Annotated in this window: 58 protein-coding genes (1 of these 58 running past the window's edge); 35 read left to right on the top strand and 23 right to left on the bottom strand. The window is 71.3% G+C overall.

What is annotated here, in order from left to right; translation table 11 throughout:
- Positions 1-24: 24 nt before the first annotated feature.
- The 4 genes from ITJ56_RS05105 to ITJ56_RS05120 form a co-directional block, all read right to left on the bottom strand.
- Positions 25-1,218, bottom strand: coding sequence for an NAD(P)/FAD-dependent oxidoreductase (locus ITJ56_RS05105; RefSeq protein WP_194628325.1), 1,194 nt, complete (start codon positions 1,216-1,218; stop codon positions 25-27).
- A gap of 31 nt (positions 1,219-1,249) precedes the next feature.
- Complete coding sequence (locus ITJ56_RS05110; protein WP_194628327.1) at positions 1,250-2,050, bottom strand: SDR family NAD(P)-dependent oxidoreductase; 801 nt, start codon at positions 2,048-2,050, stop codon at positions 1,250-1,252.
- An 8-nt stretch (positions 2,051-2,058) separates the two neighbouring features.
- On the bottom strand, positions 2,059-2,565 hold the full coding sequence (locus ITJ56_RS05115; protein ID WP_017886495.1) for a Dps family protein: 507 nt from the start codon (positions 2,563-2,565) through the stop codon (positions 2,059-2,061).
- A gap of 109 nt (positions 2,566-2,674) precedes the next feature.
- Positions 2,675-3,187, bottom strand: coding sequence for a MarR family winged helix-turn-helix transcriptional regulator (locus tag ITJ56_RS05120; protein ID WP_194628329.1), 513 nt, complete (start codon positions 3,185-3,187; stop codon positions 2,675-2,677).
- Between the two features lie 166 nt (positions 3,188-3,353).
- Here ITJ56_RS05120 and ITJ56_RS05125 point away from each other — a divergent pair, with 166 nt between their 5' ends.
- The 5 genes from ITJ56_RS05125 to ITJ56_RS05145 all read left to right on the top strand — a co-directional run bounded on the left by ITJ56_RS05125 (position 3,354) and on the right by ITJ56_RS05145 (position 8,459).
- Entirely contained in the window at positions 3,354-5,024 is a 1,671-nt protein-coding gene (locus ITJ56_RS05125; RefSeq protein ID WP_228517219.1) for a glycoside hydrolase family 13 protein, read from the top strand.
- Positions 5,025-5,151: 127 nt separating this feature from the next.
- Positions 5,152-7,125, top strand: coding sequence for a lectin-like domain-containing protein (locus tag ITJ56_RS05130; RefSeq protein ID WP_194628333.1), 1,974 nt, complete (start codon positions 5,152-5,154; stop codon positions 7,123-7,125).
- A 143-nt stretch (positions 7,126-7,268) separates the two neighbouring features.
- Complete coding sequence (locus ITJ56_RS05135; RefSeq protein WP_194628335.1) at positions 7,269-7,928, top strand: DUF308 domain-containing protein; 660 nt, start codon at positions 7,269-7,271, stop codon at positions 7,926-7,928.
- Positions 7,925-8,188 carry a hypothetical protein gene (locus tag ITJ56_RS05140; protein ID WP_194628337.1) on the top strand — a complete coding sequence of 88 codons (264 nt, stop codon included), beginning with the start codon at positions 7,925-7,927 and terminating at the stop codon, positions 8,186-8,188. The genes ITJ56_RS05135 and ITJ56_RS05140 overlap by 4 nt, the downstream gene beginning before the upstream one ends.
- 124 nt (positions 8,189-8,312) lie before the next feature.
- Entirely contained in the window at positions 8,313-8,459 is a 147-nt protein-coding gene (locus ITJ56_RS05145; protein WP_194628339.1) for a hypothetical protein, read from the top strand.
- A gap of 186 nt (positions 8,460-8,645) precedes the next feature.
- Here ITJ56_RS05145 and ITJ56_RS05150 read toward each other — a convergent pair whose 3' ends face one another.
- On the bottom strand, positions 8,646-9,557 hold the full coding sequence (locus tag ITJ56_RS05150; RefSeq protein WP_194628341.1) for a LysR family transcriptional regulator: 912 nt from the start codon (positions 9,555-9,557) through the stop codon (positions 8,646-8,648).
- A gap of 48 nt (positions 9,558-9,605) precedes the next feature.
- On the opposite strand from ITJ56_RS05150, the gene ITJ56_RS05155 reads away from it, so the two are divergent.
- Both ITJ56_RS05155 and ITJ56_RS05160 read left to right on the top strand, forming a co-directional pair.
- On the top strand, positions 9,606-10,895 hold the full coding sequence (locus ITJ56_RS05155; protein WP_194628343.1) for an MFS transporter: 1,290 nt from the start codon (positions 9,606-9,608) through the stop codon (positions 10,893-10,895).
- A 149-nt stretch (positions 10,896-11,044) separates the two neighbouring features.
- Positions 11,045-11,632, top strand: coding sequence for a hypothetical protein (locus tag ITJ56_RS05160; protein WP_194628344.1), 588 nt, complete (start codon positions 11,045-11,047; stop codon positions 11,630-11,632).
- Between the two features lie 117 nt (positions 11,633-11,749).
- Here ITJ56_RS05160 and ITJ56_RS05165 read toward each other — a convergent pair whose 3' ends face one another.
- On the bottom strand, positions 11,750-12,664 hold the full coding sequence (locus tag ITJ56_RS05165; RefSeq protein ID WP_194628347.1) for a cation diffusion facilitator family transporter: 915 nt from the start codon (positions 12,662-12,664) through the stop codon (positions 11,750-11,752).
- A 48-nt stretch (positions 12,665-12,712) separates the two neighbouring features.
- On the opposite strand from ITJ56_RS05165, the gene ITJ56_RS05170 reads away from it, so the two are divergent.
- Positions 12,713-13,390, top strand: a complete 678-nt coding sequence (locus ITJ56_RS05170) for a DUF4166 domain-containing protein (RefSeq protein ID WP_194628348.1) — start codon at positions 12,713-12,715, stop codon at positions 13,388-13,390.
- Positions 13,390-14,364 carry an epimerase gene (locus ITJ56_RS05175; protein ID WP_194628350.1) on the top strand — a complete coding sequence of 325 codons (975 nt, stop codon included), beginning with the start codon at positions 13,390-13,392 and terminating at the stop codon, positions 14,362-14,364. The genes ITJ56_RS05170 and ITJ56_RS05175 overlap by 1 nt, the downstream gene beginning before the upstream one ends.
- Here the strand turns inward: ITJ56_RS05175 and ITJ56_RS05180 are convergent.
- Positions 14,333-15,301, bottom strand: coding sequence for an EamA family transporter (locus ITJ56_RS05180; RefSeq protein ID WP_194628352.1), 969 nt, complete (start codon positions 15,299-15,301; stop codon positions 14,333-14,335). The genes ITJ56_RS05175 and ITJ56_RS05180 overlap by 32 nt on opposite strands.
- A 72-nt stretch (positions 15,302-15,373) precedes the next feature.
- On the opposite strand from ITJ56_RS05180, the gene ITJ56_RS05185 reads away from it, so the two are divergent.
- The gene (locus ITJ56_RS05185) at positions 15,374-16,288 is read left to right on the top strand and encodes a LysR family transcriptional regulator (protein WP_194628354.1); all 915 of its coding nucleotides are present in this window, start codon (positions 15,374-15,376) and stop codon (positions 16,286-16,288) included.
- A gap of 141 nt (positions 16,289-16,429) precedes the next feature.
- On the opposite strand, the gene ITJ56_RS05190 is transcribed toward ITJ56_RS05185, so the two are convergent.
- From ITJ56_RS05190 to ITJ56_RS05210, 5 genes are all read right to left on the bottom strand, one after another.
- A complete protein-coding gene (locus ITJ56_RS05190; protein WP_228517220.1) occupies positions 16,430-17,239 on the bottom strand; it encodes a L,D-transpeptidase in 810 nt (269 codons plus the stop codon).
- Positions 17,240-17,241: 2 nt separating this feature from the next.
- Entirely contained in the window at positions 17,242-18,489 is a 1,248-nt protein-coding gene (locus tag ITJ56_RS05195; protein ID WP_194628356.1) for a hypothetical protein, read from the bottom strand.
- 120 nt (positions 18,490-18,609) lie between these two features.
- Positions 18,610-19,995 carry an adenylosuccinate lyase gene (gene purB, locus ITJ56_RS05200; RefSeq protein WP_194628358.1) on the bottom strand — a complete coding sequence of 462 codons (1,386 nt, stop codon included), beginning with the start codon at positions 19,993-19,995 and terminating at the stop codon, positions 18,610-18,612.
- A complete protein-coding gene (locus tag ITJ56_RS05205; protein ID WP_194628360.1) occupies positions 19,992-20,504 on the bottom strand; it encodes a low molecular weight protein-tyrosine-phosphatase in 513 nt (170 codons plus the stop codon). Before ITJ56_RS05205 ends, purB begins: the two co-directional genes overlap by 4 nt.
- A 47-nt stretch (positions 20,505-20,551) precedes the next feature.
- Complete coding sequence (locus ITJ56_RS05210) at positions 20,552-20,950, bottom strand: phage holin family protein (protein ID WP_194628362.1); 399 nt, start codon at positions 20,948-20,950, stop codon at positions 20,552-20,554.
- 61 nt (positions 20,951-21,011) lie between these two features.
- Between ITJ56_RS05210 and ITJ56_RS05215 the strand changes: the two genes are divergently transcribed.
- The 5 genes from ITJ56_RS05215 to ITJ56_RS05235 all read left to right on the top strand — a co-directional run bounded on the left by ITJ56_RS05215 (position 21,012) and on the right by ITJ56_RS05235 (position 26,651).
- On the top strand, positions 21,012-22,091 hold the full coding sequence (locus ITJ56_RS05215) for a histidinol-phosphate transaminase (protein ID WP_194628364.1): 1,080 nt from the start codon (positions 21,012-21,014) through the stop codon (positions 22,089-22,091).
- 23 nt (positions 22,092-22,114) lie between these two features.
- On the top strand, positions 22,115-23,251 hold the full coding sequence (locus ITJ56_RS05220) for a thiamine pyrophosphate-dependent dehydrogenase E1 component subunit alpha (protein WP_194628366.1): 1,137 nt from the start codon (positions 22,115-22,117) through the stop codon (positions 23,249-23,251).
- Positions 23,252-23,337: 86 nt separating this feature from the next.
- Positions 23,338-24,297, top strand: coding sequence for an alpha-ketoacid dehydrogenase subunit beta (locus ITJ56_RS05225; protein WP_194628913.1), 960 nt, complete (start codon positions 23,338-23,340; stop codon positions 24,295-24,297).
- Between the two features lie 57 nt (positions 24,298-24,354).
- Positions 24,355-25,959, top strand: coding sequence for a dihydrolipoamide acetyltransferase family protein (locus ITJ56_RS05230; protein WP_194628387.1), 1,605 nt, complete (start codon positions 24,355-24,357; stop codon positions 25,957-25,959).
- A gap of 110 nt (positions 25,960-26,069) precedes the next feature.
- The gene (locus ITJ56_RS05235; protein ID WP_194628389.1) at positions 26,070-26,651 is read left to right on the top strand and encodes a GNAT family N-acetyltransferase; all 582 of its coding nucleotides are present in this window, start codon (positions 26,070-26,072) and stop codon (positions 26,649-26,651) included.
- Positions 26,652-26,655: 4 nt separating this feature from the next.
- Here the strand turns inward: ITJ56_RS05235 and ITJ56_RS05240 are convergent, their stop codons facing one another.
- From ITJ56_RS05240 to ITJ56_RS05250, 3 genes are all read right to left on the bottom strand, one after another.
- Positions 26,656-27,294 carry an ABC transporter ATP-binding protein gene (locus tag ITJ56_RS05240; RefSeq protein ID WP_194628391.1) on the bottom strand — a complete coding sequence of 213 codons (639 nt, stop codon included), beginning with the start codon at positions 27,292-27,294 and terminating at the stop codon, positions 26,656-26,658.
- Positions 27,291-29,318 carry a hypothetical protein gene (locus tag ITJ56_RS05245; RefSeq protein ID WP_194628393.1) on the bottom strand — a complete coding sequence of 676 codons (2,028 nt, stop codon included), beginning with the start codon at positions 29,316-29,318 and terminating at the stop codon, positions 27,291-27,293. Before ITJ56_RS05245 ends, ITJ56_RS05240 begins: the two co-directional genes overlap by 4 nt.
- A 69-nt stretch (positions 29,319-29,387) precedes the next feature.
- Positions 29,388-29,780, bottom strand: coding sequence for a lactococcin 972 family bacteriocin (locus ITJ56_RS05250; protein WP_194628395.1), 393 nt, complete (start codon positions 29,778-29,780; stop codon positions 29,388-29,390).
- A gap of 165 nt (positions 29,781-29,945) precedes the next feature.
- On the opposite strand from ITJ56_RS05250, the gene ITJ56_RS05255 reads away from it, so the two are divergent.
- Positions 29,946-30,722 carry a GntR family transcriptional regulator gene (locus ITJ56_RS05255; protein ID WP_228517221.1) on the top strand — a complete coding sequence of 259 codons (777 nt, stop codon included), beginning with the start codon at positions 29,946-29,948 and terminating at the stop codon, positions 30,720-30,722.
- Between the two features lie 76 nt (positions 30,723-30,798).
- Here the strand turns inward: ITJ56_RS05255 and ITJ56_RS05260 are convergent, their stop codons facing one another.
- Positions 30,799-31,251: a PTS sugar transporter subunit IIA gene (locus tag ITJ56_RS05260; protein ID WP_194628397.1), complete on the bottom strand. Its 453-nt coding sequence runs from the start codon at positions 31,249-31,251 to the stop codon at positions 30,799-30,801.
- On the bottom strand, positions 31,248-31,484 hold the full coding sequence (locus ITJ56_RS05265; protein WP_071293232.1) for a PTS transporter subunit EIIB: 237 nt from the start codon (positions 31,482-31,484) through the stop codon (positions 31,248-31,250). The genes ITJ56_RS05260 and ITJ56_RS05265 overlap by 4 nt, the downstream gene beginning before the upstream one ends.
- Before the next feature lie 178 nt (positions 31,485-31,662).
- On the opposite strand from ITJ56_RS05265, the gene ITJ56_RS05270 reads away from it, so the two are divergent.
- From ITJ56_RS05270 to ITJ56_RS05330, 13 genes are all read left to right on the top strand, one after another.
- Entirely contained in the window at positions 31,663-32,931 is a 1,269-nt protein-coding gene (locus ITJ56_RS05270) for a PTS transporter subunit EIIC (protein ID WP_194628399.1), read from the top strand.
- A gap of 127 nt (positions 32,932-33,058) precedes the next feature.
- Positions 33,059-33,970 carry a metal ABC transporter solute-binding protein, Zn/Mn family gene (locus ITJ56_RS05275; RefSeq protein ID WP_194628406.1) on the top strand — a complete coding sequence of 304 codons (912 nt, stop codon included), beginning with the start codon at positions 33,059-33,061 and terminating at the stop codon, positions 33,968-33,970.
- 47 nt (positions 33,971-34,017) lie between these two features.
- A complete protein-coding gene (locus tag ITJ56_RS05280; RefSeq protein ID WP_194628918.1) occupies positions 34,018-34,878 on the top strand; it encodes a metal ABC transporter ATP-binding protein in 861 nt (286 codons plus the stop codon).
- Positions 34,878-35,816: a metal ABC transporter permease gene (locus ITJ56_RS05285; protein WP_194628407.1), complete on the top strand. Its 939-nt coding sequence runs from the start codon at positions 34,878-34,880 to the stop codon at positions 35,814-35,816. The genes ITJ56_RS05280 and ITJ56_RS05285 overlap by 1 nt, the downstream gene beginning before the upstream one ends.
- The gene (locus tag ITJ56_RS05290) at positions 35,813-36,238 is read left to right on the top strand and encodes a Fur family transcriptional regulator (RefSeq protein WP_194628408.1); all 426 of its coding nucleotides are present in this window, start codon (positions 35,813-35,815) and stop codon (positions 36,236-36,238) included. Before ITJ56_RS05285 ends, ITJ56_RS05290 begins: the two co-directional genes overlap by 4 nt.
- A 10-nt stretch (positions 36,239-36,248) precedes the next feature.
- Positions 36,249-36,944: an alpha/beta fold hydrolase gene (locus tag ITJ56_RS05295; RefSeq protein WP_194628409.1), complete on the top strand. Its 696-nt coding sequence runs from the start codon at positions 36,249-36,251 to the stop codon at positions 36,942-36,944.
- A gap of 64 nt (positions 36,945-37,008) precedes the next feature.
- Positions 37,009-38,463, top strand: a complete 1,455-nt coding sequence (locus ITJ56_RS05300; protein WP_194628410.1) for a lipase maturation factor family protein — start codon at positions 37,009-37,011, stop codon at positions 38,461-38,463.
- Positions 38,464-38,785: 322 nt separating this feature from the next.
- Complete coding sequence (rpmB, locus tag ITJ56_RS05305) at positions 38,786-39,022, top strand: 50S ribosomal protein L28 (protein WP_194628411.1); 237 nt, start codon at positions 38,786-38,788, stop codon at positions 39,020-39,022.
- Entirely contained in the window at positions 39,022-39,192 is a 171-nt protein-coding gene (gene rpmG / locus ITJ56_RS05310) for a 50S ribosomal protein L33 (protein WP_022903746.1), read from the top strand. The genes rpmB and rpmG overlap by 1 nt, the downstream gene beginning before the upstream one ends.
- 2 nt (positions 39,193-39,194) lie before the next feature.
- On the top strand, positions 39,195-39,500 hold the full coding sequence (gene rpsN, locus ITJ56_RS05315) for a 30S ribosomal protein S14 (protein ID WP_017886455.1): 306 nt from the start codon (positions 39,195-39,197) through the stop codon (positions 39,498-39,500).
- Positions 39,501-39,800: 300 nt separating this feature from the next.
- Positions 39,801-40,088, top strand: coding sequence for an HU family DNA-binding protein (locus ITJ56_RS05320; protein WP_017886454.1), 288 nt, complete (start codon positions 39,801-39,803; stop codon positions 40,086-40,088).
- 127 nt (positions 40,089-40,215) lie between these two features.
- Positions 40,216-42,267, top strand: coding sequence for a cytochrome c oxidase assembly protein (locus tag ITJ56_RS05325; RefSeq protein WP_194628412.1), 2,052 nt, complete (start codon positions 40,216-40,218; stop codon positions 42,265-42,267).
- The gene (locus tag ITJ56_RS05330; protein ID WP_194628413.1) at positions 42,264-43,592 is read left to right on the top strand and encodes an ATP-dependent DNA helicase; all 1,329 of its coding nucleotides are present in this window, start codon (positions 42,264-42,266) and stop codon (positions 43,590-43,592) included. The genes ITJ56_RS05325 and ITJ56_RS05330 overlap by 4 nt, the downstream gene beginning before the upstream one ends.
- A gap of 252 nt (positions 43,593-43,844) precedes the next feature.
- Here the strand turns inward: ITJ56_RS05330 and ITJ56_RS05335 are convergent, their stop codons facing one another.
- Positions 43,845-44,291, bottom strand: coding sequence for a DUF4383 domain-containing protein (locus ITJ56_RS05335; RefSeq protein WP_194628414.1), 447 nt, complete (start codon positions 44,289-44,291; stop codon positions 43,845-43,847).
- Between the two features lie 340 nt (positions 44,292-44,631).
- On the opposite strand from ITJ56_RS05335, the gene ITJ56_RS05340 reads away from it, so the two are divergent.
- Entirely contained in the window at positions 44,632-45,432 is an 801-nt protein-coding gene (locus ITJ56_RS05340) for a phosphatase PAP2 family protein (RefSeq protein WP_194628416.1), read from the top strand.
- 112 nt (positions 45,433-45,544) lie between these two features.
- A complete protein-coding gene (locus ITJ56_RS05345) occupies positions 45,545-46,684 on the top strand; it encodes a CE1758 family FMN-dependent luciferase-like monooxygenase (RefSeq protein ID WP_194628418.1) in 1,140 nt (379 codons plus the stop codon).
- Positions 46,685-46,922: 238 nt separating this feature from the next.
- Here ITJ56_RS05345 and ITJ56_RS05350 read toward each other — a convergent pair whose 3' ends face one another.
- Together ITJ56_RS05350 and ITJ56_RS05355 are read right to left on the bottom strand one after the other, a co-directional pair.
- Positions 46,923-47,297: a DMT family transporter gene (locus tag ITJ56_RS05350; RefSeq protein WP_194628420.1), complete on the bottom strand. Its 375-nt coding sequence runs from the start codon at positions 47,295-47,297 to the stop codon at positions 46,923-46,925.
- Position 47,298: 1 nt separating this feature from the next.
- Positions 47,299-47,613, bottom strand: coding sequence for a DMT family transporter (locus ITJ56_RS05355; RefSeq protein ID WP_194628428.1), 315 nt, complete (start codon positions 47,611-47,613; stop codon positions 47,299-47,301).
- 98 nt (positions 47,614-47,711) lie between these two features.
- Here ITJ56_RS05355 and ITJ56_RS05360 point away from each other — a divergent pair, with 98 nt between their 5' ends.
- The 4 genes from ITJ56_RS05360 to ITJ56_RS05375 all read left to right on the top strand — a co-directional run bounded on the left by ITJ56_RS05360 (position 47,712) and on the right by ITJ56_RS05375 (position 51,691).
- Positions 47,712-48,290 (top strand): TetR/AcrR family transcriptional regulator, encoded by a 579-nt coding sequence (locus ITJ56_RS05360; protein WP_228517224.1) that lies wholly within the window; start codon positions 47,712-47,714, stop codon positions 48,288-48,290.
- Positions 48,291-48,473: 183 nt separating this feature from the next.
- Positions 48,474-49,487: a permease gene (locus ITJ56_RS05365; RefSeq protein WP_194628430.1), complete on the top strand. Its 1,014-nt coding sequence runs from the start codon at positions 48,474-48,476 to the stop codon at positions 49,485-49,487.
- Entirely contained in the window at positions 49,474-50,298 is an 825-nt protein-coding gene (locus tag ITJ56_RS05370; RefSeq protein ID WP_194628432.1) for a TIGR03943 family putative permease subunit, read from the top strand. Before ITJ56_RS05365 ends, ITJ56_RS05370 begins: the two co-directional genes overlap by 14 nt.
- The gene (locus tag ITJ56_RS05375) at positions 50,288-51,691 is read left to right on the top strand and encodes a hypothetical protein (RefSeq protein ID WP_194628434.1); all 1,404 of its coding nucleotides are present in this window, start codon (positions 50,288-50,290) and stop codon (positions 51,689-51,691) included. The genes ITJ56_RS05370 and ITJ56_RS05375 overlap by 11 nt, the downstream gene beginning before the upstream one ends.
- Before the next feature lie 82 nt (positions 51,692-51,773).
- On the opposite strand, the gene ITJ56_RS05380 is transcribed toward ITJ56_RS05375, so the two are convergent.
- From ITJ56_RS05380 to ITJ56_RS05390, 3 genes are all read right to left on the bottom strand, one after another.
- Positions 51,774-52,820 (bottom strand): NAD(P)-dependent alcohol dehydrogenase, encoded by a 1,047-nt coding sequence (locus tag ITJ56_RS05380; RefSeq protein ID WP_194628441.1) that lies wholly within the window; start codon positions 52,818-52,820, stop codon positions 51,774-51,776.
- Between the two features lie 246 nt (positions 52,821-53,066).
- Entirely contained in the window at positions 53,067-54,110 is a 1,044-nt protein-coding gene (locus tag ITJ56_RS05385) for a glycerate kinase (RefSeq protein ID WP_194628443.1), read from the bottom strand.
- A 161-nt stretch (positions 54,111-54,271) separates the two neighbouring features.
- Positions 54,272-55,046: the 3' portion of an FAD-dependent oxidoreductase gene (locus tag ITJ56_RS05390; RefSeq protein WP_194628445.1), read on the bottom strand. It continues 365 nt past the right edge of the window; only the last 775 of its 1,140 coding nucleotides appear in the window; its start codon lies off the right edge, out of view; its stop codon occupies positions 54,272-54,274.

Here is a 55,046-nt window from a genome sequence, read left to right on the forward strand (position 1 = left end):
GCGACCACCGCGACGGGCGGGTGATCAGGGCGTGATGCGCCCCGGCAGCATGTCGGGCGTCAGTGCGTTCGCCTCGGCGATCACCTTGCGGGCATCGTCGGTCTTGTCCCAGACGTTCCAGAGCAGCACGCCGCGCACGGTGTCGTCGTCATCCAGGTAGTAGACGACGCCGGTGACCGTCGGGTCCTGCCAGTCCTCGACGGTGCGGAGCTCCGAGGACACCCGGCCGACCGCCTCGTACCCCATGTCGAAGACGTCGGAGTAGAACATCGGCGTGTGGTCGTAGGTCTCGTCAGCGTCCGCCAGGTTCCGGCCGGCTTGCCGCCCCTGCTGCTGGGCGTTGTCGACGTGCTCGACCCGGCGGGTACCGAGGATGCGGTCCGGGTACTCGGCGACGTCCCCGGCGGCGAACACCGAGTCGTCGTCGGTGAGCAGCGTCGACGACACCACGATGCCGTCGTGCACGGTGAGTCCGGCGTCCGCGGCGAGCTGCGTCGCGGGTTCGATGCCGAGTCCGGCGACGACCGCGTCGGCCTCGAGCACGGAGCCGTCGTCCAGCGTCAGGCGCACACCGTCGGCGGTCTCGGTGCCCTCGGACACCCGGCGGCCGGTGCGGAGCTCGACGCCGTGGTCGACGAAGCGCTGCTGGAACGCCTGCGCCAGGTCGGCCGGGAACATGCGTCCGCCGACGACATCGTCCGGGTCGACCAGGGTGACTCGGGCGCCGTTCTGCACGATGCCCGCCGTGATCTCCTGGCCGATGTAGCCGCCCCCGACGACGGCGACGTGCGCTCCGGCGTCCGCGAGCTCGCGCAGGCGGCGGTAGTCCGACGCGCTCCGGTAGTCGAGCACGCGGGCCGACGGCGGGAGCCCCGGCAGACCGCGGGGCTTCCCACCGGTGGCGAGGAGCAGCCGCTCGTATCCGTGCACGGTCCCGTCGGCCGTGGAGACGGTCTTCGCGGCGCGGTCGATCGCGGTGACCGACGTGCCGAGGACGAACTGCGCCCCGGTCTCCTCGGTGTGCAGGTCGACCTTGTCGTGCCAGCTGAAGTCGGGGTCGGTCCAGAGCTTCTTCGACAGGGCCGGGCGGGCGTAGGGGCGGTCGACGTCCTCGCTGATGATCCCGATCGAGCCGTCGGCGTCGAGTTCGCGGACGCCGCGTGCTGCGGCGTCCGCGACCATCCCGCCGCCGACGATGAGGTAGCGGAAGTCGGTCATGACGCCTCCTGGCGGTGCTGTGGCACCACGATCAGATCGTGGCGACCGAGCCGGAGTCGACCCGGTAGTTGGCGCCGTTCACGAAGCTGGCCAGGTCGGAGCACAGGAAGGCCACGACGTTCGCGACCTCTTCCGGCTCGCCGCGGCGCTTGAGCTCCATGTACGGCCGCTCTTCTTCGAGGAAGCTGCCGATGGCCTCGTCGAACGAGGTCCCGCGCTGCTTCGCCCGCTTGTCCATCATCGCGTCGGTCATCGGCGTGTGGATGAACGCGGGGGAGACCGCGTTCACCAGGAGCCCCTCCGACGCGTAGGAGCGCGACAGGCCCTTCGCGAACGAGAGCACCCCGGCCTTGGCGGCGCAGTAGGGCAGTTCGTCGTCGTACGGCTGCGAGGCGTCCTCGGACACCAGGTAGACGATGCGTCCCCAGCCGCCCTGGCGCAGGTCACCGATGAACTCGCGGGTGATCCGCACCGGCCCCATCAGGTCGACGTCGATCGTCTCCGCCCATCCGGCCTCGTCGATCTCGTGGAACATGCCCTGGGCGCCGGTGACGCCCGAGGACTGCACCAGGATGTCGATCTCGCCGACGGCCTCGCGCACCTTGTCGTGCAGGGCGGCGAGGCTCTCGGCGCTCCGCACGTCGGCGGCGAAGGCGTGCAGCCTGCCGATCGGGGCCTCGAGCTGGTCCGCACTGGTGTCCAGACGGCTCTGCTCGATGTCGGTGACGACCACGGTGGCACCCTCTGCCAAGAGGATGCGCGCCGTGTTCCAGCCGATGCCGGAGTCGCCGCCGAAGACGAGTGCGGTCTTGCCCTGGATACCGAGGTCCACCCGGGCCCCTACGCGTGCGCCGACGCGTCGGCGACGGCGGGCGTGGTGGCGGAGGCCAGCGGGGTGCTAGGCGCGCGGTTCTCGGCGGAGACCATCCACGCGAGCTGCTCGAGGCGCTCGATGAAGCCGTGGAGCAGGTCCGCGGTCGTCGGGTCTTCCTCGTCGACCTCGTCGTGCACGTCGCGCATGGTGCCGGTCGCCTGGTACAGCCGGAGCGTGACCTGGTCGATGGCGTCGTGCGTGGTGATCTCACCCGAGGGGAACGCGTCGAGGTGGCTGCCCGCGGAGACGGTCGCCGAGCGGCCGTCCGGCACGAGGTACAGCGCGCGCATGCGCTCGGCGGTGTCGTCGGCGAACTCGCGGGCCGCGTCGACGATCTCGTCGAGCTGCAGGTGGAGGTCGCGGAAGTTGGTGCCGAGGATGTTCCAGTGGGCCTGCTTGCCCTGGAGGTGCAGGTCGATGAGGTCCACGAGGACCGCCTGGAGGTTCTTGGCCATCTTGTCCGAAGCGTGCATGGTTGTGGCTCCTTTCGCGTCGGTGACCGTTCCGGTCTACGCGGTGCCGCAGTGCACGCTCTCAGTGCGCTCGGAGGCAGCGTCCCCGAGGTCGCTCAGTGCGAGGCGCTCAGTGGGACGGCGCGGCGTCGACCTTGTCGACGGCCTGGCGCATCTGGTCGAGGAAACCGGCGACGACGCGGGCCTCGGACGCGGGCAGTCCCTCGGCGATCGACATCATCCGGCGGTGCATGGTGCCGAGGGTCGCGCGGACCTCGTCGTCGGTCTCGGTCGTCGGGGTGATCACGAGTGCACGGCGGTCGGTGGGGTGCGGGTCGCGGCGCACGTGGTCGGACTTCACCAGGCGGTCGATGAGGATCGTCGTCGAGGCCGAGGAGATCTTGAGGTAGGCGGCCAGGTCCTTCGGGCTCACGGCCTTGCCGGCGCGCTGCGACTGCAGCAGGTAGCGCACGGCGAGCAAGTCGGTCTCACCCATGCCCATGGAGTCGCGGGTGCGTCGGCGCATCGCGGTCTCGGCGGAGCGGTACCGACGCAGGGCGTTGAGGACGGCGACCCCGCGCTGGGTCGCGTCGTCGTCGGGGAACCAGTACCCGGACGCCTCGGTGATCTCCTGCGTGGACATGGCGTTCAGGGTAGCCCGCCTGGTTACCAGACGGTCTAGCGATACCCCTGATTCACGGCGAAGGATGCGTACGCATCATGCGGACGGGAGGCCCGTGGCGGTGTCGCCAGGGGCCTCCCGTCCGTTTGCTGGTCGCGTCACGCCGTACTGGCCGAAGGCTGACCCGATGACGGCTGGGTACGGTGGCGACGTGACCACGCTTCGGACCCCGGCCAGCACGCCACGAACCACCGACCCGACCTGGTGGCGCGATGCCGTCGTCTACCAGGTCTACCCGCGCAGCTTCGCCGACACGGACGGCGACGGTCTCGGTGACGTCGCGGGCATCACGAGCCGGGTGCCGTACCTGGCGTCGCTCGGCGTCGACGCCCTGTGGCTCTCCCCGTTCTTCCCGTCGCCCCTCGCCGACGGTGGCTACGACGTCGCCGACTACCGCGCCGTCGACCCGAAGCTCGGGTCCCTCGACGACCTGGACGCCCTGGTCCGGGCCGCCCACGAGCACGACCTCAAGGTCATCGTCGACATCGTGCCGAACCACACCTCGGACCAGCACGAGTGGTTCCGGGCCGCGCTGGCATCTGCGCCGGGGTCGGCCGAGCGTGCGCGCTACGTGTTCCGTGAGGGCTCCGGCGCCTCCGGGGAACTGCCGCCGAGCGACTGGGTGTCGAACTTCGGTGGCAGCGCGTGGACCCGAGTGCCCGACGGGCAGTGGTACCTGCACTTGTTCGCCCCCGAGCAGCCCGACCTGGACTGGTCGAACCCCGAGGTCCGCGCCGACTTCGAGGACACCCTGCGCTTCTGGTCGGACCGCGGTGTCGACGGGTTCCGCGTGGACGTCGCGCACGGGCTGGCGAAGGACCTGTCGACCCCGTACCGGCCGTCGAACGAGCAGGACCTGCCGCTCGACGGCTCCGACCCGCTGTACGACCGCGACGAGGTGCACGAGATCTTCGCCACCTGGCGCCGGGTGCTCGACGAGTACGACCCGCCCCGTGCCGCGGTCGCCGAGGCCTGGGCCCCGGCACCCCGCCGTGTCCTGTACGCCCGGCCGACGGAGCTCGGGCAGGCCTTCAACTTCGACCTGCTCGAGGCCCCGTTCGAGCCCGATGCGTTCCGTCGGATCATCGAGCGGAACCTGGCGGCCTCGGAGCAGTCGGGCGCCTCGAGCACCTGGGTGCTGTCGAACCACGACGTCGTGCGGCACCCCACCCGCTACGGCCTGCCGGACGGCACCGACACCGACGCCTGGCTCATGACCGACGGCACCTCGCCGGCGCTCGACCGCGCACGGGGGCTCCGTCGGGCCCGAGCGGCGACGATGCTGATGCTGGCGCTGCCCGGGTCGTCGTACGTCTACCAGGGCGAGGAGCTCGGGCTGCACGAGGCCGCCGCGATCCCGCGCGACCTGCTACAGGACCCGAAGTGGCTCCGCACCGGGTACACCGTGAAGGGCCGGGACGGCTGTCGGGTGCCGATCCCGTGGACGCGCTCCGGACCGTCGTTCGGCTTCGGGGACGTCGCACCGCACCTGCCGCAGCCGCGGGACTTCGGGGAGTCGTCGGTCGAGGCCGAGGACGGCGACCCATCGTCGACGCTCTCGCTGTACCGGCAGGCGCTCGCCGCCCGTCGTCGGCTGCAGCAGGGGGAGGAGCTGACCTGGCTGGAGACCGCCCCCGAGGTCGTGGCCTTCGCCCGGCACGACCGGTGGCGGTCGGTCACGAACTTCGGCACGGAGCCGGTGCCGATGCCCGCGGGGTCGGTCATCGTCGCGTCGGGGCCGATCGGCGGGGTCGCGCCGGGGACGCTGCCCGGCGAGACGACGGTGTGGTTGGCCTGAGCGGCCGGGTTCGGGGGTTCTTCCTCCACGAGCGGTCCTTCCTCAACAGCCGGGAGGCCCGTGGCGCCGATCCACAGATCGGCTCACCGCCGCCCGGGGGTGACGCCCCGATCGCGAGCATCGGGGCATGACAGATCCCACTGCTCCAGCATCAGTCCCACGGTCGCTCCGATCACGGGTCGTCCGCCGCCTCGCCGCGGCGTGCACCGCGCTGACTGCGCTCACCGTGCTCGCGGCACCCGCCGTCCTGCCGTCCGGGTCGAGCGCCGCGGCGCTCGACTTCCCCTACGTCAACCAGTTCTCCAGCGCGTCCGGCGGTGCCCTGCACGGTGACGCGGCGGTCTCCGGCGGCCGGCTCCGACTCACCGACGACGTCAAGAACCAGGCCGGGGCGTGGTCGACGAACGACACGTTCCCGTCCGACACCGGGCTCGAGATCGAGTTCACGTACGCGATGTACACCGCCAAGGTCGACCCCGGGGCCGATGGGCTGTTGCTCTACCTGGCCGACGGAGCGGCGCCGCAGGGCGTCGGGTCCTTCGGCGCCGGGCTCGGGTACGCCTGCCGGAAGGAAGCGACCGAGGGCGGCGGCCGGGAGTGCGATCTGCCCGGCGTGCCCGGTGGCTTCGCGGCCGTCGCGATCGACCACTACGGTAACTTCTCGTCACGCATCAACGGGTCCGGCCCGGGGGCCCAACCGGACCAGGTCGTGGTCCGCGGCTCGGGCAACGGGACCGAGGGGTACCGCTACGTCGCCGGTGCCGCTGCCCCCGGCGGCACGGTCACCGCCGGCTCCACGCCCCGCAAGGTCCGCGTCACCCTGCTGCCGGACGACGCCGGTGGACTCGCCGTCACGGTGCGGCTGCAGGACGGTTCGTCGATGCGCACCGTGCTCGACGGGGTCCCGTTGCACGGCGACGGACAGGCCCCGCTGCCGGGCACGCTCCGGCTCGGGTTCGCGGGGGCCACCGGCAGCCACGTGGACAAGCACGAGGTGGATGCGCTGCGGGTCTGGAAGCCGGCGGACCTGTCCGTCGAGCACGACCTGGCCGCGACCGCCACGGCCGGGGAACCGCTCCGCTACACGGTGACGGCGCGGAACCCCGGGCCGAACGCCGCCGACCCGAGCCCGCTGCAGGTCGACGTGCCGGACGGCATCGAGGACGTCACCTGGACCTGCACGGCAGCAGCGGGCTCCGGCTGCGCCACGGCCTCGGGGACCGGTGACGTGGCGACCGACCTGTCCCTGCCCCGCGGGGGTTCGGCCGTCGTCACGATCGAGGGGCGAGTGGCCGAGGACACGTCAGGACCGCTGGAGAGCCTGGCGACCATCGCCCCGCCGACGTCGCTCTCCGACACGAACGAGGCCGACAACGCGTCGCGGGCGAGCACGACCGTCGCCGCGCCGGTGATCGCCGCGCACCTCGAGACGGACAAGTCGGTGTCGCCGTCGACCGTCGAACCCGGTGACGAGGTCGAGTACCTGGTGACCGCGCGGAACCGGGGGCCCGCGGTGGCGCAGCAGGTCGGCGCGGTCGACGACTTGCCCGACGCGATGCGGTTCGTCGGCTCCGAGGACGGGTGCGCAGCCGAGGGGCAGCGCGTGACCTGTCGGTCCGAGGTGTCGCTCGACGTGGGCGAGACCCTGGACTTCCGGATCCGTGCCGTGCTCGACCCCGCGTACCGGGGGGACGGTTCGGACGTGGTGAACGTGGCGACGGCGACGTCCCCGACCGATCCCGACGGCGGCGATCCGTCGACCGGGGTGGCGATCGTGGTCGACCCGGCTGACGAGGGTCCGGGCGACGAGGCACCGGGACCGAGTCCCGCTCCGACCGCCGTTCCCGTGCCGGACGACGGCGCAGGTGACGGTGGAGCCGGCGCCGGCGCCGGCGACGGCGACGCGGGCGGTGCGGGTGACCCGGCAGCCGACCGCGGACGGACTGCCCCAGTGGGGTCCCTCGCCTACACCGGCGCCGAGGGCTTGGGACTGGTCGCCGCACTCGCAGCCGTGGCCGCAGCGGCGGGGTCGGCGTGCTGGTGGCTCGCTCGGCGACGCGCCCGCCGAGCAGCGCCTGCGAAGGACCAGCAGCAGCCCTGAGACCGCCGGGGCGGCACCGATCGCGGTGTCGCCCCGGGGCTGTGGGTGCGAACGCTCGCAGGTCCCCGGGCGCACGCCGGTCGGGCGCCCACCGCTCCGGCGGTAGGATCGACATCACGATCCGCATGCCCGAAAGAGGTCCCGTGTCCGACACCGTGGACGACGCCACCACCGTGAACGAAGCGACCCAGCGCGCGCGGTACTGGCCGATCCCGATCCTCCGGGCCGTCCCCGCCGCGGTCGTCGCGCTCGTGATCACCTTCTCGACCAACCACGCAGCCGGCTACGGCCTGCTGCTGTTCGGTGGCTTCGCCCTGGTCGAGGGCCTCGTGCTCCTGTTCGCCGGGGTGTCCCGGCTGCCCCTCGACGGCCGTTCGCGCCGCACGACCCTGCTGCAGGCCGTCATCACGCTGCTGGCCGCGGGCGCTGCATTCGCGTGCAACGGCTTCGGGCTGCCGGCGTTCATCACGGTCATCGTGGCGTTCGCGGTGCTGACCGGAGCCCTCGAGCTGTCGCAGGGCCTCCGCGTCCGCCGCCGCTCGCCCTTCGCTCGTGACTGGACCACGATCGGTGGGCTCACCCTGCTGCTCGCGATCGCCTTCCTCATCACCCCGCCGGACTACTCCCAGCAGCTCGGCGGCGTGGAGCAGGTCACCGGCACCCTCGACGCCTCGATCGTGCTCGTCGGCCTGCTCGGCGCGTACCTCGCCATCACGGCGGTCTTCCACGTGATCGCCGGCCTCTCGCACAAGTGGGGCACGGCCACACCGGCCGTCGCCCCGGACGGAGCACCACACGCATGACCACCCCCAGCCGTCGTGACCGCCTGCGCCCGGTCGAACTCCTCGGGATCTCCGCGATCATCGCGGTGTTCACCGGGCTCGTCGTGCTGTTCTCGACGCGGGAGCTGCAGCTGGCCGTGATCTTCCTCGGCGTCGCGTTCATCGTGGTCGTCGTGGTGCTCGCGATGCTGCAGCTGGCGTCGTCGAGCGAGCAGGACGACAACGACATGCTCGGCGGGCACAAGACGCCGGGCGAGGGCGAGGGCGACGACTTCCACTGACGGCCGACCCGGCGGCTGGTCGGCGTTCGACCGGCCGCTGCCGACACGCCCGAGGTCACGGATCCGCCACGGTCCCGTCAGGATCGCGGCTCCTGCCGACACCTCTGAGTGAAGGAGGTGGGATGTGGACGTCACGACCGGCACCGACACGGACGAAGGACTCGTCCGTGCGATGGCACAGGGCGACACCGCCGCGCTCGCCCGTGCGTTCGACCGGTACGCCGTCGCGACCCGGAGGGTTCGAGTCGAAGGTCTCCTGCACGTGGCGTGACCCGCGTGCGGACATCTCGGAGATCGAGGTCCGGGAGGCGCGTGGCGGACCCGCCCCGCGCCTCCCGTCCGCCGGTGGGGCGACCCCACGGCGCATGGTGAGCAGAGATGGTCGCCTCGCCCACCGCCACCCGACCGTTCCTGCTCACGAGCGCACACGCGCGGCGCGCGGCGCACGCGCCCCGCGTCACGCCACGCGCGCCGCGACGATGTCGCGCGCCAGCGTCCGCACCGCGCGACTCGGCTCCGGGGCCGTCCGGACAGCCAGGCCGATGCGGAGCGGGTCGACCTCGTCCTCCAGGTCGAGCACCGCACCGTCGTACCGCACCCCCGAGTCGGGCACCACCCCGACGCCCAGCCCTGCCGAGGCGAACCGGATCACCGTGGGCATGTCGTTCATCTCCGCGACGATGCGTCGCCGGATCCCGAGCCGCTCGAGCGCGCTGTCGAGGATGATCCGGTTGCCGAACCCGTGCGCCGTGTCGATGAAGGGTTCGTCGGCGAGTTCGGCGAGCGAGACCGATGCCCGCTCCGCGAACCGGTGGTCGGACGCGAGGAAGACCCGGAACGGCATCTCCCGCAGCGGCTCCACGACGACCCCGGCGGGCACGGTGGGCAGCCCCGTGTAGGCGATGTCCAGCCGCCCAGCGACCAGGTCCTGCACCAAGCCGGTCGTCCCTGACTGTGAGGTCATCAGCTCCACGGTGACGAGCGGGTGCTGCCGTCGGAACCGCTGCAGCACACCGGTCAGGTCGACGATGTCCATGCTGGTGAAGATCCCCAGGCGGACGCGTCCGCGCAGGTCGGCGTCCTCGACGGTCGCCAGGTCGCGCATCCGGTCGAGCGACTCGAGCACGGCGCGGGCGTGCGGGAGCAGGTCCTCGCCCGCGGTGGTGAGCACGAGGTGCCGCCCGGACCGGTCGAACAGCCGGACGCCCAGGGTCCGCTCGAGCGAGGCGATGCCCGCTGAGACCGTGGACTGCGCTGCCCAGAGGCGTTCGGCCGCACGGGTGACGCTGCCCTCGGCGGCGACGGTGACGAACTGTTCGAGCAGGCGGGTCTCCATCGTCCCATCATCGACCAGATCGATGACGTGCATCAAGAGCGTCCGTTGGACTCGATGCTCGCGGCGCGCCACCATCGGAGCATGTCAACCGTGACCGACACCCCGACGGGCTCCTCCCCCGCCACCGCACCGGCGTCCGCCAGCGAGCGCGACCGTGTCCCCGCGCCGCGCGGGCGGACCGCCCACACCCGCCGGCGCCACGGCTTCGGCTTCTGGGGCGTGGCCTTCGCGTTCCTCGCGGTGATGGCCTTCGCGACCGTCCCAGCCCCGCTCTACGTCATCTACCAGGCGCGCGACGGGTTCCCGACCTTCACCACGACGGTGATCTTCGCGGCCTACGGCGTCGGGGTCGTCGGATCGCTGTACCTGGCCGGGCACCTCAGCGACGTGCACGGGCGGCGCCCGCTCATCCTGGTGTCGATCGCGCTCGAACTCGTCGCCGCCGTGCTGTTCCTGCTGTGGAACGACGTCACAGGCCTCATCGTCGCCCGGCTCGTCACCGGCCTCGGGGTCGGGACCCTCACCGCGACCGCGACGGCACACCTCGGCGAGCTCCGGGTCCGCGCGACCGGGTCGGCCGACTCGGCGAAGGGCGCGAGTGTCGCCGCCGGAGCCGTCAACCTCGGCGGGCTCTCCCTCGGAGCCCTCGTCGGCGGAGCCCTCGCCGAGTTCGTCGGGCAGCCGCTCATGGTCCCCTACGTCGTGTTCGTCATCGCGCTCGCGATCGCGTTCGTGGTGGTCCTCGCCGCCCCGGAGACGGTCGACCGTCCGTCGACTCCCGTGGTCTACCGCCCGCAGCGCATGCAGGCCCCCGAGGGGCAGGGCGCCGCGTTCTGGGCGGCCGGAGCGGCCGCGTTCGCCGCACTCGCCGTACAGGGGCTGTTCACGTCGGTCGCGCCGAGCTTCCTCGGCACCACCTTCCACGTCACCGACCGCCTGGCCGCCGGGGCCACGACCTTCGGCGTCTTCGCCGCGAGTGCACTGTCGCAGATCGTGTTCGCCCGCCTGTCGCAGCGCACGCAGATCCGGCTCGGCATGGTGCTGCTGGTCGGCGGCCTCGTGGTCCTGGCGGTCGCCGCCGTCCTGCTGCAGGTCGCCGGCTTCATCGGCGGCGGCGTCGTGGCCGGCGCGGGCGTCGGCCTGCTCTTCCGGGCCGCCATCGGGAGCGCCGGTGCCCTGGTCGGCCCCGAGCGTCGCGGCGGCGTGCTCGCCGCCACCTTCCTCATCGCGTACGCCGGGCTCACCGTGCCGGTCGTCGCCGTCGGGGCGGCGCTGCTGGTGATCCCGACGCTCCCCGTCCTGATCGGGTACGTGGTGCTCGTCGCCGTCCTGGCCGTCGTCGCCGGCACCCGCCTGGCGGCGCGCGCCTGACGCGCCGGCGGGCCTCCCGTCCGCCCGTCGCATCCCGGAACCAGGTTCCGGACACCGAACCACGTGATCGCGCGGTGCCGTGTCCGGAACCCGGTTCCGTTGTGCGCACCGGCCGGGAGGCCCGCCCCACCTCCGCCATACTGGGGCGCGTGGTCCAGAAGAAGCGTTCCGTCATCACCGGTGTCGCGGCCGTGGTGGCCGCGGGGGTCCTCGCCGGCGGGTTGTTCCTGGTGGCCGAGCGTGGCGCCGACGACCCGACGATCGGTGGCGGGAGCGGCCCCTCGACGTCCGCGTCCACCGACGGCACCGTCACGATCACCCGCACCGGCCCGGACATGCCCGGCAGCACCGCCCTCGCACGGTGCGACGGCTCCTCCCAGGCGGCGGTCGCCCAGTACGAGACCGAGGCACTCGGCCGCGTCACCCTGCAGTGCGGCACCGCCGCCCAGGGCTACGAGCACATCCGGGTCAGGCACACCGCCGACTGGCAGGACGTCGTCACGGGCCACGGCGCGCGGGACTGGGACGACGCGATGCTCACCGCGGTGCAGACGGCACTCGAGGACCCGCGCGCCGGGTTCCCGGTCGACGCCGGCGACGGCAAGGTCTGCTTCGCGGCACCCGTGCGGTTCGACGACGGGTCCCGCCCCGATGACGACCCGTACGTGAAGGTGATCGTCTCGGCCACCACCGACCGTGTGATCACCGCCTACCCCACGCGCACCGACGACTGCTGACCCGGCGGGCGGCGGCGCTGGCGTTGGACACCCGTTCTGCGACAGACCACGCGTCGATCACCTGGTGGATCGTCGCGAAGCCGGAGTGGCGACGCGCACACGCCCGAGCGCGCGACCCTACGCGTGCACCTCGTACTCGTGCCGCCGGTGCGACACCGGCTCCAACTGGAACGTCGAGTGCTCCACCGGCACGTCGAAGTGCTCCGCCACGCACCGCTGCAGCTCGTCGAGGATCGCCGGGGCGTGCGCCGTCGAGAAGCAGTGGTCGTCCACCACCACGTGCGCCGTCAGGTTCGGCACGCCGGTCGCCACGAGCGTCGCGTGCAGGTCGTGCACCGCGATGACGTGGTCGAGCTCGAGGATGTGGCCACGCACGTCGTCGAGGTCGAGCCCCGGCGGCGTCGACTCGAGCAGCACGTTCGCGGTCTCGCGGAGCAGCCGGATCGCCCGCGGCAGGATGAGCAGCCCGATCAGGATCGCGGCGACCGAGTCCGCCCGCTCCCACCCGGTCAGCATGAGCACGATCGCGGCGACGATGACGGCGACCGACCCGAGGGTGTCGTTGAGGACCTCGAGCCGCGCGGCCCGCGACGTGAACCCCTCGCCCGAGGCCCGCAGCAGCACGGCGTAGGCGACCAGGTTGCCCACGAGCCCGATGATCCCGAACACCAGCAGTGGCCCGGAGTGGATCTCCGCCGGCACGATCAGCCGCTGGACCGCCGAGATGATCACGTAGACCCCGACCGCGAGCAGGATCGCCGCCTGGGCCGTGGCCCCGAGGACCTCGGCGCGCTGGAAGCCCCAGGTGCGCTGCGCGGTGGGGGACCGACGGGCGAGCCGTGTGGCGACGAGCCCGATGCCCAGCCCGCCGGTGTCGACGACCATGTGCCCGGCGTCGACGAGCAGCGCGAGCGAGCCGGTGACCACGGCACCGACGACCTCGGCGAGCAGGATGCCCGCCGAGATGCAGAAGGCCACGAGCAGGGCGCGCTCGGACGCGTGCCCGATGCCGTGCCCGTGGTCGTGTCCCATGTGCGACATCGTAGGGATCGGGACCGACGACATGCCAGGATCGTCACCGTGAGCCGGTCGCCCTACGAGCTGTCGACACCGCCCGACGTGCTGGCCCGGTTGCACCCGCGGCTGGCGACGTACTTCGGAGCGATCCCGTCCGGGCACATCGGCCGCGGTGAGGGCGTCTTCGACGTCGTCGGCACGCCCCGCCGCTGGCTCTGGCCGCTGCTGGCCCTGTTCGCCCGCGACGCGGTGATGTTCCCCGTGTGGGAGCGGCACGTCGCCTTCACCGTCGAGAACCACCCGGCTCGCGTCCGTCGTGGGTCCGGTGACGTCCTGGAGGTCCGCCCCGCCGTCCGCGCGCACCGCACCTTCCGCTTTCGCTCCGGCACCCGCACGATGGTGGACGCCATCACCGCCGAACCCGCCGGCCTGGTCGACCACCTCGGTCACCGAGGGCGCGTCAGCGCCCTGCTGCGGGCTGAGGTCGACGCGGACGGCCCGGACGCCGGCGCCCTGCGCCTGGTCTCCGAGCGCGTGACGTTCCGCGCGCTGGGACGCGAGGTGCGCCTCCCGGTCCGGATCGCACCGCGGGTGCTGCTCACAGAACGATTCGATGACGAAGCCGACGTGCAGCGCGTGTCCCTGGTGCTCACGGCGCCGGTGCTCGGCACGCTGTACCGGTACGAGGGGGCGTTCCGGTACGCCGTCGTGCCCGATGCCGGTCCGGAAGGGGGACGTTGATGGTCGAGCAGCAGAAGGTCGTGATCGCGGGAGCGAGCGGCTTCGTGGGGCGGTACCTGCGGGACGCCTTCGCAGAAGAGGGCTACCAGGTCGTCACGATCGGCCGCACCGGCGACGCGGTGTGGGGCAACACGATGCGCATCCGCGAACTCGTGGACGGCGCCGCCATGGTCGTGAACATGGCGGGCAAGAGCGTCAACTGCCGCTACGGACGACGCAACCGCGCGGAGATCATGCGCTCGCGGGTGGACACCACGCTCGAGCTCGCCGAGGCCGTCCGGACATCGGAGCACCCCACGCCGCTGTGGCTGAACGCCTCGACCGCGACGATCTACCGGCACGCCGACGACCGCCCGCAGGACGAAGCGACGGGCGAGATCGGGGAGGGGTTCTCGGTCTCCGTCGCCCGCGCGTGGGAGGACGCCTTCTTCGGCGTCGACCTGCCCGCGACCCGGCGTGTGGCGCTCCGCATGGCGATCGTGTTCGGCGACGGCAGTGCGCTGCTGCCGCTCCTCCGGCTCGCGCAGGCCGGCCTCGGTGGGCCGCAGTACGACGGGCCGTGGGTGCCGACGCGCTCCCGGCTCCGCGCCGGCACCCACCACCACCACCGGCCCACGCACGGTCGGCAGCGGTTCAGCTGGGTGCACATCGCCGACGTCCTCGGGTCGATCCGGTTCCTCCGTGACCACCCGGAGATCGAGGGGCCGGTGAACATCTCGAGCCCGAACCCGTCCGACAACCGCACCGTGATGGCGACCCTCCGCGACGCCGTCGGCCGGCGCTTCGGACTCCCCACGTGGCGGTGGATGCTCGAGCTCGGGTCCTTCGCGATCCGCACCGAGACCGAACTCGTGCTGAAGAGCCGGTGGGTGGTGCCGACCAGGTTGACCGAGGCCGGCTACGAGTTCCGGTACCCGCACCTGCGCGGGGCGCTCGCCGAGATCATCGCGGAGCGCCGCCAGCACCGGGGCTGAGCACCGGCACCGGGACCCCGTCGACGGGGGCGGGGTCCGGCGCCGTGCCGGGGGCCGGCCGCGGGCCGCGGTCCGGCGCCGGGCGTGACGACCACAGCACCGCGGCGACCACGACCGCTCCGGCGAGCACCTCGACCAGGTCGGGCACCTCGCCGAACGCGACCCACGAGGCCAGGACCCCGACGACGGGAACGAGCATCGAGAACGGTGCGACGGTGCTCGACGGGTACGCAGCCAGCAGTCGTGACCAGATGCCGTAACCCACCAGACTGGCGACGAGCACGATGTAGAGCAGTCCCAGGTCGGCGGGCAACGCCGACGCCGTGAACGCCGTCCTGAGCGATGCCCCGATGCGCTCCGGTCCCTCGACCACGAGCGACAGCACCGCCATCGGGACCGGCGGCACGATGGACCACCACAGCGTCAGGTGCAGCGGGTTCGCGGTCCCTGCCCACCGGGTCGCGGCGTTGCCGATCGCCCACCCCAGCGCCCCGCACAGTGCGAGCACGACGGGCAGCAGGGCCGCGGTCTGCGAGCGGTGCACGGCGATCGCGGCGAGGGCGCAGACCGCGACCGTCACCCCGATGACCTGCCGACCGGTCAGGCGCTCGCGCAGGAACACCCCGGCCAGCACGACGGTGAACGGTGCCGACGCCTGCAGCACGAGCGACGCCAGCCCGGACGGCATCCCCGACGCCATGCTGAGGTACAGGAACGAGAACTGCAGCACGCCGAGCCCGAGGCCGACGAGCAGCAGCCGGCCGAACGGGATCCGCGGACGCGGCACGAACAGCAGCGTCGGGACCGCCAGGATCGTGAACCGCAGGGCCGCGAGCAGGAACGGCGGGAAGTGCTCGAGCGCGAGCGCCGTCGCGGGGAAGTTCAGCCCCCAGACCACGGCGACGACCACGGCGAGGAGACGATCACGTGTGGTCATGCTCCGATCGTGACGGCGGCCGAGCGTGTAGGTCCAGCGAAACTTCTGCAACCGACGTTGTAGGGTCCCTGCATGGTCGACTTCGACGTGCGCCTGCTCGCCGTCCTGCGGGAACTCGCCGAGCGTGGCAGCGTCACCGCGGTCGCCGAGGCCACCCACCGCACCCCCAGCGCGGTCTCCCAGCAGCTGCAGACCCTGCAGCGTCAGGTCGGCGTCCCGCTCGTCGAACGCGTCGGCCGCGGCGTGCGGCTGACGGCGCACGGAGCGGCGCTCGCCCGGCTCGCCACGGGGGTCGCGACCGCGATCGCCGGGGTCGACGCCGCCTGGCGGGAACACCTCGGCGGCGCGACCGGCCCGGTCTCCCTGGCGATCTTCCCGTCGGCCGCCGAACTCCTGCTCCCCGGCGTGCTCACCCGGATGCGGGCGCACCCCGGCATCGTGCTGACCCTGGTCGACGTGGACGTCAGCGAGGGGGAGTTCGCGCCCCTCGCCGCGGACCACGACATCGCGGTCGGACACCGGTCCGACGGCGTCCGACCGGCCGATCAGGGATCGGTGGACACGGTACCGCTGCTGCGGGAACCCCTCGACGTCGCGCTGCCGCCGGGGCACCCGCTCGCCGGCCGTGTGCGGGTCGGCATCGACGAGGTGGTCGGCGAGACGTGGATCGGCGTCCCCGACGGGTACCCGATCGACCGCGTGCTGCACGCGATGGCAGCGGCCACGGACACCCCGCCGAGCGTCGCCTTCCGCACGATCCACCTGCCGGTGATCGAGAACCTGGTGGCCGCCGGGCACGGGATCGCGCTGGTCCCGCGCTACACCTCCGGCCCACGGGCGACGGGGCGCTTCCACCTGGCGGAGCTCGCCGACGTGCGCGCCGGCCGGCGGATCGAGGCGCTGGTCCGCCCCGATCGTGCGGTCCGCCCCGTGGTGCGTGCCGTCCTGGAGGCGCTGGTCGCCGAGGCCCTGGACGTCACCACCTGATACGGTCGCGCCCACTGCCGGGCGCGCGCCGCGCCTCCCGTCCGCCTGCGAGCGGCGGCAGACCCGCTTCGTGAGCGGGAACGGTCGGGTCCCGATCCGGAACCCGACCATCGCTGTTCACGAACGGTGACGGGGTGGGTGTCAGCGCACCTGGAACGGTGTGCCGAGCGGCAGGAGCTCCGCCAACGTGGTGATGTCGGCGTTGTGCATGCGGATGCAGCCGTGCGAGGCGGCGGTGCCGATGCTCGACGTGTCGTCGGTGCCGTGCAGCCCGATCTGGCCGGGGCCGCCACCGAACGAGTTCAGCACGTCGGAGAACGCCGTCGTGCCGTACGCGTACGGGCCGTAGCCGTCATTCGTGGGCGCGAGCAGCTCGGTCAGCGCGAACCGGCCGGTCGGTGACGGTGTGCCGCCGGTGCCGGTCGCGACGGGGTAGGAGTCCACGACCTTGCCGGCCTTGTACAGGTCGAGGGTGTTCGTCGAGCGGGTGACCACGATCGCGTACGGGTCCTCGGACAGGGCGACGGCACTGGTCGGCACCCAGCCGGTGCTGCCGTTCGGGCGCTGTGCGAGTTGGACCTCGGCCCAGCCGTCCTGCTGGTCGACGACGCGGAAGACCAGCGGGGCGCCGGACGCCTGCGGGTTCTCCAGGGTCGTCGTGGCGGCGCCACCCGGCGTCCTGCTGACCGGCACGGTCGCGCCGCGGACGGCGGCGACGGTGGTGCTGGTCGGCGCGTCGACCGCATCGACCGGTCCGGCGGACCGGGTCGGCTCCGGGGCTGCCGTGGCGGTCGGCGTCGAGGACGCGGCGACGGACCGCGTCGGGGTGGGGGCGGGAGCCGCCGACAGGGGGCCGAACGCGACGAACGCGACGGCCCCCGCACAGACGACGGCCACGGCGGCGGCGATCAGAGTCGCGCGCCGCCGTGGCTCGGTCGGGAGGATCGGCAAGATCAGCCCGTGAAGGTCGCCGTTCCGGGCACCGGGACGGCGACCGGTGCGGTGCCGGCCTCGGCAGCATCCGCCGTGACGGTGAGCGTTGCCTGCGCGGCCTGTGCCGACGAGGCGCCGACGAGACCGACGGTGTACGTGCCGGCCGCGTTCACGAAGTCGGCGGGCAGGACGATGGTGCCGGAGACGTTGCCGTCCTCGTCAGCGCGGAACGCGACCTCGGGGATCTCCGTGCCCTGGGCTCCGGTGCCGACACCGGCGCCGACGACCTCGTTCGGGGCGAAGCCCGAACCCTGGATGCGCACGCCGGTGGTGGTGGCCTCGGTCAGGGTCGCCGACGGGGTCAGCAGCTCCGCGGCCGCGGTGGGCTGCGGTGTGAAGTACGTCGTGGTGTCGTCGACGCGCAGCGCGGAGATCGAGCCGCTGGCGTCGGCGGCGAGGGCCTGGGCGCTCGACTCGAGCGGCGAGGCGAGGCTCTTCAGCTCGGTGCCGGGCAGCGGGGTCTCGTCGGTCGGGGTCGGCGCGGGTGTGCCCTCGTCGGTCGGTGCCGTGGTCGGGTCGTCGGTCGGAGCCGGGGTCTCGGTCGGAGCCGGGGTCTCGGTCGGCTCGTCCGTCGCCGGCGGAGCGGTGATCTCGCCGGCGACGTCGATGCCGACGTAGACGACGTAGCCGACGACCTGGCCGTCGGCCTCCTCCAGGTCGGCGGCGAGCTCCGTGGTCGACTCGACGTCGCCCGTCGAGGGGTCGATCCAGTTGCTGGTGCCGTCGACGACACCGTCTCCGTTGGGTTCGTTCGTGGCGAAGACCACGGTCTGCGCGCTGGAGTCGTCGCCCTCCTGGATCGCGAGGCCGAAGCTCGTCGCCCCGGTCGTCGTGGTGCTGATGCCGGCGGCGAGCGCGGGGACGCTGCTGGGGCCAACCGGCTCGTTCAGACCGCGGACCAGCGCGACGGCTTCGCCCTCGGAAACCGACAGGCCGTCCTCGTCGAGCGTCGCGTGGTCGGTGATCGTGCCCCCGCTGCCCAGGTCGGACGCGTCGGCCCAGTACCACTGATCGGTCAGCGGGAAGGTGCCCTCGGGCGCCGCGGTGAAGTCAGCGGACGAGTCGGTCCAGGTGACGATGGCCGAAGCGGCGTCGACCTGGACGTTCGCGGTGGAGACGGTCGGGACGAGGGCGGCGGTGACGCCGAGCACGGTGGCGCCGACGGCGGCCGCGGTGATGCGAGAACGAAGCACGGTGTGGAGATCCATCCGGTCAGAGGACAGGGTGCATCCACTGTGACGCCCCCCGTGCTGAGATGTACTCAGCACGCCAAACCTATCGAGTCGTTCAGGTTTCCGCACCCCCGACCGCCGATCCGGCCGAGGCGATCAGACGTCGAGGTGGTCGACCAGCTCGTCGGCAAGGCCGGTGTAGGTCGCCGGCGTCAGGTTCGTCAGCCGCGCCTTGGCACCGTCCGAGATGTCCAGGTGGTTCACGAACACGATGAGGTCCTGCTGGCTCACGCGCTTGCCGCGGGTGAGTTCCTTGAGCATCGCGTAGGGGTCCTCGATGTTCGACTGCCCGGCGGTGACCTCGGCGCGGATCACCGTCTGGATGGCCTCGGCGAGCACCTCCCAGTTGTGGTCGAGGTCGTCGGCCAGCTTCGCCTCGTTCACCGCGATCTCGCCCAGGCCGCGGCGCAGGTTGTCGAGCGCGAGCAGCGAGTGCCCGAACGCGACGCCGATGTTCCGCTGCGTGGTGGAGTCGGTCAGGTCGCGCTGCAGTCGGCTCGTCACCAGGGTCTCGGACAGCGTCGAGAACAGCGCCGACGAGATCTCGAGGTTCGCCTCGGCGTTCTCGAACTTGATCGGGTTGATCTTGTGCGGCATCGTCGACGACCCGGTGGCACCGGCGACGGGGATCTGCGTGAAGTACCCCATCGAGATGTAGGTCCACACGTCGGTGGCCAGGTTGTGCAGGATCCGGTTGGCGTGGCGGACCCGGTCGTACAGCTCGGCCTGCCAGTCGTGCGACTCGATCTGTGTGGTGAGCGGGTTCCACGTCAGCCCGAGGCCCTCGACGAACTCGCGGGACAGCGCGGGCCAGTCGGCCTCGGGGTCCGCGGCGAGGTGCGCCGAGAACGTGCCGGTCGCACCGGAGAACTTGCCGAGGTACTCGCCGCCCTCGATCTGGGCGAGGACGCGCTCGAGTCGGTAGACGACGACCGCGAGCTCCTTGCCGAGCGTCGTGGGGGTCGCCGGCTGGCCGTGCGTGTGCGACAGCATCGGCACGCTCTTCAGCTCGACGGCGAGGGCGCGGAGCTTCTCGAGCACGGCGCGGAAGCCGGGGAGCCAGACCTGCTCGACGGTGTCCCGCACGGTGAGCGCGTAGGACAGGTTGTTGACGTCCTCGCTCGTGGCGGCGAAGTGGGTGAGCTCCGCGATGGCGTCGAGTCCGAGCTCCGACAGGCGGCGGCGCACGAAGTACTCGACGGCCTTGACGTCGTGGCGGGTCGTCGCCTCGATGTCGGCGAGCTCCGCGATCTGGTCCTGACCGAAGGTCTCGACGATCCGACGCAGGGCAGCCTTGTCGTCGACGCTGAGCGGCGAGGTGGTGAACATCGCGTGATCGGTCAGGAAGATGAGCCACTCGACCTCGACCACGATGCGCGCACGGTTGAGGCCGGCCTCGGAGAGGTGCTCGCCCACCGTGTGCACGATCGGGTAGTAGCGCCCGTCGAGCGGGCTGATCGGCTGCGGGGGAAGGGCGGTCATGGGGCTCCCTGACGGACTGCCGGCTCGAGCTGGTGGAAGAGCGCCCGGCAGGCTCGTTCGACGGTCGAGAGCACTCGGTCGAACTCGTGCCGGTCCGCGTAGTACGGGTCCGGCACGTCGGCCTGCTGGGGCCAGGCGTCGTCGTACCGCAGCAGGAGCGTCACCTTGGCGGAGTCGTCCATGGTCGGGGCCCACGAGCGCAGGATGCGTTCGTGGGAGCGGTCGAGTGCGACCACCAGGTCGAGGTCCGGGAACCGGTCCGGGTCGAACTGACGGGCGCGATGCCTGCTGCCATCGTATCCGCGTGCTGCGAGGGCTGCGATCGTGCGCTCGTCGGCCGGTTCACCGACGTGCCAGTCCCCGGTCCCGGCGGACTCCACCTGGAACCGGTCGGCGAGACCGGCGTCCGCGGCGATCTGCGCGAACACGACGCCGGCCATCGGGGAGCGGCAGATGTTGCCGCTGCAGACGAACGAGACGCGGAACGGGGCGTCGACGTCCTGTGTCATGAGCACATCATGACGCAGGGAGGGGTCGTCCGCGAGGTCCGCCCCGGTCACGCCCGCTGATGGCGCAGCACCGGTCGGGCGACGAGCCCGATCAGCCATGCGAAGACCGCGAGCACGAAGGCGCCGACGATGCCCCAGCCGAACGAGTCCACCTCGAGCCCGAAGCCGAAGGCCTCCGAGATGCCCGCGACGATGAGCAGCAGGATCGCGTTCACGACGAACGAGATGAGTCCGAGGGTCAGGATGTAGATCGGGAACGCCACGATCCGGATCAGCGTGCCGATCACCGCGTTCACGAGGCCGAACACGAACGCCACGAGCAGGAAGGTGAGGACGGTCGCGGTGGTCCCGCCGTCACCGAACGGGGTCACCGAGACGCCGCTGACGATGAGCGTGGTGAGCCAGAGCGCGACGGCGTTGACGACGAGGCGGACGAGGAATCGCATGCCCCCATGATGCCCTCGGTTCCCCTCGTGGGTGCCGAGTGCGTGCCGGTAGCCTGTGCGGGTGAGCGAGCAGCGTGTGCACATCCGGCCCGAGGTGGCCGTCCTCCCCGCGTACAAGCAGGGACGTCAGGCGGCCGACTCCGCCTTCAAGCTGTCGAGCAACGAGAACCCGTTCCCGCCGCTCCCGGGTGTGGTCGAGGCCGTGCAGGCGCAGACCTCGTACAACCGGTACCCCGACGCCACCGCCCTCGCCGTGCGTGCCGTCCTCGCCAACCGCTTCGGCCTGACCGCCGAGCAGGTGCACGTCGCCCCCGGCAGTGTCGCGATCCTGCACGAGCTCGCGCGTGCGACCTCCGGCCCCGGGGACGAGATCGTGTACGCCTGGCGCTCGTTCGAGGCGTACCCGGGGGTCGTCACGGTCGCCGGTGCCACCAGCGTGCAGGTGCCGAACCGGCCGGACGGCGGGCACGACCTCGACGCCATGGCCGCGGCCGTCACCGAGCGCACCCGCACGGTGATCGTCTGCTCGCCGAACAACCCGACCGGCCCGACCGTGACCGCCGCCGAGTTCGTGTCCTTCATGGCCGCGGTACCCGGATCCGTGCTGGTCGTGCTCGACGAGGCATACGCCGAGTTCGTGAGCGACGAGACGGCCGTCCACGGCGCCCCGCTGCTCGCGCAGTACCCGAACCTCGTCGTCCTCCGCACGTTCTCGAAGGCGTACGGGCTCGCGGGTCTCCGGGTCGGGTACGCCCTCGGCCCGGCGTACGTGCTCGACGCCGTCCGTGCCTGCGCCATCCCGCTGTCGGTGACCGCCCAGGGGCAGGCCGCCGCACTGGCCAGCCTGGAGCGTGAGGCCGAACTGCTCGAGCGCGTCTCCGAGATCGCGGCCCTGCGGGACCGGATCGCCGGAGAGCTCCGCGCCCAGGGCTGGGACGTCCCGGATGCCCAGGGCAACTTCCTCTGGCTGCCGACGGGGGAGCGGACGGTCGCCGCGGCCGCCGCCTTCGAGGACGCCGGCATCATCGTCCGGGCCTTCCCGCCGGAGGGCATCCGCATCTCGATCGGCGAACACGAGGCTGTGGAAACGCTCCTCGAAACGGCCCGCTCACTTGTGGGGGACCTCCAGGTGGCCGACTGATGGCTGGCGCTACGCTGGCCCGCATGTCATTCCGCGCCGCGGCTCCCGCGACGACCACCGTCCGGCTCCTCGACCCCGAGGGCCGGTTCGTGGAGACCGACGAGAACGCCGAGTTCGCCGCCGCTGCGCGAGCGATCCCGGACGAGACCCTGCTGGCGATGCACCGTCGCATGGTGCTCACCCGTCGGTTCGACCACGCCGGCCACAACCTGCAGCGCACGGGCCAGCTCGGCCTGTGGGTGCCCAGCCACGGGCAGGAAGCCGCACAGACCGGCTCCGCCTTCGCCCTGCGTGCCCAGGACCACGTGTTCCCGTCGTACCGCGAGCACGCCGTCACGATGCAGCGCGGTGTCGAGCCGATGGAGATCATCGCGATGTACCGCGGGCAGACCCACGGTGGGTGGGACCCGGACCAGCGCGGCAACACGCACATCTCCACCCTGGTGATCGGCTCGCAGACCCTGCACGCCACCGGCTACGCGCTCGGGCAGAAGCTCGACGGCGACGTCGGCACGGGTGACCCGGACCGCGACGCCTGCTCCATCGTCTACTTCGGCGACGGCGCCACCAGCCAGGGTGACGTGAACGAGGCCTTCGTCTTCTCCGCGTCCACCAAGGCGCCCGTCGTCTTCTTCCTGCAGAACAACCACTGGGCGATCTCCGTGCCCGTGTCGGTGCAGTCCCCGACACCACTCGTCGACCGCCCGCGCGGCTTCGGGATCCCGAGCGTCCTCATCGACGGCAACGACATCCTCGCCTCGTACACCGCGTCGGTCGTCGCGACCGAGCACGCCCGCAGCGGCAAGGGCCCGGCCTTCATCGAGGCCGACACCTACCGCATCGGTGCGCACACCAGCTCGGACGACCCGAGCCGGTACCGCGCCGACGGCGAGCTCGAGGAGTGGGTCCGTCGCGACCCGATCGTCCGGTCCGAGGCGTACCTGCGCTCGAAGGGCGTGACCGACGAGCAGTTCGCGGCGTTCGACGAAGAGGGCGAGGACATCGCCGCCGACGTCCGCCGTCGCACCGTCGCCCTCACGGCACCGTCCGTCGACGTGATGTTCGACAACGTGTACCGCGAGCCGCATCCGTTGATCACCGAGCAGAAGGCCTGGCTGGAGCAGTACGAGGCCGGCTTCGAAGGGGGCGCCCGCGCATGAGCACCACCGAGCAGCTCTTCGACTACACGCTCCGCGCCCACCCGGGCGCCGGCGAGGTCCCGAGCGACCCCACCCCGACCCTGCCGATGGCGAAGGCCCTGAACGCCGGGCTCGCCGCGGCGATGCAGGCGGACGACAAGGTCCTGCTGATGGGCGAGGACATCGGCCAGCTCGGCGGCGTCTTCCGCATCACCGAGGGCCTGCAGGACCGCTTCGGCCCGGAGCGCGTGCGGGACACCCCGCTCGCCGAGGCCGGCATCATCGGCACCGCGATCGGCCTCGCCCTGCGCGGTTACCGCCCGGTGGTCGAGATCCAGTTCGACGGCTTCGTGTGGCCCGGCTTCGACCAGATCACCTCGCAGCTCGCGAAGATGGCGAACCGCCTGCCGGCGCACATGTCGCTGCCGGTCGTCATCCGCATCCCCTACGGCGGCCACATCGGTGCCGTGGAGCACCACCAGGAGTCCCCGGAGGCGTACTTCGCGCACACCCCGGGCCTCCGCGTCGTCAGCCCGAGCACCCCGAACGACGCGTACTGGATGATCCAGGAGGCCATCGCGTCGAAGGACCCGGTGATCTTCCTCGAGCCGAAGTCGCGCTACTGGCCGAAGGGCGAGGTCGACCTCGTCGACGGCCACGTCCCGATGCACACCACGCGTGTCGCCCGCACCGGCACCGAGGTCACCCTCGTCGGCCACGGCGCCATGGTCGCGACGCTGATGCAGGCGGCGACCGTCGCCGAGTCCGAGGGCACCAGCTGCGAGGTCATCGACCTCCGCTCGATCTCCCCGATCGACTGGGAGCCGCTGCTCGCCTCGGTGCGCAAGACCGGCCGCCTGGTCATCGCACAAGAGGCGTCGGGCTTCGTCAGTGTCGGCAGCGAGATCGCCGCGACCGTCGCCGAGCGGGCGTTCTACACGATGCAGGCGCCGCCACTGCGGGTGTCCGGCTTCGACGTGCCGTTCCCGGTCTCGAAGCTCGAACACCTGCACCTGCCGGACGCCGACCGCATCCTCGAGGCCGTCGACCGCGCCCTCGCCTACTGACCCGTCCGACCGAGGACCCGTCCGACCGAGCTCGACCAGATCCGCGAAGGAGCCGTAGTGGCCGCCGCCGAATTCCCCCTGCCCGACGTGGGTGAAGGTCTCACCGAGGCCGAGATCGTGCAGTGGCGCGTCGCCATCGGGGACGAGATCGCCGTCGACCAGGTGCTCGTCGAGATCGAGACCGCGAAGTCGCTGGTCGAACTGCCGTCGCCGTTCGCCGGCACCGTCACGGGGCTGCTCGTGTCCGAGGGCGACACGGTCGAGGTCGGCAAGCCGATCATCCGGGTCGACTCGGACGCGTCGGTGGCGTCCGGCGCGGCCGTCGTACCCCCTGCAGGCCCGTCGGGAGGCCCGTCCCCCGTCACGGAGACCGCCCCGGTCTCGCCGGTGGTGGCGGCGACCCCGACGGCCCCCGCCGCATCGCCGGCTCCGGTCGCGCAGACCCCTCCCGCTCCCGCGGCTGCACCGGCACGTGCTGCTGCGCCCGCTCCGGTCGCGCCGGCTCCGTCCCCCGCCGCTGCACCGACTGCGCCGGTGCAGCCCGTCGCTGACGGCGCCTCCGTCGTCGGGACGGACGAGTCGTCCGGAGCCGTCCTCGTCGGGTACGGCTCGGCGACCTCGTCGCCGTCGCGTCGCAAGCCGGGTGCCCGCCGGGCTGCAGCGCTCGCGGCCGAGGCGAGCCGTGCCTCCAGTGTGGACGCCGCAGCAGCGGCCGAAGCTGCCGTCGACCCGGGCGAGGAGAGCACCGCCGAGGCGATCAGTGCTCTCGGCACGGGCTCCGCGCGCAAGCAGAGCACCGCGACGAACGTGCTGGCGAAGCCCCCGATCCGCAAGCTCGCCAAGGACCTCGGCGTCGAGCTGACCGCGATCGTCGCGACCGGCCTGGCCGGCGAGGTCACGCGCGACGACGTCATCCGGCACGCGAAGCAGGCGAGCGTCTTCCGCAACATCGAGACGCCCGAGTGGGGCGAGGTGCGCAGTGAGACGATCCCGGTCAAGGGCGTCCGCAAGGCCATCGCGACCGCCATGACCACCTCGGCGTTCACGGCACCGCACGTGTCGCTGTTCGTCGACGTCGACGCGACCCACACGATGGAGTTCGTCAAGCGGCTCAAGGCCTCGCCGACGTTCGCCGGGGTCAAGGTCTCGCCGCTGCTCATCGTCGCGAAGGCCGTCATCTGGGCCGTCCGCCGGAACCGTTCGGTGAACTCGACCTGGACCGACCGCGAGATCATCGTCCACCACTTCGTGAACCTCGGGATCGCCGCGGCGACCCCGCGCGGGCTCATCGTGCCGAACATCAAGGACGCGCAGGACATGTCGCTGCTCGAGCTGGCGCAGGCCCTCGAGGAGCTCACCCTGACCGCCCGTGACGGAAAGACCACTCCGAAGCAGATGGCGAACGGCACCGTGTCGATCACGAACATCGGCGTGTTCGGCATGGACACCGGCACCCCCATCCTCAACCCGGGAGAGGTCGCGATCGTCGCCATGGGCACGATCAAGCCGAAGCCGTGGGTCGTCGACGGCGAGGTCCGCTCGCGCATGGTGACGACCATCGGTGCCTCGTTCGACCACCGGGTCGTCGACGGTGACGTGGCGTCCCGCTTCGTGCACGACGTCGCCTCGGTGCTCGAGGAGCCCGCGCTCCTGCTCGACTAGTCGCCGCTCCCGTGCGGACTCCCTGCGGCTCTCCGCACGGAGTCCGCGCGATCCGGCGATCGTCGCGTGGTGTTCACGCGGATGTCGTGGGTCGGCGGCATGATCGGTGCATGGTCCACCAGCTCCTGACCCCCTCGCAGGAGATCCGAACGGATCGCCTCCTGCTCACCCCGCTGACCCCGGCCGACATCGACGACGTGCACGCGCTCTTCTCGGACGCCCGCACGTGGCAGCACCTGCCCACCGGTCGGCACGTGGCGCGGAGCTCGAGCGTGGACATGGTGCAGCGCAAGATCGGCGGTCGTGCACGGCACGGCCTCGGGTCCTGGGCGGTCCGGAACGCCTCCGACCACGCCTTCGTCGGCGTCGGTGGGGTCGACATGACCGCCGGTGGGGTCTGGAACCTCGGCTACCGCCTGGCGCCGGCCGCCTGGGGGCAGGGCTTCGCGTCCGAGATCGCCCTCGCGGCCGTCCGGGCTGCTGCCGAGACCGCTCCCGACGTACCGGTGACCGGGCGCGTGCTCACGAACAACCCCGCCTCCGCCGCGGTGCTCCGTCGTGCCGGACTCTCGCTGGTCTGGCAGGGGCCGCCCGCCGTGCAGAACCGTGCGGCCGCCGGGGTCGACGGACAGGTCTGGACGGATCGGCTGCTCTCCGACGAGCAGTTCGCCTGGCTCGTCGCCAACGCCTGACCCGTCAGCGAGCGGGTCCGCCGAGCGTGATGCTCCGTGCGGCGCGCAATTCGACCGATGACGAATGCGTCGCGATCAGGACGGCTGCTCCGTCAGCCGCCAGCTCGCCCAGCAGGTCGAGCACCATCGCCGCGTTGCCGTCGTCGAGGGCACTCGTCGGCTCGTCAGCGAGGATGACCGACGGACGCTTCACCAGGAGCCGCGCCATCGCGACGCGCTGCTGCTCGCCGCCGCTGAGTTCGTGGACCCGGTCGGTTCCGCGTCCGGCCAGACCGACCCGGTCCAGGGCCTCACCCGTCCGGATGCCTCGGTGTCTGCGCCGTCCGTCCGGCAGGCGAACCACGTCGACGTTCGACTGGACCGTCATGTCCGGCACCAACCCGAAGTCCTGGAACAGGTACCCGAGGTGGCGCCGCCGGATCAGTCGAGCCCGCCGCCCGTTCGAGCCCGCCGACTCTCCGTTGATCCGGATCGTGCCGCCGTCGAGCGCATCGATGTGCCCGATGCAGTCGAGCAGCGTCGACTTCCCGCAGCCGCTCGGCCCGACCAAGCCGACGATCTCTCCGCCCGCCACCTCGAACGACAGGTGTTGCCACAGCGCGCGGCCTCCGCGACGCTTCGATGCGTTCCGTACCTCGATCATCGTGATCCGCTCCCTCGGTTGCGTGCAGTGCTCCGCGCCGTGACGGCCATGACGACGAGGCTCGTGGCGCTCACCGCCGCGAGCGACACGAGTGCGAGCGCCCCGGCGACTCCGGCTGACAGCGCGACCGGGTCGAGCGCCGATCTGAGCCCGCTTCCGTCCGGGCGTTGCGACCACCAGGTGTTGACGACGGCGATGACGGAGATCGAGACCAGACCGGCTTCGATCGTCAGCAGGCCAGCATCGGTGCGGACGGGCGAGACGCCACTGGTGAACTTCGCGAACAGCGCACGGCCGTGCCGGCGTCGGTGCGCGATCGTGGCGACCATCCCGAGCATGACGCTGACGGCGAGGGTGCTGACCAGGGTGCCCGTCCCGATCGCCACTGTCGTCGCTGCGTGCTGTGCCTGTTCCGCCGCAGACTGACCCACCGCGACGACCGCGCTGAACTCGGCGCGGAGCCCCGACGCGCCGATCGACCGCTCGGCGGCAGCACGGGACGTGAAGACGACGTCTCCGGTGGACAACCACGATCCGAGTTCATCGGCCGAGAAGACGTCGACCGGTGTGGGGACGACCACGATCACGGCGTCGTCGAGCCACGCGCGCGACGATGCGTCGTCCGGGTACGCGTAGACCTGCTGGCGTGCCAGCGTGCCACCGGTGACGTGCTCGAGGAGAGCGTCGGGTGCATCCCGCAACTGCCATTCGGTCAAGCCCTCGACGAGCCGCTCGCGGGAGAGGTCACTGTCGGCAGGCATCCACACGGCGATCTCCGCGCCGTCGGTGGTGATGCGGGCCCCGTCCACGGAACGGACTGCCTGCAGATCGAGGTAGCCCTGGTCGACGAAGAGTGCAGGAACCGTGGACTTCCCTCTGCCGCTCGACACCTCGACCGCAGCGGCGAGGAACGCATCACGCCGCTCGAGCGCCCCGCCGGCGAAGTCACCGATGCGGTCCCAGTAGGCCTGCTCCTCGACCGGGCGGGGATCCGGGGTGACCCAGAGCTGGACGGTTTCGCCGGCCGCCCGCAGACTCCGTTCTGCCGTCCCCTGTCGCGCGGTGGTCACTGCCCCGGTCAGGTCGAAGACGGCCGCGACGAGCAACAGCAGCGCGGGCAACCGTGCGATCTGCGTGACGAGCAGGAGCGCGCCCGCTGGTCGAGCACCCCGCAGTGCGCCGGCCAACGGCTGTCGACACGCGACCACCGTGCCGATCGTGTGCGCGACGACGACCGGTACGAGCAGCCCCACGCAGAACACGGAGATCGCGGCGGCGAGGGTCGCCGCCGAAGCGAGCCCGTTGTAGAACCAGAGCCCGATGGCGGCGACGGGTACCCCGATGGCGGTGACGAGCATGGCGGTCCGGAGCTCAGCCAGCTCCTGGATGACGATGGCGGCTGTGGTGTCTCCGTGCAGTCGGCGGACTGCGCTGCGGCGAGGGGCCCCGACGGTCGTCATCAGGCAGAGCGCCACGCATCCCGAGACGAGTGCTCCGACCAGGGCCAGGGTCTGATCCAAACCGTCGGTGACGCCGATGCGTTGCAGGAGCGGCATGCGCTCCACGCTGACCTCGTACCCGGCGTCTGCCAGTGCGCTCACGACGGCTCGCCGAGCGTCGTCGTCCCCGAAGACCAAGTACGAGCCGGTCGAGTCGAACTGGTCGAGATCCGACATCGGACGGACGGTGGTGACCATCGACCTCGTGAAGTCCTCGTACCCGTCGAGGAGCCAACCGGCACCGCGGCTCGAGGGAGCGTCGGTGACGAGCGCCACGCGGCGCGTCGTCGGAGCTGCGCGGTCCGCCACCACCCGGGCGATCGTCGCGTGCTCGGCCTCGGCGACCTGCTCGAGTGCGATCGCGACACGCTGGTTCGACCTGGTCTCAGCACCGGCGGCAGCGGTCACCACGGACGAGGCGCCCACGATGCCGGCTTCGCTGACCTGCACCAGGCCGATGAAGCCCAGGACGGAAGCCAGGAGGGGTGGGACGAAGTAGGCGAGCGTCACCGATCGGATGTTCATGGTCCCCCTTGCGGCGAGCGTGAGCGTGAGCGTGAGCGGACGGTCGACCGGGACCGCCCGCTCCCGGTCTCAGCAGTTGTGGTAGTACGCCTTGTTGCCGCTGCGCGCCTTCGGTGTCATCGCCATCGCGTACCGGCCGCCTGGCACGTCCGTGACGCGCTTCGACTTCTTGCCGACCGCGGTCGCGCCGTGGCACCGCTTCTCGCGGAAGTAGTTCGACCAGGTGTCGTCCTTGCCGACGCCCCACTGCCAGAAGCTCCCGCCCCCGCCGTCGTTGTTGGTGCCGATGCCGCTGGTCTCACCGCTCGCACTTGCGCCGGAAGCAGCGACGGCCACTCCGCCGGCTTCCGACCCTGATCCCATGACCTCGAACTGCGCAGCTGATGCCGCCGTCGCAGTGCCCGTGATCAGGCCGACGGTGAGACCGAGGCCGACGAGCATCTTCGTTCTGGACTTGTGCATGACTGTTTCCTCCCATGTGCCCGCCGATGAGGCTCGACCGATCGTGGCAGCGGTGCATCACTGATGTCAAGAATGTGAAATGCATGTTCCATTGCGACGGGAGTGAGCGACGTTGGTCTTCCCGGGCTGACTCGCTACTGTGATGGGAACTGGTCATGTCCGCGCATGACCACCGCCCAGGACCAGCAACGGAGCACGAGGGACGCCATGACGAGCCGCATCACCGAGGGTGCCGAACCCAAGCACCAGCAGCTGCGGCGCATCCTGCTCGACCTCGTCACGAAGCGCCTCGCCCCGGGTGCGGCGATCCCGTCCGAACGCCAGCTCATCACCGAGTACGGCGTCTCGCGGATCACCGTGCGGGAAGCCCTCGGGCAACTGGTCAACGAGGGCTACCTGGAGCGCGTCCGCGGCAAGGGCACCTTCGTGGCGCACCGGCCCGTGCAGTCGACGCTGCACCTCGCCTCGTTCACCGAGGAGATGCGGGCGATGGGGCACGAGCCGACCACCGTCGTGCTCGTGCGCGAGGAGCGGGTGCCGCCGGCCGACACCGCCGCGGCGTTGCGCATCGACCCGGACGTGCCGGCCTTCCACGTGAAGCGCCTGCGGATGGCCGACGGCGCCCCGGTGTCGATCGACGACGCCTGGCTCGTGGCCGACGCGTTCCCGGGCCTGCTCGACCACGACCTGTCCGGTTCGGTGTACTCGATCATCGCAACGGAGTACGGCACCCCGATCGACCGCGCGCAGCAGACCGTCGCGGCGAACCCCGCTGCCGACGACGTGGCGACGCTGCTCGGCACGAAGACCGGCGCACCCGTGCTCGAGTTCGACCGGGTGTCGTACGCGGGGGAGCGCCCCGTGGAGCACACCCGCAGCTGGTACCGCTCGGACCGCTACCGGGTGCAGATGGAGGTCACCGCGACCCCGGCGGTCGCGTAGCCCCATCCGGAACGCGAAAGCGACTGCGTGCCGCGAACAGTTCGCAGCACACAGTCGCTTCGGCGAGGAAGAGTCCCTAGACCTCGTACAGGGTGTCGCCGTCGAGCACCGTGGTGCCGACCGCGCCCTGGTCGACGCTGTCCGCCGTCGAGCCGAGTACGACGACCGGGCAGATCGGCGAGTAGCCGGCGGCGGAGATGGCGGAGGGGGTGAAGCGCACCACGGGGTCACCGGCGGTGACGGTGGCGCCCTCCGCAGCGAGGAGCTCGAAGCCCTCGCCCGCGAGCTTCACGGTGTCGATGCCGACGTGCACCAGGATGTCCGTGCCCGCGGCGCCCTGCAGCGCGAACGCGTGCGGGTGGAGCTTCACGATGGTGCCGTCGACCGGGGCCACCGCGGTGACCGCGCCCTCGACGCCCGTCGGGTCGACCGCGACACCGGCGCCGACGAGCTGCCCGGCGAACACCGGGTCGGGCACGTCGGCGAGCGCGACGACCGGGCCGGCGAACGGGGTGCGGACGGCGGTCACAGTTCGTCCTGGATGTCCTGCGCGAGGTTGTCGGCGATGGTGCCGACGATGACCTGCCACCCGGTGCCGCCACCGACGACGGCCTGGGCCCCGGCGGCCTGCAGCGCGGCCTTGTCGACCAGGTCCCCGTCCTCGACCTCGACGCGGAGGCGCGTGATGCAGCCCTCGACCTCTTCGATGTTGTCGGCACCGCCGAGCGCGGCGATGATGTCGGCTGCCTTGATGTCGGCCATCGTTTCCTCCTCGTTAAGGGTTTTCGAACCAGGTTGACACCGGACCGGTCTCGGTTCAGACTACGGAACTGGTCATGACCGGACAGGACCGGACCTGGCGACACCGCCGAGGTTACCTGCGCTGGCTGCACGACTCAACTCACCCCGACAGCTCCACCCAATGACGAGAGGAACTCCGATGAGCGCCACCACTGCCGCGGACGTGCCGGAGAAGAAGAAGCCGAAGAAGCAGTCCAGGCTCTTCGCGAACGCCCAGCGACTCGGCCGGAGCCTCCTCCTGCCGATCGCCGTGATGCCCGCCGCGGGCATCCTGCTCCGGCTCGGTCAGTCCGACATGCTCGGTGCCATCCCAGGGTTCGAGAAGGGTGCGACCATCGTCGCCGCCGCCGGCAACGGCGTCTTCACCTGGTTGCCGCTGCTCTTCGCGGTCGGCATCGCGATCGGCTGGGCGAAGAAGTCGGACGGCACCACCGCGCTCGCGGCCGTCGTCGGGTACATGGTCATGTACCAGGTCTTCGCGGCCATGTCCCCGATCGTCCTCGACGGCGTCAAGGACGCGAACGGCGGCCAGGCGGTGATCAACTTCGGTGTCCTCGGCGGCATCGTGATGGGTCTCGTCTCGGCCGTCATGTGGGAGAAGTTCCACCGGACGAAGATGCCCGATTTCCTCGGCTTCTTCTCCGGTCGTCGTCTCGTCCCGATCCTGACGGCCGTCGCCGGTCTCGTCATCGCGGTCCTGATGTCGTTCGTCTACCGCTACTTCGACATCGCGCTGACGGCAGCCGGCACCGCCGTTGCCGACAACGCCGTCATCGGCGGTGGCATCTTCGGGTTCGTCAACCGCATGCTCATCCCGATCGGCCTGCACCAGCTGCTCAACTTCTTCCCGTGGTTCCAGCTCGGCAGCTTCACCGGCGCGGACGGCGTGACCTACCACGGCGACATCGCGCGCTTCCTCGCCGGCGACCCGACCGCCGGCATCTTCCAGACCGGCTTCTTCCCGATCATGATGTTCGCGCTGCCCGCCGGTGCCCTCGCGATCTGGCGCAACGCCAAGCCGCAGAACCGCAAGCTCGTCGGCGGCATCATGATCTCCGCTGCGCTCACCTCGTTCGTCACGGGCATCACCGAGCCGCTCGAGTACTCGTTCATGTTCGTGGCGTTCCCGCTGTACGTCATCCACGCGGTCCTCACGGGCACCTCGCTCGCCCTCGTCAACGCCCTCGGGATCCACGACGGCTTCTCGTTCTCGGCCGGCGCGATCGACTACGTGCTGAACTTCGGCAAGGCGGACGGCGCGATCTGGCTCATCCCGATCGGCCTCGGCTACGCGGTGGTCTACTACTTCCTGTTCAGTTTCGTGATCAAGAAGTGGAACCTCCGCACGCCCGGGCGTGAAGAGGACACGATCGCCGAGAACACGATCGACGCGGCCACGAAGCCGTAGCCGCGAGCGTCGCCAGACGGGAGGCCCGGTGCCAGCTGGCACCGGGCCTCCCGTCGGTTTCCCGGTCGCGCTGAGGGCCCTCGTAGCGGTTTTGACAATCGTTATCAGTAGGCGCTAGCGTCGGGGCATGCGCAACCGCCTCCTCGCCCTCCCGCTCGTCGCCGGCGCCGCCGCGCTCGCCCTGACCGGGTGCGCGACCTCATCCGCCTCCGGAGAGGCCAGCAGCGACGGCACGATCAAGGTCGTCGCCTCCACGAACGTCTACGGCTCGATCGTCGAGACCATCGGCGGCGATGCCGTCTCGGTCACGAGCATCTTGGATGACCCCTCGCAGGACCCGCACTCGTTCGAATCGAGTGCCCGCACGCAGCTCGCCGTGTCGAAGGCCGACCTGCTCATCGAGAACGGTGGCGGCTACGACGACTTCATGACGACGCTCGCCGACGCCTCGGACACCAAGGCCGACACCATCAACGTCGTCAAGCTCTCCGGGTTGGACAAGGGCGGGGACACCGAGTTCAACGAGCACGTCTTCTACAGCTACCCGACCATGGTGAAGCTGGTCGACGAGGTCACGAAGGAGCTCAGCGCGCTGGACGAGGGCAGCCAGGACGCGTTCGAGGAGAACGCGGACGCGCTCACGACGAAGCTCGAGGACCTCAAGTCCCAGACCGACGCGGTCAAGCAGCAGGACGCGGGCGACAAGGTCGCGTACACCGAGCCCGTGCCCGGGTACCTCTTCGACGCGATGGGCCTCGAGAACGAGACGCCCGACGCCTTCTCCGAGGCGATCGAGGAGGACGACGACGTCCCGCCGGCAGCACTCCGGGACACCCTCGCGCTCTTCACGAGCGGGGGCGTCAGGCTCCTCGCCTACAACGACCAGACCTCCAGCCCCGAGACCGAGCAGGTCCAGAAGGCCGCCGAAGAGAACGACGTCCCGGTCGTCGGTGTCACGGAAACGCTCCCCGAGGGGCAGGATTACGTCTCGTGGCAGCAGGCGAACATCGACGCGGTGAAGGCAGCGCTCCAGAAGTGACGACCTCGACCGCACCAGCGGCGACCCGCGGCCCGGCGACCACCTCGGTGGACGACCGGGCTGCGGCTCGTCCGGTCCTCGCGCTGCGCGACGCCGGGCTGTCCTACGGCGAACGGAAGCTCTGGGCGGACCTCGACCTGGACCTCGCGCCGGGGGAGTTCGTCGCGGTCCTCGGGCCGAACGGTGCCGGCAAGACCTCGCTGCTGCGCACCGTGCTCGGCCAGCAGCGTCTGACGAGTGGCACGATGTCGTTCCTCGGGCAGCCCGTGCACCGCGGACACCGGAAGATCGGGTACATCCCGCAGCAGCGCCTGATGGAAGCGGGCACGCCCCTCCGCGCGCGGGACATGGTCGCCCAGGGCGTGACCGGACACCGCTGGGGCATCCGCCCGACGTCGAAGGCGGACCGTGCCCGCGTCGACCGGGTGCTCGACGAGGTCGGGGCGACGGCGTTCGCGGACGCCCCCGTCGCGGAGCTGTCCGGCGGTGAGCAGCAGCGCACGCGCGTCGGCCAGGCCATCGCCGCCGACCCCGCGCTCCTGCTCTGCGACGAGCCGCTCATCTCGCTCGACCTGCGGCACCAGCGCGGGATCACCGAGCTCATCGACCGCCAGCGTCGCGAACACGACGCCGCCGTCCTCTTCGTCACGCACGACGTGAACCCGATCCTCGACGTCGTCGATCGGGTGCTCTACATCGCCGGCGGACGGTTCCGGATCGGTTCCCCGGACGAGGTCCTGCGAGCCGACGTGCTGAGCGACCTGTACGGCACCGCCGTCGACGTCGTGCGGACCATGGGCCGGATCGTCATCGTCGGCGCGAACGACACTCACGACCACACGGGCGAGCACCACCACCCGGGCGAGGTCGACCCGCACGCCCCCGGGCCGGACGAAGGGCGGCTCTGATGGACCTGCTGTCGACCGTCTTCTCGTTCCAGGACTACGGCGAGCTGCTCGTGCTCGTGCAGAACTCGATCTGGGCCGGTGCCGTGCTCGGGATCGTCGGCGGGCTCATCGGCCCGTTCGTCGTCGCCCGGAACATGCCGTTCGCGGTGCACGGCATCTCGGAGCTCTCGTTCGCCGGGGCGAGTGCGTCGCTGCTGCTCGGGGTGAACGTCGTGTCCGGCTCACTCGTGGGCTCGGTCATCGCAGCGCTGCTCATCGGCGTGCTCGGCTCGCGGGCGCGGGAGCGCAACTCGATCATCGCCGTCCTGATGCCGTTCGGGCTCGGGATCGGCATCCTCTGCCTCGCGCTCTACAAGGGCCGTGCGGCGAACAAGTTCGGGCTGCTCACCGGGCAGATCGTCTCGATCGACAACCCGCAGCTGACGTTCCTCATCGTCGTGGCGGCGATCGTCGTCGCGACGCTCCTGGTCATCTGGCGCCCGCTGATGTTCGCGTCGGTCGACCCGGACGTCGCGGCCGCGGCCGGCATCCCCGTGCGCACGCTCGCGATCGTCTTCATGCTCGTGCTCGGACTGGCGACCGCGGTGTCGGTGCAGATCGTCGGCGCGCTGCTCGTGCTGTCGCTGCTCGTGACGCCGGCGGCGGCGGCTCTGCGCCTCAGCTCGCACCCGGTCGTCGTGCCGGTGCTCTCGACGCTGTTCGCCGTGACGTCGGTCGTCGGTGGCATCCTGCTCGCACTGGGTGGCGGCCTACCGATCAGCCCGTACGTGACGACGATCTCGTTCGCGATCTGGGTGGTCTGCCGGATCATCGGGTCGCGACGCGACAAGCGGGGACGCAACCGCGTCGCCGGCCGGAACCAGCGTGGCGGGGGCGAGCCGGGCCTCCAGGCGGGGACGACGTCGACAGCCGGTCGGAAGGAAGAGGTGTCAGCATGAACGCCGTGCAGAAGACCAAGCGGAACACGTGGCAGCGCGAAGCGGTGCGCGGGGCACTCGACTCCACCGAGGGGTTCGTCAGCGCGCAGGCGCTGCACCAGCACCTGCGCGACGAGGGTTCGACGATCGGCCTGGCGACCGTGTACCGGGCGCTCGCCGACCTGGCGACGGAGGGCGACGCCGACTCGCTGCAGCAGGACGGCGAATCGCTGTACCGGGCGTGCACGACGGACACGCACCACCACCACCTGATCTGCCGGAACTGCGGCAGGACCGTCGAGATCGAGGCCGACCCGGTCGAGCAGTGGGCGCAGGACGTCGCGGCGGCGAACGGCTTCACGAACGCCAGCCACGTCGTCGACATCTTCGGCGAGTGCGCGGTCTGCACCGCCGCCCGCACGACGGCCGCCACGGACGAGTAACCTGCGCGGCATGCACGTCATCCTGGTCCCCGGGTTCTGGCTCGACGCGAGCGCGTGGGACGACGTCGCCCCGGTGCTCCGCGAAGCCGGACACTCGGTGCAGGCGGTCACGCGTGACGGCGACACGCTCGACGAGCAGGTCGCCGCGCTCGTCGGGGTCCTCGACGACGTCGCGTCGGCCGACGAACCCGTCGTCCTCGCTGGACACTCGGGTGCCGGGCCGATGGCGTACATGGCCGCCGACCAGCGCCCGTCGCTCGTCGCGCACCTGCTCTACGTCGACACGTTCCCCGGTCCGGAGGGTGGGTGCGTCAACGACGAACTGCCCGTGGTGGACGGCGTCGTGCCGCTGCCGGCGTGGGGCATCTGGGAACCCGCCACCGTGCGGGGCATGACGCCTTCGTTGCGCCAGGCCGTCGAGCACCGGGCGATCCCGGAGCCGGCGGCGGTGCCGTCGGACCGGTTCCACTACACCGACGCGGCGCGGCACGCGATCCCGGCGACGATCATCACGTGTGAGATCCCGGCGACCGAGCTGCTCGCGATGGTGGCGGACCACCAGGCCTGGGCAGCCGAACTCGTCGCGACCGAGGAACTGTCCATCGTCGGGCTCGAGACGGGGCACTGGCCGATGTTCACGGCACCGCGGCAGCTCGGCGAGCTGATGGTGCAGGCACTGACCCCGAAGCCGACGCAGGCGCCGTAGCCGGGGCAGGCGCCCTCGCCGACCCCGAATCGGGTTGCAGCGCGGCCCGCGTAGCGTCCCGCCCGTGGATCTCGCAGCGTGGACCCAGTGGGCGGGCGCGTCCGACTACGACGTCGCCCGGTTCGTCCTGCAGCGCGGCGTCGCGGCGATCGCCTGCCTGGCGTTCCTCTCCGCCCTCGCCCAGTTCCCGGCGCTCGTCGGCGAACGCGGGCTGCTACCGGTGCCCCGCTTCATGGAACACCCGTACGCCCGTCGGCTCCCCGTGGTCTGGCGGTGGTGGCGGTACACCGACCGGCGGTTCCGGCTGCTCGCCGCCGGGGGAGCGGTGGTGTCCTTCGCCCTCGTCGTCGGGCTGCCGCAGCGGTTCGGCTGGTGGGTGCCGATGCTCTGCTTCCTGCTGCTCTGGCTCGCGTACCTGTCGATCTCCGACGTCGGGCAGACGTTCTGGGCGTTCGGGTGGGAGTCGCTCCTGGTCGAGGCGCTGTTCACCGTCGCGTTCCTCGGGGCCGACGACGTCGCGCCGCCGATCGTCGTGCTCATCGGGCTGCGCTGGCTCGTGTTCCGGCTCGAGTTCGGTGCGGGGATGATCAAGATGCGCGGCGACCGCTCGTGGCGGGACCTGACGGCCCTCTACTACCACCACGAGACGCAGCCGATGCCGAACCCGGTGTCGCGGACGGCGCACCTGCTGCCCCGACCCGTGCACCGGCTCGAGACCCTCGGCAGCCACGTCGTGCAGCTCGTCGTGCCGTTCTTCCTCTTCGCACCGCAGCCCGTGGCGTCGATCGCGGCCGCACTCGTCCTGCTCACCCAGCTCTGGCTCGTCGTGTCCGGCAACTTCGCCTGGCTCAACTGGATCACGCTCGTCCTGACGTTCGCCGCGATCGACGACCGGTCCGTGGCGGCGGTGCTGCCCTGGCTGCACGAGCGCGTCGAGGCGGGACCGAGCGACACCCCGGTCTCCTTCGTGGCCGTGACCGTCGTCGTCGGACTGCTGCTCGCGTGGCTGTCCTGGCCGGCCGCGAAGAACCTGGTGTCCCGGCGGCAGCTCATGAACGCCTCGTTCAACCGGTGGCACCTCGCCAACGCGTACGGGGCCTTCGGCAGCGTGACGCAGCAGCGCGACGAGGTGATCGTGGAGGGGACGCTCGCCGAGTACCCCGACGAGGACGACTGGCAGCCGTACGAGTTCCGCGGCAAGCCGGGCGACCCGAAACGGCGGCCGGGGCAGTTCGCGCCGTACCACCTGCGGCTCGACTGGCTGATGTGGTTCCTGGCCCTCGGCGCCGACGATGGGTGGTTCCGGGTCTTCGTCCTCCGCCTGCTCGAGGCCGACCGGCCCACGCTGCGGCTGCTCGCCCGTGACCCGTTCGACGGGGAGCCGCCGCGGTGGGTCCGGGCTCGGATGTTCCACTACCGGTTCGCCACCCGGGCCGAGCGGCGGGAAACGGGGCTGTACTGGATCCGGCGGGAGCGGTACCTGCTCATGGCCCCGGTGGGGCTTCCGCGGGGGCGGTGATCGCGACCACGCGCCCGCGGGAGCAGCCCGCCCGGCTGCGCCGCGCCTCCAGGCCTGGAGGCGCGGCTTGCGACACGCCCGGTCGTCGCGTAACGTGGACCCCTGGTTCTCCGCGTCCGCGCGGCGGACCCGTTGTTCCAAGCCCTCCGACCGTCGCGAACGCCGCGGTCGCGCGGTGTCCGTCTCCTCTTCGACAGGGGCTGCGGACCTGGGCGGTTCGCACAACCCCCTCGCACGGTCACTCCGGTGGACGCGCGCGTGCGCACCAGGCAAGTGAACTTGGGTGCGGCCGTCCGGTCGCACGGTACCTCAGGAGGAAACCATGGCAGCAGTGTGCCAGGTGACCGGCGCCGTTCCCGGCTTCGGTCACAACATCTCGCACTCGCACCGCCGGACGAAGCGCCGCTTCGACCCGAACGTGCAGAAGAAGACGTACTACGTGCCCTCGCTTCGTCGTAACGTCACGCTCACGCTCAGCGCGAAGGGCATCAAGGTGATCGACGCACGTGGCATCGAGTCCGTCGTCAAGGACGTCCTCGCCCGTGGGGAGAAGATCTGATGGCGAAAAAGGGTCAGGACATCCGTCCGATCATCAAGCTCCGCTCGACGGCGGGCACCGGGTTCACCTACGTGACCAAGAAGAACCGTCGGAACAACCCCGACCGACTCGTGCTGAAGAAGTACGACCCGGTGGTCCGCAAGCACGTCGACTTCCGTGAGGAGCGCTAAGCATGGCGAAGAAGAGCAAGATCGCGAAGAACAACCAGCGTGCCGTCATCATCGCGCGCTACGCCGAGCGTCGCCTCGAGCTGAAGAAGGCCCTCGTGGACCCGAACGGCACCGACGAGTCGCGTGAGGCCGCCCGCGTGGGCCTGCAGAAGCTGCCCCGCGACGCATCGCCCATCCGGTACCGCAACCGCGACGCCATCGACGGTCGCCCCCGTGGCCACCTCGGTGAGTTCGGCATCAGCCGTGTCCGCTTCCGCGACATGGCCCACCGCGGCGAGCTCCCCGGCATCACGAAGAGCTCCTGGTAAGCACTCGCAGTACCCGACGCCCCGTCACCTCTCGGTGGCGGGGCGTTCGCTGTGTTCGGGGTACATAGACGCTTCATTCGTCACATCTGTCCCTCCAGTACCCCTCTGGCGCCCCTCCGGTACCCCGACAAGCCCGGAAATCCGGGCGAGTCGGCAGGTTTCGCTCCCTGCGGCTGGTAGGTTCAACTCCGGTTCCGCCGGGCCCTCGGCCCACTGGCACCGTGGCACGGGGCACCCGCTCCGGGCGCCGGACGACACGTGCGTCCGACCGATACTGCAAGAAGTCCGAGGAGGACATCCATGGCTGACAAGTCACTGAACCGCACCGAGCTCGTCGCTGCCGTCGCCGCTGAGTCCGGCCAGAGCCAGGCCACCGTCAACGGCGTCGTCGACGCGCTCTTCAGCGTCGTCTCGTCGTCCGTCGCGGACGGCACGAAGGTCACGATCCCCGGTTGGATCGCCTTCGAGAAGACGCACCGCGCCGCCCGCACCGGCCGCAACCCGCAGACGGGTGACGCCATCGAGATCGCCGCGAGCGACTCGGTCAAGGTCAGCGCCGGCTCGAAGCTCAAGGCTGCGGTCAAGTAAGACCGTTCCACGCACCGAGAGGGACGGCTTCGGCCGTCCCTTTCGTCGTTCCCGGGAGGCCCGTGCCGGTTTCCACAGATCGGCCCGCCCGGTCGATGCCCGGGTGGGCAGCGCCTAGGCTTGACGGGTGAATCGGATCGCGCGCATCGCCGGTCCCGCCGTGCTCCTGCTCGTCGGGTTCCTGGCCCTGCTGACGGCGCTCGTCATCGGTGGCGGGGCGAACCCTGCGCTCATCGCCGACCCGGGTCCCGTCGTCCGTTTCGGCCTGCCGATCGCCCGACTCGTCGTCGACCTGTCCGCCGCGGCCACCATCGGCGGTCTCGCCCTGGCGACCGTCGGGCTCTCCCGCTCCGGCCCCGAGTGGAACCGCGCGATCGACGTCGCCGCCGGGGCCAGTGGCGTCTGGACGGTCTCGTCCGCCGTCGCCACGTTCTGCACGTTCCTCAGCGTCGCCGGGTCGCGCATCAGCATCGACGAGCAGTTCGGGCAGTCGATGGGGGTCTTCCTGACCGGCACCGAGCTGGGGCTCGCCTGGCTCGTGACCGTCCTCGTCGCCGCAGCCGTCACGGTGCTCTGCTTCGCCGTCCGGTCGCGGGGCATGGTCGCCCTGACCGCAGGGGTGTCGATGATCGGTCTGATCCCGCTCGCGCAGCAGGGCCACGCCGCCGGCACCGCCAGCCACGACGCCGCCGTGACCGCGCTCGGTCTGCACCTGGTCGGCGCCGCGCTCTGGGTCGGCGGGCTCGTCATGCTCGTACTGCTGCGCGGGGTGCTCCCCGTCGACCGGTTGGCAGCCGTCGTCGCCCGCTACTCGAGCATCGCGCTCGGCTGCTTCGTGCTCGTGGCCGTGTCGGGCGTGGCGTCGGCGCAGATCCGCATCGGGGCACTGTCGAACCTGTTCACCCCGTACGGCGCGCTCGTCCTGGTCAAGATCGGCGCGATCGTCGCCATGGGCGTCCTCGGTGCGGTGCAGCGTCGTCGGGCCATCCGCGCCCTGACGACCTCGCCCGGGCGGCAGCGTCCGTTCTGGGCACTGATCGTGGTCGAGCTCGCCGTCATGGGCGTGGCGTCCGGGTTCGCAGCGGCGCTGGGACGGACGGCGACCCCGGTCGACCAGCTCGCTCTGAGCAAGACCACCGATCCGAGCCCGGCCGAACTGCTCACCGACGACCTGCTGCCGCACGCTCCCGGAGCCTGGGGTTGGCTGACGCAGTGGAACGTCGACCTGTTCTGGGTGATGGCCGCCGTGCTCCTCGCCGCGACCTACGCCGCCGGGGTCCTCCGTCTGCGCCGTCGTGGCGAGCACTGGCCGGTTCGGCGGTCGGTGGCTGCCGCGATCGCGATCGTGTCGCTGGTCGTCGCGACCTCCGGCTCACTGCACCAGTACGACCGGTTCCTGATCTCGGCGAACGTCGGCGCCCACGTGCTGCTCGGTCTGGTCGTGCCCGCCCTGGTCTGGGCCGCCGCACCCGTGGCACTCGTCCGCGCCGCCGTGCACCCCCGTGACGACGACAGCACGGGGGTGCGGGAGTGGACCGACATCGTCGTCGACCACCCGAGCGTCCGGTACCTGGTGCAACCGTTCCCGGCGTTCCTGCTCGCAGCAGCGATCTGGTGGACGTTCTACGCCACCGATGCCGTGCGGTGGTCGGTGAGCGACCCGACCGGTCGCACCGTCAGCGACGTCGTGTTCCTGCTGGTCGGGCTGCTGGCGATGCCGACCCTGTTCACACCGATCGCTGCGGGACAGCGCCGTCCGACGACGGCCGCGGCGCTCGTCCGCATCGCCGGGGCCGTCGTGATCGCCGCCGGCGCGGTGTCACTCGGGGTCGCCATGCGCGGGCCGCTCGGGTTGCTGCAGGCCTCGTGGTTCGGGGCGATGGGGCGGACGTGGGGGCCTGACCCGGTCGTCGACCAATCGCGTGCGGGCCTGGTACTGGTGGCCGCGGGCGTGCTGCTCCTGGTGGCAGTGGCTGGCGTCGTGCTCGTTCGGCTGCGGTACGACGGGGCCGCTTCCGACAGCGTGGAGTCCGACCGCGGGGCCGGCATCGGTGTTGCGGACGCCGGTGGCGCTGTCCTCGCCGGTCGTGCCGACCGTTCCGGGCGTGCTGACGACGACGTGGACTTCGACGACGGCAGCGACGACCGTGGACCGTCGCCCGCGGTGGACGCCCGATGAGCATCGAGCTGAGCGACGAGCAGCGCGCTGTCTTCGAGTACATCGAGCACACCCGCGACCACGTCTTCATCACCGGGCGGGCCGGCACCGGCAAGTCGACGCTGCTGAACCACCTGGCGTGGAACACCGAGAAGCAGGTCGTCATCTGCGCCCCGACCGGCGTCGCCGCGCTGAACGTCGGCGGGCAGACGATCCACTCGCTGTTCCGGCTGCCGATCGGCCTCATCGCCGACGCCGAGCTGCGCCAGGGTCCCGACACCCGCAAGCTCCTCAACACCATCGACACCCTGGTCATCGACGAGGTCTCGATGGTCAACGCCGACCTGCTGGACGGCATGGACCGGTCGCTCCGCAAGGCTCGCGGGCGGCAGTTCGAGGCGTTCGGCGGCGTGCAGGTCGTGATGTTCGGCGACCCGTACCAGCTCCCCCCGGTGCCGGGCGACGCGGACGAGCGCGCCTACTTCACCGATCACTACCGATCGATGTGGTTCTTCGACGCCAAGGTGTGGCTCGAGGCCGAGCTCAACATCATCGAGCTCGCCACCGTCCACCGCCAGCGGGACGACGCCTTCGCCGCCATGCTCACCGCTGTCCGTCACGGACGGGTGACCGCTGAGATCGCAGGGCAACTGAACACCGCTGGAGCGCGGCCGGCTCCGGACGACGCCATCACCCTGGCGACCCGGAACGACACCGTCGCGCGGATCAACAAGGCGGCGCTCGAGCGGCTGCCCGGCAAGGTGAAGACCGCGAAGGCCGATGTGCACGGCGACTTCGGCGGGCGGAACTTCCCGGCCGACGAAGCACTCGAACTGAAGCCCGGCGCCCACGTGATGTTCCTGCGCAACGACGCCGACCAGCGCTGGGTGAACGGCACGCTCGGTGTCGTGACGGCCATCCGGGACACCGTGTGGGTGGACGTCGACGGGGAGTCGTTCGAGGTCCAGCCGTCCGTGTGGGAGAAGTTCAAGTACTCGTACGACGCCGACAAGAAGGAACTCAAGAAGGACACCGTCGGAGAGTTCCAGCAGTTCCCGCTCCGGCTCGCCTGGGCCGTGACCATCCACAAGTCGCAGGGCAGCACGTACGACCGGGCCGTGGTGGACCTCGGCAATCGCGTGTTCAGCGCCGGGCAGACCTACGTCGCGCTGTCGCGGCTGACCTCGCTCGAGGGGTTGTTCCTCACCCGCCCGCTCCGACCGCAGGACATCATCGTCGACCTGGACGTCCGGCGTTTCATGTCCGAGGCTCCGCGCATCGTCGCGACCGAGCTCGAGTCCCCGAAGCCGAAGCCCGAGCCCGAGCCCGAGCCCGACGCCGACTGACGGCTGCGGCCGTCGACTCGCCGCCCCCCCCGCCCTGCCCCCCCGCCCGCCCCCCGCAGTCGCGCGAACTGCCGTTGCGACGCCCATCGGCCGACAGTTCCTGCGACCTCAGCGTCGGGCGTGCGGCGTGTCCTGTTACCTCGGGCAGCGCGCCCGCACACCCCGACGTCTGCACGCGACGACGCGCACACACGACGACGCCCGCCTGCCGGAGCGGCAGACGGGCGTCAGGGTCGAGCGGAGCGGGCGGCGTCAGGCGCGCGCCGCACGCAGCGCGCGGAGGTTCTCCTTGTCGGCACCGAGTCCGGTGAGCAGCAGGAGCACACCGACGATCGCGTGGAACACGTTGTCCGTGGTGTTCAGCGCGAAGATGTTGGCCGAGGTGTTCACGAACACGAAGCCGTACACCGCGAAGACGACGAGCAGGGCGCCCACGAGCAGGTTGCCGTTGCGCGAGCCGATCGTGTTGCCGAGACCGGTGATGAGGAGCACCACGGCGAGCAGCACCCAGATCAGGCAGAGAGCCGGGTTGACGCCGAACGCGTTCCAGAGCATGCCGCCCTGGCGGTTGAAGAAGCCCGGGTCGCCGTCGGCGGCGAAGAAGAAGCCCAGGACGCCCCAGAGTGCGAGGACGCTGCCGGCCGTGAGCGCGAGTCCCCGGTTCGGTGAAGCGGTGATGCCCGGTTCCTTGATGGCCACGTCGGTTTCCTCCTCGTACACTGCCGACGCGGTGTGCGTCGGTCCGGCGTTGTTCGTCGGTCCAGCGGTGCCCGCCGAGCCGATCGATCCGGCGCGGAGCGCTCGAGCGATCGGAGTGCGGTTCCCAGCCTCCGGCCGGTGATCCAACGGTATCGTGTCGGACCCCGACCGACCGAATCGCAGAGCCGCCGCCAGCCGTGCGACGAGCCCGATGACGACCACTCCCAGGAGGACCAGCCCGGTGACCTTCACACCCGAGCGCAGAGCATCCGAGTCGCGTGGACCGTGGGTCTCGCGGCGCTTGCGGTGGGCTGCGGTGGCGGCTCTGGGGTTCGTGATCGTGCCTCTCGTCTACGGGGTCGCGGTGCTCACACCGCTCGGGCAGCGAGCGGAGGACGCCGCGCTCGGCGGAGTCCGGGAGTCCGACCTGTTCAGCTCGGACACTGCGCTCAACGTCATCTCGGTGCCGGTGATCCTGTTGCTCGTCGTCGTGATCGTTGCCGTGGCGTTCGCCAGACGACGGCTCTCGGTGGGGCTCGGAGCGGCTGTCGTGGTGTTCGCGTCGGCGGCAACCTCGACGCTCGTCAAGCGTATCGCCGTGCGCCCTGAGATCGCTCAGTCGACGACGCCGAACTCGTTCCCGTCGGGGCACGCGACGATCGCGCTGGCGGCGCTGTTCGCCGTCCTGATGGTCACGCCCCGCCGGTACCGTCCGCTCGTCACGATCCTCGGCGCCGTGTACGCGGTGTTCGTGGCGAACCAGACCGTGGTCTACGGCTGGCACCGGGTGAGCGACATCATCGGCGCGTGCGCGATCGCGGTGTTCTGGCTCGGTGTGGTCCGCGCCGCCGGACCGCGGGTGGACCGTGGGCTCCGGGGCGACCGGGACGGCAGGCGTGCCCCGCGCCGGGTGGTGAGCGTCCTGCTCCTGGTGGCGACCGGGGTGGCGGTGGTGGTCGGCGTCGTGGCACTCGTCCTCGGCCTCACGGGAGACGGCGCGCACGACCGCGAAGCGATCCTGGTGGCAGGGCGGATGGCGTCGAGTGCGAGCGTCCTCGCGGTCGTCACCGTGGTGTGGTTCCTCGACGGGATGCACCACGCGGCCCGCACCGACCCGGCCACGCTGCCTGCCGCCGGGTGATCGCGGGGGTCGAGCCGCGCCTCCAGGCAGGTGGTGGGAATGCCACGACGTGCGCTACGTTGTACCGAGCAAGTCGATGCAAACGCATCGATATCGCGGAAGGCGGCGCATCATGCAGTTCGGCATCTTCACGGTCAGTGACGTCACGACCGATCCCACGACCGGCACCACCCCGGACGATACCCAGCGCGTCCGCGACATCCTGACGATCGCCGAGCACGCCGACCAGGCCGGGCTCGACGTCTTCGCGACCGGCGAGCACCACAACCCGCCGTTCGTCGCCTCGTCGCCGACGACGTTGCTCGCTTACCTGGCGGCGAAGACGAAGGACATCACGCTCTCGACGTCGACGACGCTGATCACCACGAACGACCCCGTGCGCATCGCCGAGGAGTACGCGATGCTCCAGGTCGTCTCCGACGGCCGCATGGACCTGATGATGGGTCGCGGCAACACCGGCCCCGTCTACCCGTGGTTCGGGCAGGACATCCGCCAGGGCGTCAACCTGGCGATCGAGAACTACGCGCTCGTCCGCCAGCTGTGGGAGAACGACGTCGTCAACTGGCAGGGCAAGTTCCGTACGCCGTTGCAGGGCTTCACCTCGACCCCGCGCCCGCTCGACGGGGTGCCGCCGTTCGTCTGGCACGGCTCGATCCGCACGCCCGAGATCGCCGAGCAGGCCGCCTACTACGGCGACGGCTTCTTCCACAACAACATCTTCTGGCCGATCCAGCACACCGAGCAGATGGTGGGCCTGTACCGCCAGCGCTTCGAGCACTACGGGCACGGTCGCGCTGACCAGGCGATCGTCGGACTCGGTGGGCAGTTCTTCGCGCGGAAGAACTCGCAGGACGCGATCAACGAGTTCCGTCCGTACTTCGACAACGCCCCGGTCTACGGCCACGGCCCCTCGATGGAGGACTTCACCGCCCAGACCCCGCTCACCGTCGGGTCGCCGCAGCAGGTCATCGACCGGTACGCCGCGATGAAGGACCACGTCGGGCACTACCAGCGCCAGCTGTTCCTCATCGACCACGCGGGCCTGCCGCTCAAGACGGTGCTCGAGCAGATCGACATCCTGGCGACGGACATCGTGCCGGAGCTGCGGAAGCTGAACGACGAGGGTCGCCCGGCCGACGTGCCGTCGGGCCCGCCGTCGCACGCGGAGCGCGCCGCCGCGGCCCTGGCCGCCGGCACGGTCGGCAGCGACCACGTCGCCGCCGAGGACGAGTGGACGGGCGCGTCGGTCTGACGCGCGCTGCGGTCGCTTCGTGAGCAGCAACGGCCGGGTCCCGTGCGGCGACCCGACCGTTGCTGCTCACCATGCGCCGTGGGCGCGACCCGGATCGCCCGTGCCGGGAGGGACGGTGCCAGCTGGCACCGTGCCTCCCGTCCGTCTCGGCGCAGGTTCACGTGCGTCGGGTCGCCAAAGCGACAGTCTTGCGGAGTGCCCTGCCGTCAGCCCCGCGAAAGCGACAGATGTCCGCGGATCATCCGCGGGATGCTGTCGCTTTCGCGAAGGGGTCGGCGGGGACGGCCGCGACGGGGCGGGCCGGCACGAGCTTGAGGCCGACGACGCAACCGACGATGCCGGCGATGAAGAGCAGGCGCAGCACGGTGACCGGTTCCGCACCGGTGGCCATGCCCCAGAGCACCGTGAGGGCGGCGCCGGTACCGGTCCACACCGCGTAGGCCGTGCTGATCGGGATGTGCTTGAGGACGTAGCCGAACGCGACGAGGCTGATCACGATCGTGACGCCGAACACGAGCGTCGGGCGGAGCTCGGTGAAGCCGTCGCTCTCGCCCAGCGCGGTCGCCCACACGGTCTCGAGGGCAGCACTGACGAACAGGACGATCCACGCCACGTCAGCTCACCACCTTGAGGCCGACGACGCAGGCGACCAGGCCGAAGACCAGGCCGAGGCGGGCGGCGGACGCACGCTCCTGGCGGCGGAGGATCGCGACGACCACCGTCAGGGATGCGCCGATGCCGACCCACACCGCGTAGGCCGTGCCGACGGGGATCGTCTTCATCGCGATCGCGAGTCCCACCATGCTCAGCGCCATCCCCGCGACGAACACGATCGTCGGGACGACCTTCTTGAAGCCGTTCGACGCGCTGAGGGCCGTCGCCCAGACGGCCTCGAGCACGCCGCTCAGCACGAGGACGAGCCATGCCATGACGGGGTCCTTCCGGTTCGGGGGCGTGTAGTCGTACGACTGTGCGACAACGACCTCGACGGTAGCACGACTTCGTACGACTGTGCGAGTATGGCGACATGGCCAGGAGCATGGACGTCGACGAACGGCGCCGGACGGTGTCCGAGGCGGCGTGCCGGGTCCTCGCCCGCGACGGTCTCGGTGCGCTGAGCGTGCGGCACGTCGCTGCCGAGGCCGGACTGCCGCCGAGCACCGTGCGGTACACGTTCCCGACGCAGGCGAGCGTCCGCGAGCACACCATCACGCTCGTGTTCCACCGGACGCGGGAGCGCATCGACGCCATCCCGGTCGACCTCACGCCGGCCCGACGCGCACGCCGCATCGTGCTCGAGTTGCTGCCCCTCGACGAGGAGCGGGTCATCGAGCTCGAGGTCTACCTGGCACTCGGCAACGCCGCGCTCACCGACGTCGAGCTCCGGCCGACGCTCGACCGGGTCGTCGCGGCGATGCGGACGTGGTGCGAGGAGATCCTCCGGTTGCTCGGGGTGCCCGCGGACGACCGGGAGTACGAGGCCTGCCGCCTGCACGCGCTCCTGGACGGGCTCGCGATGCAGGTCGTCCGGCTGGCTCCGGGGGAGTCCGGCGACTGGGCGATCGACGTGCTCGACCGACACCTGGACGGCGTCACCGCGGGCTGAGCGCGCGGCCCCCTCGCACCGTGCGAGGGCGCGCGCGGGTCGTGCGAGGTTCCGTACTCGGTGCGAGGCTCACGACCCCGCACCGAGTACGGAACCTCACACCGAACGATCCATCGGCCGCGCCCTCGCACCGTGCGAGGGCGCGCGCAGCCCCGACCGGCACACGTCGCCTATCCTGTCCGGGTGACGACGACCACGCGGCCGCCGCAGCGCACCCGGAGCCTGACCGGTCCCGGCCTGGTGCTGCTCGCCGTCGTCGTCCTGCTGGGCCTCCGGCTGCTGTCCCCGAGCATCGGGACCGCGGGCCTGCCGAACGTGGTGCAGGACTTCCTGACGCTGGCGATCAGCGTCGTCGTCGAGTCCCTGCCCTTCGTGGTGCTCGGCATCGTGCTGTCGATCGTCGTCGAGGTCTGGGTCCCCGTCGGTGCGCTCGAGCGGGTCCTGCCGCAGAACGCCTTCGGCCGCCGCGCCGTGATCTCCCTGATCGGCATGCTGTTCCCGGTGTGCGAGTGCGGCAACGTCCCGCTCGCCCGCGGCCTGATGATGCGCGGCTTCACCCCGGCCGAGGCCGTCACGTTCCTCGTCGCCGCCCCGATCCTCAACCCGCTCGTCATCATCAGCACCGCGCAGGCCTTCGGCTGGTCCGGGTGGATCCTGCCGGTACGCATCGTCGGCGGGTTCGTGATCGCGAACCTCGTCGGGTGGATCGTCGCCGCGCACCGCCGTCCGGCCGACCTGCTGCTCCCCGCGTTCGAGGCCCGGTGCCGCGCGGCCGTCGGAGCACCCCGTGGCCTGCACCGCTGGCGGCAGAGCGCCGCACAGTTCGGCGGCGAGACGGCCACGATGATGCCCGCGCTGTTCGTCGGCGCCGGGCTGGCCGCCGCGATCCAGGTCGCCGTGCCGCGCTCGACCCTGGTGGCCATCGGCTCGAACCCGGTGCTGTCCGTCGCGGCGATGATGCTGCTGGCGATGACGGTGTCGCTCTGCTCGAACGTCGACGCCTTCTTCGCGCTGTCGTTCGCGTCGACGTTCCTGCCCGGGTCGATCACGGCCTTCCTGATCATCGGGCCGATCATCGACGTCAAGATGATCGCCCTGCTGCGCACGACGTTCCGGGTCCGGTTCCTGGTGCTGCTGTCCGTCGTCTGCGTCCTGTTCGCCGGAGCCGTCGGGTTGGTGATGAATGTCCTCGTCTGATGCACGCAGCAACGCGAGCGCGTACCTGGGACTCGGGTCCGTGCTCGCCGTGGCGCTCTGCACCCTGTGGCTCGCACTGGTCGGGCACCTCGACCTGTACATCAACCCGCGGTACTCGGTGTTCACGGTCGTGCTCGCCGCCGTCGGGGTGCCCGCGTCGATCGCTGGCCTGGTGGTCATCGCTCGCGGGCACGGGCACGGGCACACCCACGGCGACGACGAGGACGAACTCGATCTGCACCAGCAACAGCGGACGGGAGGCCGTGGTCGCGCCGTCCGCCTCACCCTGGGCGGAGCAGCTGCGATCGTCACGATCGGGGTCACCGTGGCGATGCTCGTCCTGCCCCCGACGACGCTGTCCGCCCGCACCGCGCAGCAGCGGAGCGTCGACTCGGCGACCCTGTCGAACGCGACCGGATCCGAGGCGGCGGTCTCCCTGCTCGGCAGCGAGGGCGTCGACACCTCGGAGTACGGCGTCAAGGACTGGGCCGCCCTGATCCGGCAGACCACCGACACCACGGCGCTCGTCGGCAAGCAGGTCGAACTGTCCGGCTTCGTGGTGCCGGGCACCAACGGGTCCTTCACGCTCACCCGGTTCGTCATCAGCTGCTGCGCCGTGGACGCCCAGCCGGTCGGCCTCGGCGTCGTGACGGACGACGACGGTGCCGGCAGCGCGCCCGAGGAAGGGCAGTGGGTGACCGTCCGCGGAGCCCTCGCCGCCAACCCGGACCAGTCCGCCGACGCCCGCATCGTCATCAAGGCCGCGAAGGTCACCGAGATCGCGCAGCCGAAGGACCCGTATGAGTACTGAGCGTGCGCGCCGCCCGGTCGCGCACCGGTTCCACCGCCGGTACGTGGCCGTCGTGCTCGTCCTCGCCGTGGTCGCCGCGCTCGCCGCGGTCGTCGGCTCGCAGCAGGGCCCACGCCTGCGCGACGTGTCGTACGACGCCAGCGGTCTGGTGTCCCGGCCGGCGCAGCGCGTCATCCTCACGGCCAACCAGGCCCTGCAGGAGGTCTCGGCCGACGACGTCCGCGTCAGCCCGGCTGCGGCGCACACCGTGACCTCGAGCGGCAACACGATCGCGGTCGAGTTCGCCGGACCCCTGGCCTACGACCGTGACTACACGGTCACCGTCGCGAACGTCCGGGCGCCCGGGCAGCGCGCCACGTCGGACCTGACGGCGGCCATCCGCACCGGCAGCACCGACGTGCTCGCGCTGGTCCCCGGGGAGACCGGAGCGGAGGACCGTATCGTCCGCCGCTCCCTCGACGCCGGCGGTGCGACGACCGTGTACCAGGGCACCGCGATCTCGGAGTACGCCCGGCTCGGCCGTTCCCTGGTGGTCGTGAGCGGCACGGACGCCAGTTCCTCGGTCGACATCGTGCCGCTCAGCGGCGGGGTGCAGGACGGCGGCGGCCCCGTCGAGCACCTCACCCTGCCGACGTCCGAGGGCCGCGTCACGGCACTCCACGTCGCCGACGACGGTGCCTCGTTCGGGTTCGAGTACGCCGACACCTCGACCGGGCAGTCCCGGAACACCGGCCTGTACGTGGTCGACATGACCGGCACGCACATGCCCACCGCGATCGCGGCGAACGGCAAGCCGACGACGGGCGCCGTCCCGATGACCGTCGCACAGTGGGCCTACGTGCCGCGGACCGAGAGCGCCCTGGTCCGGACCGGCAGCGACGACCTGGTGCTCGTCGACATGAGCGGTGGCGCCGACCCGGTCCGGCTCGGCAGCGCCACCTACCTGCACGGATTCGTCGGCACCGGCACCACGGCCGTCGTCGAGACCGGCACCGGCATCGTGCGCCTGGACCTGACCGACGGGTCGAAGTCGTCGCTGCAGGCGCCCGCCGCGAGTACCGATGCGGCCGTCCTCGGGCGCATCGCCCAGCTGACGGACGACACGTACCTGCGCGTGCTGGGGGACGTGCGGTCGGACGGGACCATCTCGGCACGGATCGTGCGTGTGGACGGTGTGCGGGCCTCCCGGCTCGCCGTGACCATCCCCGACGACGCGAGCGTCACGGCGGTCTGCCCGTCCCCGAACAGCCAGTTCGTCGCGGTCGCGACGAAGTCGGCGACCGGCGAGCTGGTGAGCATCGTCGATGCGTCCTCCGGTGCGCTCGAGGCGAGCATCGACGCCGGTTCCGTCGACTGGTGCGGGGCACTGCCGTCCGGAGACGAGGTCGGCTGACGCTCCGGCGCCGACACGACGAACGGACAGGAGGCCCGGTACCAGCTGGCAACGGGCCTCCCTGTCGTGCAGGTGGTGACGACTACGCCAGCGTGGCCGCGTCGATCACGAAGCGGTAGCGGACGTCCGACGACAGCACGCGCTCGTAGGCCTCGTTGATCTGGTCGGCGCTGATGAGCTCGGTCTCCGGCAGGATCCCGTGCTCGGCGCAGAAGTCCAGCATCTCCTGGGTCTCGCGGATGCCGCCGATGGCCGAACCGGCCCAGCTGAGCCGACGGGGGATCAGGGCGAAGGCCGGCACCTCGAGCGGCTCGGACGGCGCGCCCACGTTGACGAGCGTGCCGTCGACCTTGAGCAGGCCGAGGTAGTCGCCCATCGGGATCTTCGCCGAGACGGTGTTGATGATGAGCTCGAAGGAGTTCGCGAGCTTCTCGAACGTCTCCGGATCCTTCGTCGCGTAGTGGGCGGTCGCGCCGTAGCGGAGCGAGTCCTCCTGCTTCGAGGTGGTCTGCGACAGGACGGTGACCTCGGCGCCGAGCGCGACAGCGATCTTGACGGCCATGTGGCCGAGCCCGCCCATGCCGACGACCGCGACCTTCGTGCCGGGGCCGGCGTTCCAGTGGTGCAGCGGCGAGTAGGTGGTGATGCCGGCGCAGAGCAGCGGTGCGACCTTCTCGATGTCGAGTGACTCGGGGACGCGGAGGACGAAGTCCTCGTTCACGACGACGGCCTGCGAGTAGCCGCCCTGCGTGATCGAGCCGTCGGCCGAGTCGACGCTCGCGTACGTGCCGATGTTGCCCTTCAGGCAGTACTGCTCCTGGCCGGCGACGCAGTTCTCGCACTCGCCGCACGAGTTCACCATGCAGCCGACGCCGACGCGGTCGCCGACCTGGTGCTCGGTGACGTTCTCGCCGACGGCGGAGACGTGGCCGACGATCTCGTGGCCGACGACCTGCGGGTACTGGATGGGGCCCCACTCGCCGCGGACGGTGTGGATGTCCGAGTGGCAGATGCCGGCGTAGGCGATGTCGATCTCGACGTCGTTCGGGCCGACGTCACGACGGGTGATGGTGGTCTTGACGAGCGGCTCGGTCGCTGACGGTGCCGCGTACGCGTTGACGGTGCGCAATGATCTCCTCGTGGGGGTGGTGCGTTGCGGGCCGGTTGCGGCCCGCAACCAGTCTGCGCGGGGCCGCAAGTGGGTGGGAGGTACAACGAGGACACCCTTGCGCGGTCGGACGGGCGAGTCTCCGCAGCGGCGTGGGTACGGGCTCGTCGCCGGATCCGCCGGATCCTCCCGATCCTGCCGATCCTGCCGATCCTGCCGATCCTGCCGGGTCTGCCGATCCTGCCGGGTCTGCCGGCTCCGCCGCGGTCAGACGAGGCGGGCGAGCCGCTGGCCGGCGATCGCCGCGAAGCGCAGCGGGTCGGCCAGGGCGTCGTCGGGTTCGCCGGTGGTCTGCGTCGCCAGCACGGTGAGTGACGCGGCCGCCGCGTACTCGGCGAGCGACGCCTCGATCGCGCCCGCGACGAGCATCGACCGAGCAGCGGGCGCGTGCGCTGCTGTCAGGGCACGGACGACCGAGGGCACCTTGCCGACGGCGCTCTGCCCGTCGTACCGACCCTCGCCGGACATCACGACGTCGGCGGCGTCGAGCAGCGCGGGGAGCCCGAGCACCTCGGCGACGGCGTCGGCCCCACCGGCGAGCGTGGCACCCCACACCAGGAGACCGAACCCGACACCACCCGCAGCGCCTGCGCCCGGGGTGGCCGGGTCGACGGACGGGAAGCGTGCGGCCCAGGCGGCCAGCTGGTCGTCGAAGGACGGGACGCGGTCGGGGGTGATGCCCTTCTGCAGCCCGAACACCGCGGCGGCGCCGGTCGGGCCGAGCAACGGCGAGGTGACGTCGGTGAGCACGGTGACGCCGAGTGGCGGGAGTGCACGGAGTCCGGTACCGGCGCCCTCGCTGTCGAGGCCGAGCGCCTCGAGCACGGGTCGCCCGCCGTCGGTCGAGGCGCTCCCGCCGATGCCGAGCACGAGCCCCGTGGCCCCGGCGTCGAGCGCGACGGCGATGGCCTCGCCGAACCCGCGGCTCGTCGCGGTGTCGGGCAGCAGATCGTCGAGCAGGGGCAGGCCGCTCGTCGCGGCGAGCTCCACGACCGCACGGCCGTCGGGCAGTCGGAGCCAGGACGTGTCGACGGGGGTGCCGGCCGGCCCGGTCACGGTGACGGGAACGCGAACGGCGCCGGGAACCGCCGTCTCGAAGGCGTCGAGCGTGCCCTCGCCGCCATCGGCCATCGGCACGAGTACGACGTCGTCGCCCGGTCGCTCGGTCAGCCAGCCGTTGCCGATCGCCTGGGCGACGGACGCCGCGGTCGCGGTGCCCTTGAACGAGTCCGGAGCCACGATGATGCGCACGGAACCACCGTAGCGGCCGACCGGTCGCGTTCTGAGGCCCGCGGTACGCCGGTGTGTGCGCGAAGCGCCGCCCTGTTCACGAGACGCCTCCGGATTCGGCGGCGTGCCGCCGACCGAGCGGCGTCTTCCGAACACGACGGCGTCTTCCGAGCACCACAGCGTCAGGGGGCCGGTGCGGGCACCGTCTCCGGCAGGGTGAAGCGCGGGTGCGGCGCCCCGCCCGTCGCCAGGTCGGCGAGCATCTCGCCGAGCAACGGCGCGAACTTGAAGCCGTGCCCGGAGAACCCCGTCGCCACGGTGAGCGGCCCCACCCGGTCGACGACGAAGTCCTCGTCCGGGGAGTTGTCGTACAGGCAGCTGATGAACGTCGGCTTCGTCGCGTCCACGCCCGGCACGTACCGCGCGACGTACGCCTGCAGCCGCTCGGCCTCAGCCGGCACGGGCGAGAAGTCCCGGTGGTCCGGGTCGACGACGGGGCCGGTGCCGTGGAACCCCACCTTCACACCCTCACCGGGGGTCAGCAGCCCGTACACGTCGTCGCCGTCGGCCCAGTGCACGAAGCTCGGCCACGCCTCGTCCGGCAGGCGGCTCGGGAAGTGCGCGGGCTGCTCCTGCGTGACACGGATGGCCGGGAGGCCCACCCCACGTCCGGTGAGCAGCGCACCCACCAGCGTGGGGACCCACGACCCCGCGGCCGCCACCACGGACCGGGTCGCCTCCGTCGACACCGTGCCGTCGGGCCCGGTGGCGGAGACGACGACGGTGTCGCCCCGGTCCTCGAGCGCGGTGACCCGGGTGTCGAACCGCAGGTCGGCGAGCCCGGTCCGCTCAGCCAGCGTCAGGAAGACCTCGATCGCGCGCTCGGAGCAGATGCGTCCGGCGGTGGCGTGCGCGAGGACGTGTCCCTCGAAGGCGATGCCCGGCCACCGTTCGGCC

The sequence above is a fragment of the Curtobacterium sp. VKM Ac-1376 genome (genome assembly GCF_015351025.1).
Lineage (GTDB): Bacteria > Actinomycetota > Actinomycetes > Actinomycetales > Microbacteriaceae > Curtobacterium.

Coding starts and splice junctions, on each gene's coding strand:
- ITJ56_RS05105 (WP_194628325.1), bottom strand. CDS start 1,218: ATGACCGACTTCCGCTACCTCATCGTCGGCGGCGGGATGGTCGCGGAC.
- ITJ56_RS05115 (WP_017886495.1), bottom strand. CDS start 2,565: ATGCACGCTTCGGACAAGATGGCCAAGAACCTCCAGGCGGTCCTCGTG.
- ITJ56_RS05120 (WP_194628329.1), bottom strand. CDS start 3,187: ATGTCCACGCAGGAGATCACCGAGGCGTCCGGGTACTGGTTCCCCGAC.
- ITJ56_RS05125 (WP_228517219.1), top strand. CDS start 3,354: ATGACGGCTGGGTACGGTGGCGACGTGACCACGCTTCGGACCCCGGCC.
- ITJ56_RS05130 (WP_194628333.1), top strand. CDS start 5,152: ATGACAGATCCCACTGCTCCAGCATCAGTCCCACGGTCGCTCCGATCA.
- ITJ56_RS05140 (WP_194628337.1), top strand. CDS start 7,925: ATGACCACCCCCAGCCGTCGTGACCGCCTGCGCCCGGTCGAACTCCTC.
- ITJ56_RS05150 (WP_194628341.1), bottom strand. CDS start 9,557: ATGCACGTCATCGATCTGGTCGATGATGGGACGATGGAGACCCGCCTG.
- ITJ56_RS05155 (WP_194628343.1), top strand. CDS start 9,606: ATGTCAACCGTGACCGACACCCCGACGGGCTCCTCCCCCGCCACCGCA.
- ITJ56_RS05165 (WP_194628347.1), bottom strand. CDS start 12,664: ATGGGACACGACCACGGGCACGGCATCGGGCACGCGTCCGAGCGCGCC.
- ITJ56_RS05175 (WP_194628350.1), top strand. CDS start 13,390: ATGGTCGAGCAGCAGAAGGTCGTGATCGCGGGAGCGAGCGGCTTCGTG.
- ITJ56_RS05180 (WP_194628352.1), bottom strand. CDS start 15,301: ATGACCACACGTGATCGTCTCCTCGCCGTGGTCGTCGCCGTGGTCTGG.
- ITJ56_RS05185 (WP_194628354.1), top strand. CDS start 15,374: ATGGTCGACTTCGACGTGCGCCTGCTCGCCGTCCTGCGGGAACTCGCC.
- ITJ56_RS05195 (WP_194628356.1), bottom strand. CDS start 18,489: ATGGATCTCCACACCGTGCTTCGTTCTCGCATCACCGCGGCCGCCGTC.
- purB (WP_194628358.1), bottom strand. CDS start 19,995: ATGACCGCCCTTCCCCCGCAGCCGATCAGCCCGCTCGACGGGCGCTAC.
- ITJ56_RS05205 (WP_194628360.1), bottom strand. CDS start 20,504: ATGACACAGGACGTCGACGCCCCGTTCCGCGTCTCGTTCGTCTGCAGC.
- ITJ56_RS05210 (WP_194628362.1), bottom strand. CDS start 20,950: ATGCGATTCCTCGTCCGCCTCGTCGTCAACGCCGTCGCGCTCTGGCTC.
- ITJ56_RS05220 (WP_194628366.1), top strand. CDS start 22,115: ATGTCATTCCGCGCCGCGGCTCCCGCGACGACCACCGTCCGGCTCCTC.
- ITJ56_RS05225 (WP_194628913.1), top strand. CDS start 23,338: ATGGCGAAGGCCCTGAACGCCGGGCTCGCCGCGGCGATGCAGGCGGAC.
- ITJ56_RS05235 (WP_194628389.1), top strand. CDS start 26,070: ATGGTCCACCAGCTCCTGACCCCCTCGCAGGAGATCCGAACGGATCGC.
- ITJ56_RS05240 (WP_194628391.1), bottom strand. CDS start 27,294: ATGATCGAGGTACGGAACGCATCGAAGCGTCGCGGAGGCCGCGCGCTG.
- ITJ56_RS05245 (WP_194628393.1), bottom strand. CDS start 29,318: ATGAACATCCGATCGGTGACGCTCGCCTACTTCGTCCCACCCCTCCTG.
- ITJ56_RS05250 (WP_194628395.1), bottom strand. CDS start 29,780: ATGCACAAGTCCAGAACGAAGATGCTCGTCGGCCTCGGTCTCACCGTC.
- ITJ56_RS05255 (WP_228517221.1), top strand. CDS start 29,946: ATGACCACCGCCCAGGACCAGCAACGGAGCACGAGGGACGCCATGACG.
- ITJ56_RS05265 (WP_071293232.1), bottom strand. CDS start 31,484: ATGGCCGACATCAAGGCAGCCGACATCATCGCCGCGCTCGGCGGTGCC.
- ITJ56_RS05270 (WP_194628399.1), top strand. CDS start 31,663: ATGAGCGCCACCACTGCCGCGGACGTGCCGGAGAAGAAGAAGCCGAAG.
- ITJ56_RS05275 (WP_194628406.1), top strand. CDS start 33,059: ATGCGCAACCGCCTCCTCGCCCTCCCGCTCGTCGCCGGCGCCGCCGCG.
- ITJ56_RS05285 (WP_194628407.1), top strand. CDS start 34,878: ATGGACCTGCTGTCGACCGTCTTCTCGTTCCAGGACTACGGCGAGCTG.
- ITJ56_RS05290 (WP_194628408.1), top strand. CDS start 35,813: ATGAACGCCGTGCAGAAGACCAAGCGGAACACGTGGCAGCGCGAAGCG.
- ITJ56_RS05295 (WP_194628409.1), top strand. CDS start 36,249: ATGCACGTCATCCTGGTCCCCGGGTTCTGGCTCGACGCGAGCGCGTGG.
- rpmB (WP_194628411.1), top strand. CDS start 38,786: ATGGCAGCAGTGTGCCAGGTGACCGGCGCCGTTCCCGGCTTCGGTCAC.
- rpmG (WP_022903746.1), top strand. CDS start 39,022: ATGGCGAAAAAGGGTCAGGACATCCGTCCGATCATCAAGCTCCGCTCG.
- rpsN (WP_017886455.1), top strand. CDS start 39,195: ATGGCGAAGAAGAGCAAGATCGCGAAGAACAACCAGCGTGCCGTCATC.
- ITJ56_RS05320 (WP_017886454.1), top strand. CDS start 39,801: ATGGCTGACAAGTCACTGAACCGCACCGAGCTCGTCGCTGCCGTCGCC.
- ITJ56_RS05330 (WP_194628413.1), top strand. CDS start 42,264: ATGAGCATCGAGCTGAGCGACGAGCAGCGCGCTGTCTTCGAGTACATC.
- ITJ56_RS05345 (WP_194628418.1), top strand. CDS start 45,545: ATGCAGTTCGGCATCTTCACGGTCAGTGACGTCACGACCGATCCCACG.
- ITJ56_RS05355 (WP_194628428.1), bottom strand. CDS start 47,613: ATGGCATGGCTCGTCCTCGTGCTGAGCGGCGTGCTCGAGGCCGTCTGG.
- ITJ56_RS05360 (WP_228517224.1), top strand. CDS start 47,712: ATGGCCAGGAGCATGGACGTCGACGAACGGCGCCGGACGGTGTCCGAG.
- ITJ56_RS05370 (WP_194628432.1), top strand. CDS start 49,474: ATGTCCTCGTCTGATGCACGCAGCAACGCGAGCGCGTACCTGGGACTC.
- ITJ56_RS05375 (WP_194628434.1), top strand. CDS start 50,288: ATGAGTACTGAGCGTGCGCGCCGCCCGGTCGCGCACCGGTTCCACCGC.